Genomic DNA, 57,671 nt, shown 5'->3' on the forward strand with positions numbered 1-57,671 from the left:
TTGCACCGGACCGATCGTACCATGCAACGCTCCGTATGCCGTGCTCAGCGATTGCTCAATCCTGGCCGTCACCAACCCTTTATGATTCGGAAGATCCCCCTGTAGATCCGCCCCAATACTCGTTTGATCCGCAGAAAACTTGGTGACCCAATGACTTGGTGAAGGAATAGCCGTTCCAGCACTCACGTTGACTCCATCAACCACCAACATCCCGCGGGTAGTCCAATCCGTGCCTCTCGTCTCCATGTCCTGAATGCTGAGCAGCCCTTGGGTCACCGTGACAGTTTGACCACCTATTCTGACGCCAGGAGTCCGAATCGTGGCAGCCAGTGGGCCTCCGATGCAGTGCCTTGGAATCAGATCACATTTCACGGTAAGGGGTTCGGAGAGATTCAGTGTTGCTCCCGGGACGAAGACCGCACCTTGTCCAATCTGCTTTACCGTAATCGAAGATGGCGGTAATAACACGCCCGCGATACGTGCTCGTTCCAGCCGTACGGTCCCCCGAACTCCCCCTGCTGCCTCTTTAGCTGAAAGTCTCTCCGTTAATACTCTAGGGAGCACTCCCTCCAATTGATAGGCTCCTTCAGCCAAGATTAGTTCATTTCCACGCCCTTCAGCCCTGGTGGTTTCGAACATGGCGACCAATGGCCCAGATGCCCTGCCGTAGGTCACCTGCAGCGGACCTTGAGCCACTGTGCGGATAGGAGTCTCTTTCCAATAAAGAGTCCCTTGTACGACCTCCTTGTTCTCAATTCGTACCGGCTGATCTCCATGAGGAAGAATCAACCGAACTACGTCCGGAATAAGGCGAGGTTGGGTATTCAGCGTCGCGGTGAGAAGCACGCCAGGGCTCATAGCCCACTCCGCCTGAGCCGCATTCCCTACAAACCGTCCCGCATAGGCCAGTGCAATATCTTTCGCCACTCCCTTCAGTGCGGGCAAGGTGAGATTGATACGGACCTGACCGTCTACACGGGTATGTTCATCCTCCCAGAGCGACCCGAGCGCAGCCCGGGTTGCAGCAACCCCGGCCCAATCGAGGGCGACCTGCCCAGTGACCTTCTCCAGCTCGGGGCCGATCGGCACGAGGAGCGCGATAAACGGAGCCAGCTCCTGTACATTCATTCGAAGTTGCCCGTCGACTTTGATATCCGAACCATCGGTCGGACGCGATCTGGACTGCCAGGAGACAATCGGTGCTGCATGTGGTCTCGTCGAAGATAACGTAGCCGACCACGTACTCGCCGAATTCCCCGCCACCACGAGACCATAGGAGCCGGTATCTCGTCCACGAAATGAAAGATGCCCTCCAATCTCATTGCCGGCAGACGTCAGCGCCCCATCAATGGTGACCTTGCGAAGCGGCCCCGTTGCCTGCTCACGAAACACCGTCACATGCTCAAGCTGCAATTCGCTAAAGGGGAGTATGGGAATATTCCGTAAAAGATCGCCTGCGGTCAACAATTTCCACGGTGACGACTCTTCATCATTGTTCACTTCCACATGCGTTCCTCCCGTGGTGGGGTCAGTCGAGTGCACAGTCAACACATGGATAGCCACATCCCTGAGTAGGATACGATGCGCACGACCTTGAAACAGATGTCCCAGGTCATACTGAATCTCGGTATCGGTCAGGGAGATCAGCAATCGTTCTTCTCCCAAGTCTTGCTGAAATGAAACGACCGGGATATTCATACGAGTCCAGCCGGGATACCCGAGTTGAAGGATGACATGACTGTACCCATACGTACGAAGCCCATTGGCCAAGACATACGAGGCCCCCAACGGCAGTACAAGATAGCATCCGCACAACACAACAAAAACCAATAGCACGGCAACTTGATAACGTTGCGTCAACATAGTCGGCGATCCGGTTGAGTCCTCTATGGCATGGTTGTCAAACAAAGCCTTCTACTCTGTCAAGATGGCCGAATGGCTCTGCAGCCGGACATGAGTTGGTGAACCGCAGGCCACGACGCTTTCGTCCCGACCTCACCGCACAACCCCTGTCTCACTACCGAGGTTGGGGGAGGCAAAAGCTGGGGGCCTCTACCTACACGCACCTTTTTACCCGTAATTGAGGAGAAAATTCAGGAGAGCCTACCGTGAACTCAGGCTACCCACGGGCGGACAAACCATGTCCAGCACCCGTAAAGAAGCCGAGTCATTTTAAGCAGAAATTCATATCGAGCAATCCATCAGCGGCAACCGTTGCTTCACCACCTTTCCGACAATCTTCCTGTTGAGCTTTCCTCTGTGTTCCTGTACGCATCTCCATCTGCCCCTCGCCCCTTGAGGACATCCCGTTAGAAGAAGTCCTACCGTGAACTTCTTGAGCGAATATCCCGACATCCTTCTTGTGGAGAGTTATTCCATCCATTGCATGCGTCAACACGAACGCCGTCTGTGTCTGTTGTCCAGAGAGAGGAATCGCGGCTGCCTGGAATGATGCTCCTCCATCATCCAACCACACCGCGATCTTGTAATACTTGAGCGTCGGCGCGAGCGTAAGGCCGATGGCCGCCATGTCACTGGAATAAGACCCATGATTGGCGTGGTAGAGCATTTCCAATCTGTTAATCTCACCGAGGATCACCTCGGCCTCCACCGCTGTGGCATGACCGACAAGATACCCGTGTGAAATCGTCGCCGCTGCAGCAAGGACGCTCAATATGGCCAGAACGACCAACACTTCAAGCAAGGTGAATCCACCAGTTTTCTTTCCTCTACACACCAATTAAGTCCGTCCGAACTTATTGACCGCCGGTCGAAAGGTAAATCGCTGTAATGTCCCGTCGATCTCATCGAGGGCATCTCGTGCTTCCTTCACTCCCGTGGACTCAACCGTCTCAATCTTCTGTAGTGCCGCCTGCAAGGCTCCTGTCTGAGCTCGAATCTGATCAAACGACCTTTCAATATTCTCTACAGCGCAATTCGCGTGATCAGCCAACTCATCCAGTCGGTCACTGGGACGAAAACGCATACGCCAACGAAGGTTCCCCTGCGCCCACTGTTGAAGACTCTCGTCCAGTCGAGAGAGCGGACCTGCCACACGTCGAGTCAGAACAAGACTGAAAATTACAGAACCGAAAAAGAGCACCGGAACCGCAACCCATACTGTCTCGCTTAATGCCAACATCTCCTCAGCTGCAGCCTGCCGCTCTTCCAAAGAATCACTGGTGTAGAGCACGACGACAGGCTTCAGATGAGCCCCATAGAAGGCCATGGTGAAAAACAGTGCCGAATACAGAAACAGCAATAACCCAATCCAGACGGCATAGCCCTTTTGGATTCGATGCACAAAAAATCCGGATCGCGGATCGACCGTCGACATCGACGGGTGTGAAGCCGTGGCCATGCGCATACCCTACCTTCCTCTCGACGTGGCATCGAGAAAACGCCCCATGTCTACCGTATCACCAAGCCTGCCGGCCACCAAGAAAATGACTGGTTGTATGAATGCGAGATAGTCCGGATGAGTGTACAGTCGACGCCGGGAGGAACCAGATGTTGCGTGGGTTATGGCGACGCTGGGGGAGCAACGGCAGTCGGCTCCTCGCACTTCTTGCAGTTCAAGAACGTGCCAAGATGCTGCTCACGTCCTCCAGCGGTCAGGACCCATGGACGATTGAAAAATGGGGGGTGATGTCGAACATGTTGCCCGTGGCTACACGCGAGATCGGCAACCCAGTCGCCGTGCTCATCTTGATGATACCCAATGATAGGTTGTTGCATGTAATAAGATCGCTCGTCGTTAGATCACACCCATCGCCTCAACTGCATCATAAGAGAACACCGGGAGAGGCCTTTCACTACGGCTACTACCCTTATCGTTTTTCAAATGGCAATTCCGGTCGTTGAAGCGCGGACACATACCTCCAGTGTTTTTCTTGGTCCTGATCAAAGCTCCCAAGAAAAATTACGTCTCGATCGAGATGGCGAAATTCTGCCAGGTCAGTCCGACAAGTTTGAACATTAATGACTCGAGCATCGTACTGCCCAACAACATAGACGTTGCCCTTGGCCGCCAAATAGACGTTCCGTCGACCTGCATAACCCGTATCAGGAAAGAGTTCCGTCGTGGACTTACACCCACCTTGTCCCTGGACATTCATTGTAAGATTGAATCGCTGCAGAAACGGATCAGTTGCCGTTCTCACAATAGCGAGACGAAACTGGAGCATCGTGAGTTCCAGTGATGCAGTCTCGGGCACAGTGCTGTTGCATCCCACTGCGATCGGCAACAGAGCAATACAGATCACCACCCAGACGAAAAATCTCACTTGGCTGGTGAAACCTTGGGGACCGCACCGATCGCATCCAAGCCCCCCTGCGCACATGCGTCATCCAGATGGGTGCCTGGTGCTCCACCAACTCCGATGCCACCAACCACTTCTCCTCCAATTTCGATAGGGAGCCCGCCGCCTAAAATCAAAACCTCACCATTAATGTCACGAAGAGCCTGAAGCATGGGAACTTTGGTGATGAGATCGGCAAGCTCGCTCGTGGTGCGTCGCAAGCTGGCGGCGGTATAAGCTTTTTTCCGGCTACTGTCTACCGTATGGGACCCAGCACCGTCGGCTCGTCCCATGGCACGAAGCACGCCCTCACGGTCTACGACTGAGACACTCACTCGGTACCCATCCTTTTTACAGACATCTAGCGCGGCTTGAATCGCCTTGGTCGCCAGTCCCAGCGGTAATATCGATTCTTTAGGCAAGTCATCAGCTAACGTGACGTAGGGAACTGCGAGGCTAATGAGAACACACAGCATACCGGCCGTGACGATTCGATGCTTTCGGCTTGATAAAATCTTCATCTGCATCGTAGAGCTCCACACTATATCGTGCATGCAGACTACGGATGCGCAGAGAGCCTGTCAAGGGAGAGACCGGCTAGCGCTGTTGGGTAGCGGACCGCTTATGTCGAACCGCGTTGGTTGCCTCAGGTGTGATCGGCAACAACCCAAGATCCTCGACCATGGCGCGAAGAGGTTCTGCAAGTGACCACGCCTGTGCCGGACAGCCGCGTGGAGCATGCGGATCGTCTCCATCAAATATCTCTGATACGTGGCCCAGACAGGTATCTCGTAGACTCGCTTCTATTCCGTTAAGGAATGACCTCGCCTCACGTTTGGACTTGGTCGTACGCCCGAACGTGCTCACCCATGCTGTCACAAATGGTCCCAACAGGAACGGCCAGACGGTTCCCTGATGGTAGGCACAATCCCGTTCTCGTGGCCCCCCTTCATAGCGTGGCCGATACCGGCGGTCCTGGGGTGACAATGTACGAAGACCCACCGAGGTCAGAAGATGCGCTTTGACAACCCGAAGAGTCTGTGTGGCTTGTTCGTTCGTCAGCAGATCATCGCAAAGGGACATCGCGTACACCTGATTAGGACGCATTGAGGTATCGTCCCCCTCCGGCCCATCGATGACATCGTACAAGTACTGTCCGTCCTCATACCAGAATCGTTGACGAAACGATCTAACGGCTCGTGTTCTATCTCGCCGACAGTCCGCCGCGTAATCTCGTTCACCGAATTTTGCAGCTAACTGAGAACCAACTTGTAACGCCCGAATCCACAAAGCTTGAATTTCTACCGGCTTTCCGTACCGTGGAGTCACGACCCACTCTCCTATTTTGGCATCCATCCATGTCAGCTGTGTCCCAGGCATTCCTCCCGCAATCAACCCATCGACGTCCATCTTGATGTTGTATCTCGTCCCTTGACGATAACCATCGAGAATCTGTTTGATGGCCGGCCACGCGACGGCTCGAACACGTTTTCTATCCTTGCTGTAGACCAGATAGCGATCGACCGTGTGGATAAACCAGAGAGAGGCATCGATGGTATTGTACTCAGGATCCTGGCCGAGATCGGGAAAGCGATTCGGCACCATACCTTCCGACACAAAAGGAATGAAGGATTCAATAACGTGCCAAGCAGCCTCGTACCGTCCGGTCACAAGGAAGAGACCAGGTAATGAGATGAAGGTGTCTCGCCCCCAATCGGTAAACCAAGGATATCCGGCAATCACCGTCTGCCTGGAGCCCTGCCGTACGAAGAATGTACCGGCAGCTTGCCGAAGGGCTTCGGCAAAGCGATCCGGACGCTTCGTGACCGTACGGCGCCTTATCCGGCTGGCACGTTCCGTCCGAATGAGTTCTCCAGGCTGGATGCCATCGACCAGTTCGCTGGTCAGAACAAGAATCTGCTCCCTACCGGGCTCCAAGTCGAACTGCAATTCTCCCGGAGACCACCAGTCTTCTAGAAAATCCAGCCCACGCTCTTGTTCGAGAGGAAGCTGTACCTGTCGATACCAATCGGGGGCATGGTGATAGGTTCCGGTGTGGAGGCAATGCACGGCTGGAAGACTATGGTAAGGCTGCCAGGTCACCCTCTTCTCGGTGATCACCGCCACATCGGAAAGCCCACCGTTTTCATGGTGAAGGGCATGATAATCTCGCCCCGTGAGCTTCGGACGTACACGCAGTTCGATTGCATCTGTCGTTGGTGTGAGGAGTTTCCATCTCACCACAACAGTGCTCTGACCCCATACACAGAAGATTTCTCGGCTGACTTCTTGATCGTTGAACGTAAAGATCCAGGTTGGCCAAGGAGTCGACGAAAAGGAAACACAATGCCTGTACCCTTGAGGATGGATCACGCCAGGATACAGATTCGTCGAGATTGAAACGGCGCAACCATCCAGATGAAGCCACTCCTCTAGGTGATTAACCAGTACGTAACGATGGTATTCAGGGGGGCTCGCCACAACCAATAACCCATGATACCGACGCGTGTTGGCGCCAGCCACCGTGCCTGACGCAAATCCCCCGCACCCGTTGGTTTCCAGCCATTCCAGACTCAGCGCACGATCGGAATCGTGGCATTCTTTTTTGCGAATCCGCATCAGCGATCCCTCGTCATTCGTATCTCATGCGCACGAGATACGCTTCACCGTTCGACAGGCTCACGGTCCTGAGCGAAGTCGAAGGACGAATGACGCGTCACCCCTACTCCCCGCTCTGCTGGATAAGCTTGGCAACTAACCCTGTCCATCCGGTCTGATGGCTGGCTCCGATCCCAGCCCCATTATCTCCATGGAAATACTCATAAAATGGGACAACATCTCGCCAGCATGGATCGTCCTGAAATTTCCTAGTCCTTCCATATACGGGACGTCGCCCGGTTTTATCACGGAGAAAGATATGTGTCAGGCGCCGGGAAAGCTCGGAAGCGACCTCGTCCAACGAGACGAATCGCCCAGATCGAACCGGATACTCGACCTTGAAGTCCTCACCAAGGAAGTAGTGAAACTTTTGGAGTGACTCGATGAGCAGATAGTTGACCGGAAACCAAATGGGCCCTCTCCAATTTGAATTACCTCCGAAGAGTCCCGTACTCGACTCAGCCGGTTCATAATCCACCCGATAGTCGCGACCCATGAGAGAGAGCACGTACGGATGATCCTTGTGATAACGCGAAAGAGCCCGAATGCCGTATGGAGAAAGAAATTCCTCCTCGTCCAGCATATATCGCAGCACCGATTTCAACCGCGAACGATTCACGAGCGACAAGAATCGCCGCACTTCGCCATCGTGTGATTGCGTGTCCACATGGATACTGAAATCAGGTCTGTTTTCAATAAACCACTGCATGCGATGCTTGAACCGCGGAAGCTGATCGACCAACTCAGAATCTAAGGTTTCTACGGCAAATAGCGGGATCAGGCCAACAAGAGACCGGACCTTCAGCGGACAAGTCTGTCCGTCCGGGAGGTGCAAGACGTCATAAAAAAACCCATCTTCTCTGTTCCAGAGCTCAATTTTCTCCCCACCGATGTTATTCATGGCTCGGCAGATATAGACAAAATGCTCGAAGAACTTGCTCGCCACATCCTCGTATGCTCGATTGTCACGTGCCAGCTCAAGCGCGATCGACAGCATATTGAGGCAATACATCCCCATCCAACTGGTGGCATCCGACTGTTCAATATGGCCACCGGTCGGCAGGGGAGCACTCCGATCAAAGACGCCGATATTGTCGAGGCCTAAGAATCCTCCCTGAAAGATGTTCTTCCCCTCGGCATCCTTTCGATTGACCCACCAGGTAAAGTTAAGCAGGAGCTTGTGGAACACGCGTTCAAGGAAAACCCGATCACCGACGCCTCTCCGCTTCTTCTCGATTTTATAGACACGCCAGGCCGCCCAGGCGTGAACCGGAGGATTCACGTCTCCAAACGCCCATTCATAGGCGGGAATCTGCCCGTTCGGATGCATGTACCACTCACGGAGCATGAGGATCAGCTGTTCCTTGGCGAAGGTCGAATCAACGAGGGCCAATGGAATGCAATGAAATGCCAGATCCCAAGCAGCGTACCAGGGATACTCCCACTTGTCCGGCATCGAAATGACATCGGCATTATAAAGATGTGTCCAGTCCGAGTTTCGCCCATGCAGTCGCTCTTGGGGCGGATCCGGCATCCCTGGGTCGCCCACGAGCCAGCGTTTCAGATCGTAGTGATAGAACTGTTTACTCCACAGTAGTCCGGCGAAGGCTTGTCGCTGAACGAGCTTTGCATCCGCTGAGAGATGTGCCGGAGCCAGGTCTGCATAGAATTCATCGGCCTCCTGAACTCGTCGTTCAAAAAGTCCATCTATGTGCTGCTTACTGAAGGCGCCTGGATCCGACTCGTTCGTGAGACAGAGATGAACGATATCTGATTCGCCTGGAGCCAACGGCAGTACATAGTGCGCGGCTGCCTTCGAGCCGACCTTCCCGGGATTGACCGCATCAGTCCGTCCATGAATGATGTAGTCATGAAAACTGTCCTTCACGTACTGTGAGCCTTCCTGATCTCCATACAACCGTCGGGAGTTGGTCTCGTTTTCCGTGAACAGCAACGGTGGTTTTCGCTCGCACCAGAGAATGCGCTTGCCGTAGTACTCGTGCTCCAACTCAATAATACTGCAGTCCTTCTCCGAGGTTTCTTCACGCATTCTTGGCCGACGAGCGTCGAGTCCCCACGACCAGGTATTTCTGAACCAAAGAGTCGGCAACAGGGTCAACTCAGCACGTTCAGGCCCCCGGTTCGTGACGTGGATCCTAATAAATAGTTCCTCCGGTGTCGTCTTGGCATACTCCACCATGACATCGAAGTACCGATTCTCATCAAAAACACCCGTATCGATAAGCTCATACTCCAAATCCTGACGTCCACGACGGCGATTCTCTTCAACCAACCTGGCATAAGGAAATTCAGCTTGTGGATACTTATACAAATACTTCATGTATGAATGGGTTGGTGTTGAATCTAAATAGAAATAATATTCTTTGACGTCTTCTCCATGATTACCTTCGTTGCCCGTCACTCCGAACACCCGCTCTTTCAAAATCGGATCGCAGCCATTCCATAGCGCAACCGCGAAGCAGATGTACTGATGCCGATCGGAGACTCCGGCCAGTCCGTCTTCATTCCAACGATAGGCGCGGGAGCGAGCGTGGTCATGAGAAAAAGATTCCCACGCAGTGCCATAAGGACTGTAATCTTCTCGAACCGTCCCCCAGGCCCGTTCGCTTAAGTATGGCCCCCAGCGTTTCCAATGCTGTTTACGGAGAGCATCCTCTTCCAGCCGTCGCCGTTCGACGCCATGAGACGCTTGGGAACGAAAAGATTTCCGAACTGCTTTCCCCATAAGACCCCCCGCTCTCCCCACACAAGCTCGCAGTGCACGACGGCCACAATGCACTCAATAGACAACGGAATCAAGCGTGCAAGCCGTCCAGGGACTTTCACTCAAGTGCCTCTTCGGTCTCTTGTCCCATTGTCTGAATTGGCCGGGATCAACCACGCGCGGCACTCTCCCACGCTCCGACAAATGCAGGGTTAGCCTGACGAGATAAGGGGAAAACCTATATCACTCGAGAGTACGATGAAGAACGACAGGTAGGCAAAACGATTAGAAACTCAACTCCAGATCACTTGTTCCTGGTTTAGGAGGTACTCAATCACTTCAATACTATTCCTCATCTGGATTTGGGCCTGTTCGGACATGGGAAGTACGGCACCGACTAATTTCCCCGACTCCATATCCATAAGTGAGGGAATTCTCTCGCCCGACAGTTTTTCGAGGTTGCTTCGGAAACTAGCCAAGGACGACCTCCTGGTTGAATCTTTCTCGGCAGGCTCAAGCCGTTACTTGAGTCAGGAAACGCACAGGAAGGTATCGGTCGCGCATCAAAGAATATCAGACGCATCTCAGAGAGCGGAACAAGCTCTCATCTAATTGTTTTTAATGATATTTCTACCGAGCCGCTGCCGATCGACGAGGCGGGAGCGCTCCAAGATGAGGAAACCCACCCACATTGAGGAGAGTGGAATCAGGCTGTAGGTGATAGTCATCGCGTTCGGTATCAACAAAGCGAGGGTCCGCAAAGATATCAGAGCTGGCTTTCAACTCCGGAGCAGGACGATTCGGCGAGCCAGTTCGCATATAGTCAGCCTCGCCGTTGAAGAGAAGGTTGTAACCAACCTTCGTCTGACTCGAGGGGGCGATCAGAAAACCAACCCGATTGAAACTGAGAATGTTCCCCATGGCCTCAATCCTCGAGGTGTCAAGAAATGCTGCCCCACTGCCGTTTTTCACCAATGTATTGTTCACCAACACCGCAGCAGACTGATCACCCACGACGACCGCCTCATAGAGGCTTCTGGTAATCACGTTGTGCTCAAGACGAACAGACGACTTCCCAGTTACGTTGATACCATAATCGTTATCATGGATAAAATTTCGAACCAGAACGGCCTGGGAATCAGAAAAGTGTGCGCCGGTCGTCTCGCTTCCGCCGATGATACAATCCTCTATTCGAACTTCTTGGACCTGTTGGCTGAAGACCATGCCCTTGACATGAAGTTGACGGAGCACGATGCGGTTGCCGTTAAACATGCCAAGCGCATGGCCCCCATGCTCGTTGATCGTTAGACCGCTGATCTCAATATCCGTGGCACCATAAGGCCACTTGCCCACATGCAGGACACCCACCATCTGCCCTCGACCTTGCAGAACAACCTTCTCAACCCCAGCGCCGACAATCTTGATCTTTTCCTTACTATGGATGGTGAGGTCCTGAGGATACACTCCGGCCTTGATCAACACCGTGTCACCTTTCCCCGCACTGTCAACAGCCTCTTGTATCGAGGAGAACTCACCCGACCCGTCCAGTGCGACGGTGATCGTCCGTGAACTGGATACCACGCCCTCCGTTCCAGTCACGGCAACCCCGGCACCACCAAAAAAACAGATAAGGAACAGCAGAAATCGATACATAACAAAACTCATACAAGCGGAGAACTGCGGATGTCAATCTCAGTTTGTCGTCATGTCTGACGCATGATAAGCTCCGCCACTATGATCCTGATCGGACTCACCGGAGGTGTGGCAACCGGGAAAAGCACCGTGGCAAAGATGTTCAAGGAATGCGGGGCCATTGTCATCGACGCAGATGCATTGGCACGAGAGGTCGTCCGGCCTGGCAAGCCGGCCTGGCGAGAGATTCGACGTCGGTTCGGGCAATCCATCTTGAACGCTGACCGAACGATTAACCGGCAAGCCCTCGGGTCACTCGTGTTCCGCCATCCAATGCAACGACGAGTGCTTGAACGTATCGTCCATCCCCGTGTCGCGCGCGAACAAATAAAACTGACCAGAGAGGCAGCTCGAAAGGATCGACATGCCGTCGTCATCTATGATGTTCCTCTGCTGTTCGAAGCCGGCATCGACAAACGAGTGGAGAAAACCATCGTCGTTACCGTCGACCAGAATACTCAAATCGCCCGTCTCAAGAAACGAAACGGCCTCACCCGCGCGGAAGCACTCCGACGCATTCGTAGCCAAATGCCGCTGACACAAAAGATTCGCAGAGCCGATATGATCATTGACGGAACGTTGCCTCGTGCAGTGGGCAGGAAGCAGGTGCGAAACGTTTTCGAGGTGCTCTCTAAACTGGCATCATCCAAGGCTTCGCCTCCGATGAGGTAGACTCGAGTCATTGTTCTCCGAGTGAGTGCATACCACAACACAAGCCATTGCCTATCCGTTTCTCGCTTTCATCCTATCGCCGGGCACCTCCTACCGTCTCATTCCCACACTGTGTTAAAGTTCCCACATGCGTCACGTCGTCATCATCGGTTCGGGTCCAGCTGGTTTGACCGCTGCGATCTATACCGCACGGGCCAATCTGTCCCCTCTGCTCATCGAAGGGTGGCAATCGGGCGGACAACTCACCACCACGACGGAAGTGGAAAACTATCCTGGATTCGCGAAAGGCGTCACGGGACCGGAGCTGATGAAGGACATGCGGGCTCAAGCAGAACGGTTCGGGTCGGAGTTTGTGACCGGCGACGTGACGGCGGTTGATTTCAGGAAGCATCCTTTCAGCATCACAATCGACGGCGAGCGAACAATCCAGGCCAAGACCGTTGTCATCGCCACCGGTGCCTCTGCCATTCCGATTGGCCTGTCAAACGAAAAGCGGTTGACCGGTCACGGAGTATCCACCTGCGCCACCTGCGATGGATTCTTCTTCAGAGGGAAAGAGCTTGTGGTGGTTGGCGGCGGAGACAGTGCGATGGAGGAAGCAACTTTTCTCACCAAGTTTGCGACGAAGGTCTCCATTGTCCACCGTCGTGACAAACTCAGGGCGTCGAAGATCATGCAAGATCGGGCAATGAAAAACGAGCAGATTGCCTTTGTATGGAATTCCGTGGTCGAAGACATCCTCGGCAATGAAGTGGTCACCGGCGTACGCCTGAAAAATATCGTGACCGGTAAGACGACGGACCTCGCATGCGAAGGAGTCTTCGTCGCCATCGGCCATCGACCGAACACTACCCTCTTCACAGGCCAACTCGACATGGACGAAAAAGGTTACATCCGGACTCACCACGGCACCGCCACTGGTGTCCCTGGCGTCTTTGCTGCAGGAGATGTCCAAGACTCCACGTACCGCCAAGCCGTCACGGCAGCTGGTACAGGCTGCATGGCGGCGATTGATGCGGAGCGATTCCTCGAAAGACTCGGAGAGTGAATCGTCGCTTGTGAAGCGTATCTCGTTCATGACAATGCTGTACACAGCCTTTCTTGTCCTCGCTTCACGTTTCACGAACGACAAGCCCTGTACGTTATGAAATGCGTCATCGCCCATTATCACGAACTTGCCCTGAAGGGTCACAATCGAGACTACTTCGAGCAAAGCCTCGTCACAAACATTCGAACTGCCCTGAGGGATTTGGGAATTCGGCAGGTTCAAAACCTCCATAGCCGCATCCGTATTGAGCTTCCGCCAGAAACGGACGTGGATGTCGTTCGAGATCGGCTTGTTCGCGTGTGCGGCATTGCAAACTTTTCGCTGGGTCGCGTGATTCCGTTACAGTTAGGAAACCCTGATCTTGAAGCGCTTTCCGCGGCTGCGGTTGCGGAGCTCCAGGCCAAATCGTTCCAGACCTTTCGCGTCACCGCGAAGCGAGCCGATAAGCGATTAGCGTTGACATCGATGGATATTGAAAAGGCGATCGGTGCCGCCATCTGTGTACAAACCGGGAAAAAAGTCAGCCTGAGACAGCCAGACTTAACGATCTACATCGAACTTCTGACAAAAGATGCATTTTGTTCAGCAGAAAAAGTCGAAGGTCCTGGAGGTATGCCGGCTGGCGTCAGTGGGAAGGTGGCCTGCCTCATCTCGGGTGGGATCGACTCGCCGGTTGCCGCCTACCGTCTCATCAAGCGAGGCTGCCACGCCTCATTCATTCACTTTTCTGGCCGACCGTTGGTCAGTCGAGCATCTGAGGATAAGGTCCGAGACCTTGTACAGACCCTGACCCAGTATCAATATCACGCACACCTCCATGTCATCCCGTTTGGAGAAATTCAGCGTGAGATTGTCCTGACTGCACCGGCTCCATTCCGGATCGTACTGTATCGACGGATGATGATCCGGATTACGGAGGAGCTGGCCAGGAGGGAGAACTGTTGGGCCTTGGTAACCGGCGATAGCCTCGGCCAAGTGGCTTCACAGACCCCTCAGAACATCTGTGTGATTGAAGATGCGGCAGAACTGCCGATCCTCCGCCCACTGATCGGGATGGACAAACGTGAGATCATCGACGAAGCCAGACGGCTCGGTACCTATGAGACATCCATTGAGCCAGACCAGGATTGCTGCAAGCTCTTTGTGCCTCCCCACCCAAGCACCAAGACTCGTCTGGATGACGTACTGAGAATTGAGCGCATGCTGGATATCTCGACGCTGGTCAAGCGCGGACTCGAGCAAGCCGAATTGACTGAATTGTCGTTCCCCCGTTCGGCAACATAACTCTGCATCGAGAAAAGCGATGATGGGGCAATTGAAGGCATGGTGGATGGGTGGGTATCCGAGGTCGCACTCACAGGGGTTGCTCCCTCCCCCAACAGAGAGGGCAGATACATGCGGTGTTCTGTCTCGTCGCCGGGAACAAGTCCTAGGGCTCCAGGTTGAGCAAGCTCTGTTTGGCGGAGAGGGTGGGATTCGAACCCACGGTCGAGTTACCCCGACAGCAGTTTTCGAGACTGCCCGATTCGGCCGCTCTCGCACCTCTCCGTTATGACAGATCGTCGGCTGGATTGATTATCGAGCGGATGAGGAGTGCATACCCGATGATTGTGCCGAGCTTACCGTGGTCCATGCAGTTTTGCAATGGCCTCACATGACTCCCGCAACTTTTTCTCCTCCATAACATTCGGCCTTTCCTCTGAGTACCCTCCTCAGCTCAACCATCGCCAAGGTATCTCGTGCGCAATACCGCAGTAAGGCTTCTCGTATGGCCTCCCGTTCCACCCAATCGGTTTCGACAAAGACCATGCGATAATACTCCGCAGCCGCATGCCCTCCTTCCTGAATCGCCAGATCACCATACCCAAGCGATGGCACCACCGCCGGCAACACGGATTTGATCGAGTATGATCCGTTAAAGGCAGGATGGTAGTAATGATCCTTGATCACCGGAAGCAGGTCCCACAGCCGTTTCCCAATCTCTTGAAACGCGGATTTAAACTCAGGGAACGTGTCCGCCAGTTGGCGAATGAGCCCGGCTTCATATGCCGAGTACACCAGGATGCTGCCGGAGTTGCCGAGCGACTCGATCAATGCCTCAGCCCAACGCCGGCGAGGTTCAGATGCTTCAGCATGGAGAAACTCCTGATGAATGACCTCACCGGATTCCAGTTCAATATGATTGGACCATTGAACCGGAAGGGCCTGATAGGGCCTGGTAAAGGGAAACCGTGGGACTGCCAACATCACGGTTTCCGCATCGAGATGGTGGATGGGGTAGCGGAGAGAACGAAGCAGTGAACCCAATTCCGACGAAACCCATTCCACGTTGCTCTTGACCTTTTGCTGTGTATCCGACAATCGGGTTCCCTCCGGAATATCGTCGATTGTCGTGATCCCCTGCCGGACCAGCTGACTGACCATCTCTTTCTTCCCCGGCAGGTGATAAATCCAGCGTTGCGGCTTGTCCTTTGTACAATGGGCCCAGAACGGACATTCATAGGGACTGTGGCAATGCTGATCTGGTTCAATCATTGGAGCGGCCACCCCCAACAACATGGCTTTCATGGCGGCCAGTCGTTCCAGCACCAGTATTTGTCTGGCTGTCACTGCCTCCGAAACATTTTCGACTGAAAAGAGTGCCTGTAGATCAACCCCACCACCATCGTAACGGTAGCTTGTGTTGATATGCATCAGGCAGGTCGCACCCAGCCTTACCCCGGCACCTTGGACGATAGCGCTCTGAACCGCCAGATCATCGACGTGCACATCTTTGACTCGTGTCGAGGACTTTACTTCGATCAAACGCCAACAAGGGGACTCCCCCGAACCAGTCTGGACACGCTCGAGAATATCGACGCGGACGAGTACCCCGTCGTGCTCAAACGCTCCCTCAAAGATGGCGGGAATCGTGGAATCTTGAAGCAGCGCTGCAGTCTCCGCGACTGCAGCCTCTCGCTGACGGAATCCTGCTTTTACGAGGACGCCGCCGGGAAAGCGCTGTTGCGCCAGAACACCGATTTCGGTCCCCATATCTAAGATCGCTTGCGTCGACGCATCCGGAGGCGTCGCCAGGGCAGGCTGATGAATTTCCAGATAGAGTCGTTTGTGACATTGCAATCCAGAGAGAAACTTCGATTTTGACAGCCGCGGTGGTGCGGCAGCTCTAGAGATCCTGTTATGAGCATCCACTATCAAGGTTCTATCCATGAGGCAATCGCTGATTTCTCACATGGTCGATGAAGAATCTCTGTTAGGATAACGCCCCATGGGCAACGGTGTCACTCAAATCAGACGGGCCGTCATGACTTTAGCACTGCCCGTCACACTCACCACGCTGCTCCAGCGGGCGGAAGGCATTGTCGCCGTCTTTTTAGTCGGCGGCCTCGGGGCTACGTCAATCGCCGCAGTCGGCCTCGGGCAACTGCTGGCATTCGTCGCCACGACGCTGGTCTCCGGAATCTCAGTTGGCACGAATGTGATCGTGGCCCAGCTCTGGGGAGCAAGACGGCGACAGGATGCGGGAGAAGCAGCCCGTCACTTCCTCTGGCTTTCGCTCGGCATCGCAATTCTATTAGCCAGCCTTGGAATCGCCGGCAATCGATTCGTGATGCAGCAACTCGGTGCAGAATCGGCCGTTATTGAACTCGCTCTCCCCTATTCGACCCTCATCTTTCTGGTGATCCCCTGCACCATCCTCATCCAAGTCCTGTCCTCGATTCTTCAAGGTACCGGCGACACCAAGACCCCCATGTATGGCCTCATCGCCGTGAACCTCCTGCATGTGGCCCTTGCCTATCCGCTCATCTATGGGCAATGGGGTGTTCCTGCATTGGGATTGAAGGGTGCAGCGATCGCCACGGGTCTTGCTGAAACGGTAGGGGTACTCTACCTCGTGTTCCGTTGTGGTCCCATCTTGAAAGAATCGTCTAAATTGCGCCTGGACCTCATTCGCTCAATCTGGGACGTGGGAGCCTCTGTGTCCGGAGAACGCATCGTGCAACAAGCCGGCATCTTTATCTACACCAAACTCGTCCTCCTCTATGGCACCGCCGCCTATGCGGCACACCAAGTCGGACTCTCAATTGAATCCTTTTCCTTTCTCCCGGGCTATGGACTGGCCATTGCGGCCGCCACGATGGTCGGGCAGAGCATCGGAGCCGGAAAATACACCAGAGCGAAATTGGAGAATTGGGAGGCCAATCGGCTGGCAATCGTCATCATGACCGGAATGGGACTCCTCTTCTTCTTCGTTCCCGCTACATTGTTTCGGGCATTCACCACCGACGAAGCCGTCGTCGAACTTGGAACGATGTTTCTCAAGATCGTCGCCCTCTTGCAGATCCCGCTCGCCCTCACCATGGTCCTGTCTGGGTCATTGCGCGGCGCCGGTGACACGCGGTTCATCATGGGTGCCACCATGATCGGCATGTGGGGTGTCCGCGTGCCGTTGGCACTCATGGCTGCCCTCTGGGCACGCCAATCGGTCTTCTACATCTGGGCAGCGATGATTGCAGACTGGACCGTGCGGATGGGGCTGTTGCTCTGGCGATATCAGTCCGAGCGGTGGCGGCAAATTCAGGTGATTCGCTGAAGGACAAGAGGCTGTCACGGGGCTTCCACTATCCCCACCTCCTCGAGTCCATCTTCTACCAAAAACTCGATTTCTCCGGTGGTGATGTCATACATCGCACCAACGATTCCAAGACGTCGTTCACGAACCAAGTTGTCGAGCGTCCGACTCTGCTTCCGTAGTTCCTTAACCACACGCAGGACATTTCGTCTGGCAACAGCATCCGTGATCGCTCCTACACCAGGCGAAGATGGTTCCACAGTCGGCTGATTGGCGACACCTGCTGCAGACCGCTGAATCTCGGTCACAATAGCATCCAAATGCTGACATCCTGTCGCGTCGGCAGCGGTCAGGTGCGAGCCCGAGAGTTTCATAGCAGCGGAGACCGCCCCGCATCCGGTATGTCCTATCACGATCATGAGTTTTGCCCCTGCCACCGCACAACCGTATTCTGCACTCGCCAACACCTCCCGGCTTGTGATGTTGCCGGCCACACGAATACTAAAGATGTCTCCCATGCCGAGGTCGAAGATCAACTCCACAGGGGTACGGGAATCGATGCAACTGAGTGCGACGGCCAGTGGATGTTGTGCCACTGCCGTAGCCCGGACTTGTCGGTTAAAGTCTCGGGTTAGTCGCCGCCCAGTGCGGGCTCGCTCGTGGCCGTCCTTCAGAATCTGCAGAACCTGCTGCGGCGTGATGACATCTTGAAGTTCGCGAGTCGAATAATCCACATAATGAATCAGATCCTCAAGGTTGTACTCACTTCGAAATCCGGCAAGACTCACCTCGACTCCGTGGGCCGGTCCTGTTTGTTCCGTGAAGTCCCGAATCAAGTCAAGCACATCCGGATCGATATAGTCCGTATTCTGCGCGTCAATGAGCACGCGGCCGTCACGAGGCACTTCGTGCAGGACTTTAGACAGTGCGGCACGATTCAGAAAGCTGACCTGGTTGGCGAGTTCGATATGCACAACATCACCACCCAGATATTTCTCGACAAAGCGGTGCACCGGGCGACGCATATTGCTATTAAGGATAAAGCTGATGGCCACAGCAAGTCCAAGGACGATCCCGATCAAGAGATCCGTCACGACAATCGCAATTACCGTTGCCGCAAACGGGATGAATTGGTAGCGGCCTTCGCTCCACATTTGCTTGATAAGGGCGGGACTGGCCAGTTTGATGCCAGTCATCAATAAAATGGCTGCCAGGCAAGATAAGGGAATGCTATTCAGCCAGGTCGGGATGAGCGGAACACTCACGAGAAGCAACGTGCCGTGAATGATCGCAGCTAATTTTGTCTTACCGCCGGCATTAATATTGACGGAGCTACGGATGATCACGGATGTAACGGGGAGTCCACCGACGAACCCACAGAGGATGTTTCCAATGCCTTGCGTGACAAGTTCTTGACTTGACGGTGATGTGCGTTGCTGCGGGTCAAGCCGATCGGTCGCATTCAGATTGAGCAGGGTTTCCAGCGAGGCCACAAGAGCCAACGTAATCCCCGCGGTATAGATCGCAGGATTCATCCATTGCGAGAAATCCGGTCGAGGAAGAAGTCCGAACAACTCAGCCAAATCGCCAGCCACTGGCACCTGAACCAGATGGCTCGGCTTGATACTCCAGGGCTCGCCAAGGTGCTCGAACCACAATCCCGTTGCAATACCAAACAGCACCACGGCAACGGGAGCGGGAAAGAGAGACGTTTTTAACGGCTTCCAATTGTCCCAGAGAGCGAGCACCGCGACAGACACCAGGCCGACAATGGCAGCACCCAGTTGAAAATCCCCAAACATGTAGAAGAGTTCGGAAAACGTCGTCTCGAGATCCGTCTGGGAAAAGGACATGTCTCCTTCCGGGTCGGAGTCATGCCCGACGAGGTGTGGAATCTGTTTAAAGATGATGATCACGCCGATCGCAGCCAGCAGCCCTTTAATCACGCTGGATGGGAAGAATTCGGAGATGAACCCTCCTTTGGCGATGCCGATGCCGATTTGGACCATTCCGGCAAGAATCACGACCATCAGAAAAGATGAAAATGAACCGAGTGAGAGAATCTGCGCCGCCACAACAGCTGATAATCCGGCTGCTGGGCCGCTCACACTGGTGTGGGAGCCACTGAGGAGTCCCACCACGGTGCCACCGACAATCCCCGCTAACAACCCCGACACCAACGGAGCACCGGAGGCCAGCGCGATCCCAAGGCAGAGCGGTAGCGCCACAAAGAACACCACAACACCTGACTTCACATCGGCTAAGACAGTAGAAACCATGCTACTCATCGGTGATGTCGCAATCTATTGATCCCTTGGAACGAGGCATTCCAGTACTACCAATGCCATCGCCGGTCAGAATACCTCTGACCGGCGATAGAGGAACGCGGCCTCTTGGATCCCTAGAACCGGCCGGCACCTCGGGTAGGAAAGTGTTTTCTGACCACGCTCTTCACAGAGGTTTCAAGTGGAGCCACCTGAGTGGGACAACCCTGAGCTCCATAAATCTCGCCCATATTTTCATGGGTGATCCCTTTCTCATGACTGACCTGCCGTGTCATCCACCCCGTAAAGAATCCTGTTTGCATCTCAAGATCCAGAGTGCCCAGTGCAGTACATTCTCGTTGCCGAATAGTAAACGTGGTCGGCAGCACGGTGTGCCAAATGCCTCGTGTGCCTGCCAAGCTGATGTCGGTGACACGATAGGAACCGACCGGAAGTCGCACGGCGAACAGACCGTCAATAGGAAGATGACCGATCATCAGGCGAGTTCCCGTCGCTTCCTCTTCAACCCACCATTTCATCTCTTTCGGCCAGCTAAGCCCTTCTGATGGTGACTTTCCATCTCTGGTGAGATGAATTTTACCCAGTAACAGTCCGTGATCTTCATCTGGGATCACAATCTGCGATGGTGAGAGCGGAATCCTGAGGCTCGCACAACCCACGACCATACTGACAACTAGGACGGAGATACCCATAACGAAACCACGATAAAGTATATTCTTGTTCATGACGGTCTTCCTTTCATTGTTGCGCCTCTGATCGGTCTAGCCTAACGGAGTGTTTCACCGATGATCTGAGTGGAGCCCTAGAGATCGAACACCTATTTCCCCCGATCAGTTGATCATGATTCGCGCGACTGAATTCTTGCTCATGAAGCACATGGCGCGAAATCCACCCGGTAACAAACCCCACCTGCATCTGAAGCATCGAGGTCCCTAGCGAGGTACACTCCCATGGCCGTATCTCAAAGGCCGTTGGAAGCACGGTGTGCCAGGTCCCCTCAGAACTGCGGAACCTCATTGTTGTGACACGGTAGGACCCAACAGGAAGTCTCACCACAAATGGGCCATCCATAGGCAAATGTATCGTCAAAGACCGTTTGCCATGTGTGACCTCTTCAATATGCCATTCCATCTCATTCGAGTGATTGAATTCCTGGGCTTGACCTTGCCCATTTCGATTAAAACTCATGACCAAGTGATTTGTTCCAAGGAGTACACCGTGATCGTGATCTGCCTGCTTTCTCTCTAGAGCTAAGAGCGGAACGACCTCGGCCGTAGAATCAAAGGACATATCAGTGATCAGAAGGAACAGAACTATGAGGGAAATAGATCGATACGCCGAGCAATTCATGACCCCATCCTTCTCTGTAAAAACACTCCATCGCATACTGAACGATTAACGGGCTACCAACTTCCCGTTGGTAGCCACAGTGTCTTTCAGAATTGCTGATCGTTTTTGATACACAACGGATTGAACGCTGCATGAAAGCCTTCAAAGGCCTGTTTCACGCAGAACGTCTCGACGTTGTCGTATTGAGTTGAAGCAGAGTACCTAGAGGGAAGGAGGATGGAATACGGATGTAGTCAAAAGTGGCAAACGTCGCACGGAATACAACTCAGTGACCGAGGTCAGAAATCTAGGCCGCTCCGGCTCGGCTGAGAGGGACACAGCCGTATGATCTTCCGAGGCGGGCTCCAACTTCCCAAGTGCATCGGAGCTCAGCAGGTCCACGAACGTAGCCGGTACTCCAAGCATCTGTACGACAACACAGCAACAGAGCAGCACGACCAAACATGCGAACCCTCTTGCTTGAGATGAGGAGCATAATTCTATTCGGTTCATCAAACTCATGATGTCAATGTACCATATGAGAAACACGCTGTCATGCACGCGGTCGATACGACCTCAGTCGATACTGGTTGAGGCACGCACAGAGCTTTCCTGCACTCGATTGATCATCAACCCTTGGACCAAGATTGAAAACACGACGACGGCATACGTGATCGTCACAAGGTCACCACGAGATGGGCTCGGTAGTAGAGAAAGGGCCAGCGCGACGTATACTCCGCCGCGCTGGCCGCTCCATGTCAGGATCGTCACCGTGCGGGCTGTAAACTCCCGGACGAGGCTGAACAGCCTGATCTGGAGCATGACCTCAACCAGCGTGCTGCCAATGCCAACGAAATGGCCGAACGAGTCCAGTTAGATACGACTTGATGGCGACGAACCAGTGTGCTCCCGTGGCTTGAGCTGATGTCCCATATCGTCAATTCCACCTATGAACCCGTTTGATTTCGACTTTTCTTCTTCCACACCAATGACCGTCCCCGTCTGGGTATTAATGCGGATCTCCATCACCTGTTTCTCTCGCGTGACAACCGCCACTTCCCAAATCGATCGATCGTCCTTACAAGTGCGGCCAGAGCGACCTTTACGGACAATTCTGTGACCTGGCCATGAAACTCTATGTATTGCAGTCGTCACGCCGTTGGAGTTGCGCCCGCAACGTTTTTCTGGTCCTCTCGATATAGTCACCGCGCATGGTATCAATCTCATTCGGGCGACTCCTCACGATGTAGCCGCAACCAGAGTCCGGCCCGATGTACACTGAGCCAAGCACCGGTGCACGGAAGAATACAAAGTTGGCTATCTCAAGTTCTAAGTACTTCGTTCTGAATAGCATGGGTCTCCACTGTTTCACGAAATCCGACATTGATGGAATATCCTGAGCTCGCAGAACCGTTCACGGCGTATCAATAGCATGACACGCAAACAAGCCATGCCTGAACGTCCCAGCAGAGCGCGTACATCAACTCGATAGAATAGAAACGAAGACTACCCTTGAGGGGGATGAAAGACTGTGGTCGAGAAGATTGGAACGTGACGTGTGGATTGACTCTCCACATGTAAACGAGAACGGTTCGGAATCCCCGGTTCTGGTATGCTCGGAGGAATAGAGAAATCTTCTGAAAGCGATTCCACCGGCGTATCCTGCGTCAGCAGGCCAAGCAGAGTGACGGATACCCCAAGCATTTGGAAGACCACGCAGAGGCAGACGAAAACAACCAGAACAGCCGAGGCAGTTCCCTGCGGCACAAAACGACGGGCGATGCGACGAATCCACATCACGGCTGCAACATACTCCACTCTACACGCTGGTGCAAGCCAGGTCCAAAAGGTCCATCATATAGAATGGTCTCGATGAGATGATCAATGAGGCTACGCACATTCAAGTCCTTCGCTGATCCGACCAGGCAAAAGCTGCTCCAAAACAGGTGCCGGCCACAGCAGCTTGGATAAAGGCATTGTCAGCAGGAACCGCGATGGCCCACCACACGATGGCTGCCAACAACCCTGAGACCCCGCCAAGAAAAATCTTGCCCCCTGCAAGCTTGAGCCAATCTGTAAAGGTGACCCAAGCGACCATGTACACGACGCCAGCTGCCATCGACGCCCAGAGATACATGAGGTCGCGCTTGAACAACCAGACTTGAATTGCTCCAGCGAGACTGCCGAGAATGAGCCCAGTGACGGCTCGTTTGATGAATACGGAATAGTGAAACGTTGAATCAGACAATTCACCCTCCCCTCTATAATCAAACCCGACCATACAGCAGCCGGCTGTCGAATAGTCCCTGAGTACCCAATCAATACAACCAGACCTGTCCGCCCGATCGGAGCGCGACTCCCGACTGCGGCGTCACCTGTTCGATACCAAAGAACGAACGACGCTCCGGCCGCATCAGATACAACCGAACAGCCTCCACCACTGCTTGAGCCTCGCGCGGTCCCGGGACCCGTTCTCCCAGAATCTCCTGCCAGGCCGTGCGCCAGTATGACGGCCGCACATGGATGGGATCGAATCCATACCAGGCAGGATCAAGTTGGAAAAATTTTGCACCATAGACTGAGGACAACGTCACCAACCCTTCGTGCACATCTTCGGCTCGGTCGATGACTTGGCCCAGCGTAAGCCGACAAGACGGCACGAGCATCGAACGGAATGCCAGAAATTTGAACTGCGAGAGCCGGTAGACACTGGCAAGCGGCAACCCCGTGAGCACGATATCCTGTGTCACACGAGCCAGACGACGAAGAGCCTCTTCAGCCCAGCTCAACGTTCGCTCGACGGAGAAGCCATACAAGATATCATTGCCAATGTCTGTGACAAGCGCCCTCGTAGTCGTCGGGGGACGCTGCTCCAACTCCGCCCAGAGCCCGGACTTGAGAATACCGGGCAGCGTGCGGAACAGAAATTGGCTTGGCGCTCCATACGATCGCCCATGACCAAGCGCCGCAAATATTTCAACCTCCGGTCCCCATACTGATCGAGCCGTTGAGACAATCGTCCGGAATCCCCGAGTGAGGTTGCTGGCGCCAAGGGCGATGATCCGTGCCATCTCCCCCCCATCCGAATCATGGGTTCGGGGGACAGGTCGTTTGCCTCGTATCTCTCCCCGGCCCCTTTGTGATTTCAATCCGCGTGACTCCTTTGACGTTGGCGCACAAATCGCCGAGTCCAGGCGTCACCAGACGGAACGGCCCACCATTCGTATCCGGTAAGGCAGCTCCACGCAGCTCGTAGAGCAACACCCCAAATTCTTTTGCCTGTTGCAGCGTCAAACAGGCTGAGTATTTTCCATCCGATGCATGGAAGGCCACATGATCCGCTTCGATCGCCAATGCCGGAACATCCAGGAGTCCCTTCAGCCGAATCCCCTGCCCCTGCATCCCAGGCATGACCGTGGAAATATCAAGCTGGTGCTCTGCCGGCAGCGCCGCAAGGGCCGCTCGATCGAAGGAGACTGGTTGGACCACGGCACCTTCGATCCGAACTCGATCGGGACCGGTCGGTTCCTTCTCCGTGATCGTCTTGATCATCGCCGTCAGGGCTTCGTTCACCGGCGTGGGAATACCCAGCGCTCGCCCCTTCTGAACGATAAAGCCGTTAAGATAGTCGATTTCAGTCCGCCGTCCTGCCTTCCAATCGTCATACATCGACGTATGAATATCGCGAATTTCCTGCGTCGCTTTCACGACCCGTTCCGGCATGTCCAACGGTAACGGAACCTTCATCGCCGCAGAGATCGCCGAAACTTCACCGACGATCTGCCGGATCACGCCCGTCATTTCCGGATGGTCGAGTGCTTTGGCCACGTGGTCGTCGATGAGTACTGTAATCGGATTGAACACGCAGTTCCAACACATCTTCTCCCACTTACTCCGTCGAATATCTTTGGACAGGTGACAGGGAATATTGGCCGACACAAACGCATCGCGAACCCGGAGAAGGCGATCACTCTCATGTCCCATGAATTCGCCGATCGCGACGGCGCCTTTCTTGTAGTGATCAATCACGCCGGGTTCAGCGATTTTCGAATAGATATACGCCACACCACCGATGACGCAATCACGATGGAGTCGCGCTGCCAGACGGTCTTCGGTATCAATCCCGTTCTGTAACGTCAGGATAACCGTCTTCTCCGTAAGCACCGGCTCGATCTGAGTCAACACTTCATCGAGATCATAGGCCTTCACACCGAGTATGATGAGATCCGGCCGAGGAAGTGCGCGTGCATCCGCAGCAGCTTGAGGCCTCACCGTAAAGGTTCCATCGGCACTGCGTATCGTCAATCCATTCCGTTTCACGGCCGCCAACGTCTTGGGCCGCAATAAGAACGACACATCCGGATTCGTCTTGGCCAGTCGTGCCCCGAAAAATCCGCCGACCGATCCGGCACCGACCATCAAAATCTGTTTCATGCCGTCATCCTTCTGGTTGCAGAAAAAATGCAGCGTACTATAGCATGCGGTTGCACAGAGACGCAGCCCGCCCAGAGGAGACCGGACAGATCATGCCACTTGGTTCTAATTTCGGGCTTGTGAGACAACACCTCGCCGCTGCCCGGAATATCACCGTGCTGACCGGTGCAGGGATTTCAGCAGACAGCGGTGTGCCGACCTTTCGCGGCGAGGACGGATTGTGGCGCAGCTACCGGGCAGAAGATCTCGCCACGCCGGAAGCCTTTGAGCGCGACCCGCGACTGGTGTGGGAATGGTACAACTGGCGACGTGAGCTGATCGCGACCAAACAGCCGAATGCGGCCCACCTGGCAATCGTAGAATTAGAGCGTCGCGCTCCGGCCTTTTGGTTGATTACGCAAAACGTCGATGGGTTGCATCGAGATGCCGGTTCACGGAATCTCTCGGAGATTCACGGCAATATCTGGAAAGTCCGCTGCATCGGCTGCAACGTGGTGGACGAAAACCGTGACGTTCCGATCTCCATCCCACCGACCTGTCGCCATTGTGGGTCTCTACTGCGTCCCCATATCGTCTGGTTCGGGGAGTCCTTACTCACTACGGATCTCCGGCAATGCTCCACGGCCCTGAGAAGCTGCGATCTTCTGCTCGTCATCGGCACATCCGGCGTTGTCTACCCAGCCGCCGGCTTCGCTGCTGTCGCCAAAGAAACCAGCGCATTCGTCGCCGAAATCAATCTAGACCCCACACCACAGTCATCGCTGGTCGATGTTTCCCTGCACGGTCGTGCCAAAGACCTTGTCCCACTCCTACTCGATCCGATGTAGCAAGGGGAATAGCTCATCCAGACTCCTGATACGTAGAACGTCACCCGGTTGTTCATTCCCCTCACGGTCAATCAGGGCAACGTGCAGTCCGGCCTTCCGTCCACCCTCCACATCCTCTCGAAGGCTATCGCCGACATGCAACGCCTCTTCCGGATCCACGGCATGTTTTTCCAACGCACTGAGAAAAATCTGTGGCGCCGGTTTCACTGCTTGGGCCAAACTCGAGATTGTCACGGTATCGAAGGCTTCAGCGATGCCGAGTCCCCGCAACACGCCAAAAAGCCGGGAATCAAAATTGGAAATAATCCCCAATTCCAACCCCTGAGCTTTCAGCCGAACCAGAGTCGACATCGTCTCAGGGAACAAGCGCCAGGATCCGTGATCTTCAAAGACACGAAACACGTGATCGAAAAACTCGTCGAACCGCTCAAACATGCCGACTCGATAAAAGACGTTGTGGACGATATCGAACCACCACAATCGTTCACTCTGCTTGAGCCGTACCGGATCCATCGTGGCAAACACCGGTGGCGGAGCTTCGCGAAAGGCTCGGCGAAACGCCTGGGTGATCGCGGCGAGCGAGTCCGATTTCTGTAAAAATCCAAACTTGACCGCATGCTGCAGATAGATCTCACCGACTGACCCTTGCACGTGAAAGAGGGTATCGGCCGCATCGAAAAACACGACACGTATCGAGGCACTCATTGTGAGACTCCCACATATTTAAATTGCCCGCGGGGTCGCATGCCGAACGGCATCGTCAACTCACCCATCTATTTGCTGGTTTTCTTGACAAAGCATACCCCCCTTGCTAGCTTCGAAGAAACTCTAAAAAGATGGAGCGCGTCACATGACTTCGCCGATTTTTGTCGTAGATAGCAGCCCCGCCGTCAGACGACTGGTCGAACAAATCTCCACTCCGGAAGGGTTTGAGGTCCTTGGGTTTCAGGACGGCCCAACCGCACTCGAGGCCGCTCGACGAAGTGCACCGTCCTTGATCATCGCTGACTACCAACTCGACAACATGACCTTTTCAGGATTTTGTAAGGAGATCAACAAACTGGACAATCTCGCCGAGACATCTCTCATCTCTTTGGTGAATCCGGCTGATCACCCAGATGAAAACCTTCTCCGCACATTAGGCGTCAAGGCATTCCTGAAGAAACCGTTCCACACGGAAGAATTGCTCACCGTGCTGAAGTCTCTTCAACAGAAACAGGCGAGTACCGCAACCGGTACGGGCCTGAAGCGACGCGCCTGGCCCCCGACCTCGACTGGAACCGAATCCGACGACGAGGCAACTGATCAGGTATCCGTTCTCACTGGGTTGGAGGAACCACTGAACCCGCCTATCGGCCCTCACACTGCCGCACCAATTTCACCGATCACCCCTACGGCTTCTGACGATGTCATGAGGAGCCTCGTGGACCAGTTGGTACAGGCAATGACCAAGCGAAGTGAGCAGAACCTGGGCGGGCTACTTCCACAGATGATCACTGACCAATGGGGAACGCAGATTCGGCCACTCGTGCAGAAAGAGATCCAGACCCAGTTAGGCAACATTCTGTCTCGGGAATATCTCACCACGGTCATTCAACCGCTCGTCGCTGAGGCCTTGCCGTCGCTGATCCGGAAAGAACTCCCGAGCAACGAGACAAGCATTCGACAAGCCGTTTCGGACCTGCTGAAGCCTCCCCTCGCGGAGCCTCTCACGCAGTTGGTCCGAGAGCAGGTCGAATCCGTCATTCACCAGGATTTACCCGCCGTCGTGCGGGAACAGGTAGGAACGATTAATCAGCTGGTCACCGATGCACTGCATCAGGAAGTGGTAAAGCAAACTCCACTCCTGGTCGAGGGCGCGGTCAAAGCCACGGTTGCCTCCGCCGTCGAACAGGCTGTTCAACGCATCGTCCCTGACGTCGCTGAACAGCAGGTCAAAGCAGAAATCAAACGGTTGACCGAGACCGAAGAACCTCCCCGCTCCTCAAAAATCTAACTTTTCTTTCCCTTCTTTCCTCGGCGAGCTTTTGCCAAGGCCTTCACTCGCTTCACATTCTTCCGGTGCTTCTTCCGTGTTTTCCGATCCTTTTCACGACCTCGTGCCATGGTCCTCCCTACAGTAAATGTGTGATCACGTCGGTGCGCGACTGTATAGCATATGCCACACCAGGCCACAAGCTGAGACTCACACCATGTTCTCCGCCGCACAGACATGCTAAGATGCCGCCCGCACAATTTGGATACAACACTTATGGCTTCATCTCAGCTCGAAAAAACCTACGATCCGAAAGCAGTCGAAACACGATGGTCGCGCGAATGGCTGACCCGTCGCTATTTCCAGGCCTCACCCCAGCAGCCGGGACAGCCCTATTGTATTGTCATTCCCCCGCCGAATGTCACGGGGTCGCTCCACGTCGGCCATGCCCTGAACCATTCTCTCCAAGACATCCTGATTCGCTGGCGACGCATGCAGGGACGCAACACGCTGTGGCTTCCAGGAACCGACCATGCCGGGATTGCGACACAGAATGTCGTTGAGAAACAGCTGATGGTCGAAGGCCTTTCCAGAGAGTCGCTTGGACGCGACCAATTCGTCGAGCGCGTCTGGCAGTGGAAGGCGACGTCGGGGAATACCATCATCAGCCAGCAAAAACAGCTTGGAGAATCCTGCGACTGGGACCGCCTCCGGTTTACGATGGACGAAGGATTGTCCAAAGCTGTGCTCGAAGTGTTCGTCCGACTCTATGAAGATGGGCTGATCTATCGAGGCGAACGGCTGATCAATTGGTGTCCACGTTGCCTCACCGCACTGTCAGACATTGAAGTCGAACACGAAGAGACGAAGGGAAAGCTCTATTCTATCGACTACCCGCTCGCCGAGAATCCCACTCTTCGTCTGACCGTCGCCACAACCAGACCTGAAACAATGCTCGGTGACACCGCTATCGCGGTCCATCCCGACGACGAACGCTTCAAGCACCTCATCGGCAAACAAGTTCGCCTCCCCCTTACAGACCGAACAATTCCCATTGTCGGGGACGCACTCCTCGTCGATCGTGAGTTCGGTACCGGTGCCGTCAAAATTACCCCCGCACACGATTTCAACGACTACGAGGCAGGAGAACGACATGCGCTTCCGCGACTTGCGATCCTCGACCATCACGCCCTACTCGATGCGTCCGGTATGCGCCAGGCGGTGGTGGAGTCTGCCCTCATCGACCAGTTGCAGGGTTTGCCCGTCTCGAAGGCCAGGCCCAAGGTTGAGGCACTGCTGAAGGAGCGTGGACACCTGGTCAAGGTCGAAGACCATAAAATGGCCGTGGGGAAGTGTTACCGATGCAAGACCGTGGTCGAGCCTTATCTGTCGCCACAGTGGTTCGTCAAGATCAAGCCACTGGCTGAACCAGCCATCACCGCGGTTGAAGAGGGTCGTATTCGCATCATTCCGGAAGGCTGGACGAATAATTACCTGGGCTGGATGCGCGATATTAAGGACTGGTGCATCTCTCGCCAGATCTGGTGGGGCCATCAAATTCCAGCCTGGTACTGTGTGTCGTGCAATGCCAAGCAGGTGATCAGACGTGAGAGCCGAACGGCTATCTTGTCGGGAGCCTCCCCTATCGTCTCGAAGACGACACCGGCGAATTGCCCGTCATGCGGCGGGACCGATCTCCATCGAGACCCCGATGTCCTTGATACGTGGTTTTCTTCCGCACTCTGGCCCTTTTCAACATTGGGATGGCCGGACCACACGCAGGAACTCAAAACCTATTACCCGACGTCCACGCTGGTCACAGGACTCGACATCTTGTTCTTCTGGGTTGCACGCATGATCATGATGGGCCTCAAGTTCATGGGGGATGTCCCCTTCAAAGACGTCTACATCCATGCCCTCGTCCGCGACGCCGACGGCAAAAAAATGAGCAAGTCGAAGGGGAACGTCATTGACCCGCTTCATGTCATGAGTGAATTCGGAACCGATGCGCTCCGATTTACCTTGGCTTCAATGGCCTCGCCCGGACGGGACGTGAAATTGGCAGAAGAGCGGATTGAGGGGTATCGCAACTTCGCCAATAAAATTTGGAACGTCGCGCGATTCGCCTTGATGTACCTCGAGGGTCCACGGGCCACCCTGCCGCCGGCGGAACGGACATTCCCCGACCAATGGATCCTGAGCCGGCTGGCCCATACCATTCACGTAGTCACGACGGAGTTGGAAGCCTACCGCTTTGACCGGGCCGCAACCGCGCTCTATCAATTCATCTGGCATGAATACTGCGACTGGTATTTGGAGCTGATCAAACCGGTGCTGCAAACGCCCGAACACCCAGATGGAGCCGGCACGCGACACACGCTCGTGGAGACGCTCGAAACCACCATGCGACTACTCCACCCATTCATGCCTTTCATCACGGAAGAGATTTGGCAAACACTTCCTCACCAAGGAGACAGTATTGTTGTACAGACCTATCCGGTCGTTGACGGCACATGGACCGCGTCTGAGGTCGAGCAGCACTTCGCCTTGTTGGAACAGACGGTGGGACTCGTCCGGACCGGCCGGGTCCTCTTGAATTATCTACCGGGTCAACAGATTGCAATTCATGTCGGGCATGATGCTCCTCGCAGTCAACAGCTCCTCGGCCAGCTGCAGCAACACGTAACCCACCTGAGTCGGAGTCGTGCCAACGTCAGCCGACCACAAGATTGGCCGACGACTAGATTGCTGCGACTCATCGCAGAAGGCCTCTCGGTGGGGATCCCCGTGGCAGAGGACGTGGACCTGCAGAAAGCAATCGAGCGTTTGGAAAAAGAAATTGCGGAGACCGATAAGGAACTACAACGAATCGGCGGGAAGTTGAAAAACGTGGAATTCACGTCGAAAGCACCGCCAGACGTGATCGCCGAACATCAAGACCGGGTGCGGACTCTCTCTCGTGATCGGACCTTACTGGCCGACAGCCAAGAGCAGCTCCGCGCAATGCTCGAAACCTGACCGATGACCACGCTCCCTGCTGCAGAAATTCGACGGGCCGTGCGCCGGGGGCTCGAGGAGGATCTTGCTCAGGGAGACGCCACCACTGCTGCGCTCTTTTCCGTTCCGATCCCAGCCCAGGCCGCAATCATCGCACAACAGCCCTTGGTCGTTGCCGGAATGGCCGCAGCAGTCCAGACCTTTCTCATGGTCGATCCTTCGCTACGACTCTCCGTCTCCAAGCGGGACGGGGACCGAGCAAAGAACGGAGAGCGGCTGCTTCAGATCGAAGGCGATGGGCGATCCATCTTGCAAGCCGAACGGGTTGCCCTAAACTTCCTTCAGCACCTCTCGGGGATCGCCACCATCACGCAGCAGTTCTGTCGAGCAGTACGTGGCTACCCTGTCAGCATCCTGGATACCAGAAAAACGCTTCCCGGTTGGAGAACACTTCAGAAATGGGCCGTGGCACTCGGCGGAGGAACGAATCATCGGCACTCCTTGAGCGATGGCATTCTGATCAAGGACAACCATCTGGTCCTTCTTCAAGAGCATCGACGACCAGTGGAGAAGGCCTGTCGACTTGCACAGAAACATCGATCGCCCACGCTCCCGATCATCGTCGAAGTGGAAACCCTCTCCGAGGTCCGGCAAGCCCTTGAGGGAAAGCCTGATGTGATTTTGCTGGACAACATGACTTCCCGCATGGTGCGACGCGCCGTGGCACTCATCAAGAAGCGAGCTCTGGTGGAAGTATCAGGCGGGATCACGCTGCGAACTGTCCGCGCCATGGCGGCAGCAGGGGCCGACCGAATTTCCATCGGTACCTTGACCCATTCTGCTCCGGCCGCTACGGTCAGTCTTGTCATGACAGTGGCTCGACCTGCAAAACGCCGGCATCGTTAGCCCATGGTGTCCTCTGCTCCACTCAATATCGACGCAATTCGTAGCACCCTTGCCACCAAGGCGCTGGGACAGACCCTCTATCTCTACCAAGATCTCCCCTCAACCAATCGAGAGGCCTGCTCGCTCGCACAACAAGGCGCCGCGCACGGTACACTCGTAGTCGCCGAACATCAATCGGGCGGTTATGGCCGACATGGGCGCGCCTGGTTCTCCCCCCCTGGATTCAATATCTATTGCTCCATCCTTGTTCGTGGGAAGAGCCAGATTCTCCCCCTCGCACAATGGTTATCCTGGATCCCGCTGGTCACGGCGCTGGCTGTCACTGAGGCAGCCCACCAGGTTGCCGCTGTATCGCTCGCCCTGAAATGGCCCAATGACCTCCTCCTTCAGGACCGCAAGGTCGGTGGCATTCTCTGCGAAAGCACCCTGACGACGCCCGACAAACCGACCGTGATTATCGGAATCGGACTGAACGTCAACATCACACCTCAGGCCTTTCCGGAAGACCTCCGTCCGACTGCCGCTTCACTCATTGAGGCCGCTCCACAACCGATCGATCGGAATCGACTCCTCGCGCAACTCTTGTGGGAGCTCGAACAGTGTCTTGATACACTGCAGTCCCACGGTCCCACCCAACTGCGGCAGGCCTACATGGCTCGCTGTGCCACACTGGGCCGTCAGGTGAAGATCTTGTTCGCCAACGATCAGCAGATCCTTGGGACGGCAGAAACGCTCTCCGCAGACGGTGCGTTACAAGTCCGTCCCCGCGTGACTTCCCCTCGCGCACAATCGCCCGCTCTCATCGAAGTTCATGCCGCCGATGTAATTCATCTGAGAGAGTAGCGAAAGCAGGCCTCCCGAAGTACAATGAATCCCATGCTGCTTGCGATCGATATCGGCAATACCAACATCGTCGCTGGAATCTTTGACGGGCCGACGCTCCTCAACCATTGGCGATTGGCCACCGACCCCAAACGAACGACCGATGAGTATGGCGTCCTCTGCCTTAGTCTCATGGCTCGAGAGGGCCGCGTGCCTGAACATATTACCGGTGCGATCATTTCCAGTGTCGTGCCCGCCCTCACGGAAACATTTGAATTCATGATTGAAACATCCTTTGGATGCAGGCCTATCACTGTGTCATCTGATCTCGAGACCGGGCTCACCCTGAAATACCTGAATCCGAAAGAGATCGGAAGCGACCGGATTGTCAATGCGGTTGCCGGCTATGAGAAGTTTCGCCGCGATCTCATCATCGTCGACTTCGGTACTGCGACGACCTTTTGCGCCGTCAGCGGATCCGGCGAATACCTGGGAGGCGTGATTGCGCCGGGCTTGGGGATTTCCGCTGAAGCCCTCTTTAGCCGAGCCGCCAAACTGAGCAAGGTGGAGCTTGCCCGCCCCAAAACCGTCATCGGGATCGATACCGCCAGCAGCATTCAGTCTGGACTCATCTTTGGATACGCTGGCCTGGTGGACACTCTCATTCAACGAATGGAAACCGAAATGGGACGTTCCTCGTTTGTGATTGCGACGGGTGGATTAGCCCAGGTTATTGCATCAGAGGCACAAACCATTCAGCATATTGAACCATTCCTAACCCTCCAGGGTCTCGAGCTGTTGTACCGTCGGGCTCACGGAACCCATTCCACCAACTGGGTGTAATGGTTCCATCCTTGATTTCATTTTATTTTCCGTTGACCCGTTGACTTCCTTTCTCCTATGGATATCTCCTCCCCTGTACAGGTATCCACATGACTGAAGAGCACGCACAAGAGAAAGCAAATACTAATACAATCGATAACTTAGAAGAGGTATCTTCTGACACCGCGACCATCTCTTCTCCGTCGGCAGATGAGCTGGCTGCCAAGGTTGAGGAATGCACCGCTCTCAATGAGAAATATCTCCGGCTGGCAGCAGAGTTTGAAAATTACAAGCGACTGACACAGCGGGATCAGCGTGAACAGATTCGGTTTGGCAATGAACAACTGCTCAAAGAACTTCTGCCGGTTGTCGATAATTTGGAGCGGGCGATCAAGGCAGCTCCCACAAACGGAAGCGATTCAGCACTCGTTCAGGGCGTAGAACTGACTCTCAAGCAACTCTCCGGTGTTTTGGCCAAGTTCGGTGTACAAGCCATCGAGACGGCTGGTCAGGAGTTTGACCCCCACTCGCATCAAGCTGTCTCGTACGGGCCGTCTACTGACGTGCCGGCCAATCGAGTGTTGGAGGAGTTTCAGAAGGGGTATCGATTACACGACAGAGTGTTGCGGGCAGCCATGGTCAGCGTGTCGTCAGGCCCACCCCAGGCAAGCGAATAAGGATACGACAACGACCTGACCCTCTGTCATCGTTGTCGAGAAGGAAGGAGTCCACCAATGGGCAAAGTTATCGGGATCGATCTTGGGACCACCAACTCTTGTGTGGCGATTATGAGCGGCGGCGACCCTGTCGTGATCGCCAACGCCGAAGGAAGTCGGACTACTCCTTCCGTCGTTGCCATCACCGATAAGAGCGAACGGCTGGTCGGCCAAATCGCCAAACGGCAAGCCATTACCAATCCAGAGAACACCATTTTCTCGGTCAAACGACTGATGGGGCGCAAGTTCAAGAGCCGCGAAGTCCAGGAAGCCATGAAACGGCTCCCGTACAAAGTGGTCGAGGCCGACAACGGCGACGCACACGTTGAACTGCGCGGCAAACAGTATAGCCCGCCGGAAGTGTCCGCTATGATTTTGCAAAAAATGCGGCAGACAGCGGAAGACTATCTCGGCGAAAAAGTGACCGAGGCCGTCATCACCGTCCCTGCCTATTTTGACGACAGTCAGCGTCAGGCAACGAAAGATGCCGGTCAAATTGCTGGGCTGACTGTGCTCCGTATTATCAATGAACCGACGGCGGCGTCCCTTGCCTACGGCCTGGATAAAAAGAAGGATGAACGGATTGCCGTCTACGATCTCGGCGGCGGGACCTTCGATGTCTCCGTACTGGAAATCGGCGAAGGCGTCTTCGAAGTGAAGTCGACCAACGGTGACACCTATCTCGGCGGAGACGACTTCGATCTCCGTGTGATGGATTGGCTGGTTGATGAGTTCAGGAAAGACCAGGGAATCGATTTACGGAAGGACCGGATGGCCCTTCAGCGCCTGAAAGAGGCAGCGGAACGAGCCAAAATTGAACTGTCCTCGTCTCAGGAAACGGAAATCAATCTCCCATTCATTACGGCGGACGCCAGCGGCCCCAAGCATATGGTCACCAAGCTGACGCGGGCCAAGCTGGAACAGCTGGTTGACGATCTCATTCAACGGACGATCGAACCCTGCCGCAAAGCCTTGTCCGATGCCGGCGTTTCGGCGAAGGACATTCAGGAAATCGTGTTGGTCGGCGGCATGACCCGTATGCCGAAAGTGATTCAGGTCGTGAAAGAGTTCTTCGGAAAAGAACCGCACCGCGGTGTCAACCCCGATGAAGTCGTCGCCATTGGAGCCGGCATTCAAGGCGGCGTTCTCAAGGGCGAGGTCAAGGATGTGTTGCTCCTTGACGTCACGCCGTTGTCGTTGGGCATCGAAACGCTGGGCGGCGTGTTTACGAAATTGATCGAACGCAATACGACCGTTCCAACCAAGAAGAGCCAAGTCTTCTCGACCGCGGCCGATAACCAAACCGCTGTCACCATTCGCGTGTTCCAAGGCGAACGCGAAATGGCGAATGACAACAAGCTGCTTGGACAATTCGACTTGGTCGGTATTCCATCGGCACCTCGCGGCATGCCGCAAATTGAAGTCACTTTTGACATCGATGCGAACGGCATTGTCCACGTGTCCGCTAAGGATCTGGCCACTCAGAAAGAACAGTCCATCAAGATCACGGCCTCCAGCGGCCTGAGCAAAGATGAGGTCGAAAAGCTCGTTCGGGATGCGCAGTCGCATACCGAAGACGACAAGAAACGCCGTAAATTGGCGGAAGCCAAGAACCAGGGCGACAATCTGGTCTACCAAACCGAGAAAAATATCACGGACTACGGCGACAAGGTCTCCGCCGATGAAAAAACGAAGATCCAGGACGCGATTGCAGCCCTCAAGAAAGCTTTAGAGGGCACTGATGCCGAGGCCATTGAATCTGCGACGCAAACCCTCATGACTGCGTCGCACAAATTAGCCGAAGAAATGTACAAGAAAGCAGCGTCCTCAGCCGGTCCACAACCAGGGGCATCGGCAACCAGCAGTACCAACGAAACCAAACCCGACGAGAAAGTTGTGGACGCAGAATTTGAAGAAGTAGACAAAGACAAAAAATAGCCTAGAATAACGCATCAAGGCGCCCGTGCTCTCGACACAATCGAGAGCCCGGGTGGCTCCACCGTTCACTCACAATGGCTGCCGTGTCCAAGCGCGATTACTACGAAATTCTCGGTGTTGACCGAAACGTCTCGGACGACGAGCTGAAGAAAGCTTATCGCAAATTAGCCCGCCAGCATCATCCCGATCTGCACTCCGGCGAACAGCAAAAAAAATCCGCTGAAGAAAAATTCAAAGAAATCAATGAAGCTTACGAGGTCCTGAGCGATCAGGAGAAGCGGAAACGCTACGACATGTTCGGCCATGCCGGGGCCCAACAGGGTGGTCCAGGATTTGATGGTTTCGATTTCAACCGAGGCGGATTTGGGGACGTCTTCAACGACATCTTCGAAGACTTCTTCGGTCAAGCCAGAGCCGGTGGGGGCGGTCGAGCCGAGCGCGGGAACGATCTGCAATACAACCTTGAAATTACATTTGAAGAATCCGTTTACGGGAAAGAAGCCAAACTCAAGATTCCGCGTTGGGAACTCTGTACCGACTGCAAAGGCACAGGGGCTAAGTCTGCGGCATCCATCAAGCCTTGTGCCAGCTGCAAAGGCGCAGGGCAGATTCGCTTTCAGCAGGGGTTTTTTAGCGTCAGCCGACCCTGCGGGCAATGTGAAGGCACCGGACATTTCGTCACGGAACCCTGTGCGACGTGTCAGGGACGCCAACGCGTGTACAAAGAGCGAGCCATTGCGGTCCATATTCCAGCTGGAATCGAGACCGGCATGCGGCTCCGTCTCTCTAATGAAGGCGAGCATGGTCCCAATGGCGGTCCCCCTGGTGATCTCTACGTCGCCATTACCGTCAAACCTCATCAGATCTTTCAGCGAAAAGGGCTCGACATTTCCTGTGATGTCCCGATCAACTTGGTCACGGCTGTGCTCGGCGGGAAAGTCGAAGTGCCAACCCTCAAGGGCGACACCGTCATCAAGGTCCCGCCCGGCACGCAACATGACAAAGTCCTCCGCATAAAAGGACTGGGGGTTCCCAGTCTCAAGGGAGGCTCGACCGGCGACCAGATCTATACGATGAAGATCCAGATTCCCACCAAACTGACGGCCAGGCAGAAAGAACTGCTGATGGAGTATGCCAAAGAAAGCGGCATGTCCATGGAAGCCAACGGCGACGGCTTCTTCGATAAGATGAAGACGTTTTTCGAGTAGCAAGACAGTCCTTCCTGAAGTTCCAGACCCCCATGCCTGTATTTTTTGTTTCTTCTGAATGCATCACACCGCCCACCATTACAATCACAGGCGAACTGCGGCTTCACATCAAAGACAGCCTCCGTGTCGCCATCGGCGAAACGCTCTGGTTCAGCGACGGCCAGGGCACCAGATACCAGGCTGCAATCAGTGATATCTCGAAACGAGCGGTCATCGGACAAATCCTCGAAACCATTCAGGAGCCTAGTCACGTCACACCTCGTCTCATCCTTGGTCAGTCGCTGCTTAAGGGTGAAAAAATGGACTGGGTCATTCAAAAGGCCACCGAACTCGGCATACACGAAATCATCCCGATCGAAAGCCGCCACAGCGTCGTGCAACTCAAAGCGGATCGCCTTGGTCATCAACTCGCCCGATGGCAACGCATCGCACTGGAAGCTGCCCAACAATCAGAACAGCGGCGCATACCGACGATCGCCAGGCCACAATCGCTTGCAACACTGCTCACAAGCGGTAAGACCCCCTCCACAATCCTCCTGCTTGCCGAGCGGCGGGACGGGAACAGTCCACAAACCATCGCACTTCCACAAGACCAGAGCAGCGCCCTCTTCGTCCTTATTGGACCTGAAGGAGGTTGGAGCAAAGAAGAACTGGATCTGGCCGAGCAGCGAGGAATTGAACCTGTCACCCTTGGTCAACAGATCCTCCGGGCCGAGACCGCCGCCATTGCGACGATCAGCATCCTCCAATCACGTCTCGGCAGACTAGGATCCTTGAGTCCAATTGCATGAGTGAAGCGCTATTCGTTCTACGTCACCATGATAACTGGAACATGCCCAATCCCATACTCAGCTCTTAAGCACAGCGAAAGGCCTCGCGATCCCAGATGAAAAGCGACCACATCGAAGACGTGACCTTCTGGCCGATCGATATACCCACCACGGATCCCTTTGCCGTGGCAACAGGAACACGAGCCGTCGCAGAAAATGTCTTTGTCCGTGTAACACTCAACAACGGTACTGAGGGCTTCGGAGAAGCCGCACCGTTCCCTGAGGTCGGAACTGAAGATCGTGAGTCCTGCCTTCAAACCCTTGCGGACCTTGCACCTTCGCTCATTGGCCGGCCCATCCGGGACTACCAAGAAATAAGTCGTCATCTGGCAGAACGGGTTCCTTCCCAACCGGCGGCGCGCTGCAGCATCGAAACTGCATTGCTCGATGCATACTGCCGTGCCACGGCGATCCCCCTATGGCAATTCTGGGGCGGTGCCGATGTGCATCCCCGCGTCACCGACATCACGATTCCCATCGCCACCCGAGAAAAGACCTTGTCCCTTGCCCAGGACTGGTATGCACGAGGCTTCCGCCTATTTAAGATGAAGGTCGGTAAAGACGTCGATGCAGATATCCGTCGACTCGAGGCCCTCCACAAGGCGTTAGCCGGCATTGCATTCATCGGCGACGGCAATCAGGGATTTTCTCGAGCGGAGTGCTTGGCGTTCACCGCTGGAGTTCGGCGATTTGGCGGGACGATGGTCCTGCTGGAACAACCCGTCGGACGGGATGACCTCGATAGTCTGATTGCCATTCGACGAGAAACCGGCATTCCCGTTGCCGTCGATGAGTCCGTACGCTCACTCCACGATGCACGCAAGGTCATCGCGCAGGGCGCGGCAGACTATATCAACATCAAGATCATGAAAACCGGCGTGCTGGAAGCAGCAGAGATTGCGTCCTTCACCCTGAAGTCCGGGTTGAAGCTGATGGTCGGCGGCATGCTCGAATCACGCATCGCCATGGGTTGTTCCTTTAGCCTGGTCTTGGGCATGAAAGGATTCGACCTGTTGGATCTAGACACCCCGTTGCTCCTGACAACCGACCCCGTCCATGGTGGCTATCGCTATGAGGGACCCACCCTCCAGCCTTGGCACGGGTCTGGCTTAGATTGCTCCGTGGCTGTTCCACCAAATACTCACATGACAAGTACCACGGGCAATCATCCAACCAGAATGTAGCTACCCCTTGCGCTTTCCTTATTTATTTCCATCCAGCTAAAATAGTCCAAACCAAATCTAATCAGACTCCTCAGAGAATCTCCGGATCGTTATCCCTGCCCCTGAGCAAAGACTCTGCCTCAACGTTAACCTTGTATCGGAACATCTTATGTTACCGTTGGATAAGAATAAGAATTGTGATCTGTGCTCGCGGTGGGATGAACCTCAATGACGTCTTTCGCTGATCCAACTCATTCCACCTCTGGCATTTCTCCGGATCATCCTTTCCCCTTTCACCCTATCGTCCGGGAAAAACCACCATAGATTCACTTGGAACCACGAGAGTATCTCCAGGCTTCAGTTCAAAGTTATCAGCGATTCCGCTTCGGAGCACAATATCGTCATAACTCGCCGTGAATCGTTTCAGTCCAGGGGCTACTTCCGTAAACCGAAAAATGACGATCTGATTTCTCGCCGCAGTCTCCTTAAATCCTCCCGCAATGGTAATTCCTTGCAGGAGCGTCGTCTTGCTCTTCAGGGGATACTTCCCAGGGCTCGCAACCTCGCCGAGCAGAAAGATATTGGAGCTATTGACCTCTTTCAAGGTCACCGCCACAACCGGATTTTGAACATACTCCTTGAGCCGGTTCGTCATTTCTTCAGCCAATTTGGTGGGCGTTTTTCCTACCGCGACTACATCGCGAATGATCGGCATTGAAATGCGCCCATCAGGACGGACTTGCACTTGCCTGGACAGGTCCGGATTTCTCCAGACGGTAATGTCCAACACGTCTTCCGCACCGATCACATATTCACTGCCGACCGCATTTGACAGCTTATCCACCGTCATCGTCTGACCGATCACTTTCTCAGTCTGCAATACCGTGTTGGACAACATGGGAATATCTGTTGGCGATTTACCGGCATCTGACTTCGTCGTCCCCGATTCGCAAAACCCTGATCCAGTGAATGATGCAACCACGAACACAGTGATTGGAAACCATAGAGAGTATCTCATGAATGTAATCCCTCCTGTCTTAATATCCTAATCCTAGTGAGGACACCTTGCCGCGTGTATATAGGACCCAACAATCAGATTTCAGCAGTAGGGGCCCCTCTAGATGGCCTCTCGCCCATCACCCCACGTCACACCGTGCCCCCCCACGTTCGCTCTAAACGCCTCCATCCCAGAGCCGCCCAGCAACGAATCTTGTCCCATCAAGAAGAGATTGTGCAATCATGTATTTCCACTGATCCACAAGAATCTTCTCGTTAGACTCTAACATAAGATGCTCCCTCAACCTACTCTCCTTTCTACTCATGAATGGCGATGCAATCCTTCCGTGTAATACACGAGGAGCATGTGCATCTCATCGCTGAAACCAACCGCACTCCACCGAAGGCGGCTTCCCTGCTCACACCGTGAACTCTACAGGAATATTCATTTCCAGAGGTCATCGAGAACATCGCTGGACACGCCTCTGCAACACAGAGGGCAGAGCAGGAAAGATCTAATCCTCCCTTCTCGCAGTATAGGGGTCGGGTATTATTATAATAATGCCAATGACCATTCTCCATGCCTCAAACCCATTACAGAAAGACTCCCGACCCTTTTACAAGAGCGACAAAACCTTGACGTCTGGTGCCTGCCGTCACCGTCAATATTTTGGAAACACTCTTCAACGTATACATACGTAACTGACAAATCAGTGGGATATCGCCCATGACTACTTGGTGCAGTTCTTGCTTAGCCTTATCACTAGCTGTACACCTCGTCATCCTAGGAGGGATCGATGGAATGTCCGAAGTGCAAAGGGACGATGCTGTTGGAGCGGTTCTCAGATTTCTTTCTGGTATTCTATGCCTGGAAATGCCTCAATTGCGGTGCGATCATCGACCGCACTATTTCCAGGAATCGCCGCAAGAGTCTCGAGGCCAGCGAATCCGAGACCGTTGCCGCTAGCTAGAAACAGCATACGGCTTTCAGTAATCAATATGGGGTCGGGACTCTTTTCTTGACAACCTTATAACGGGTTGAGTACAAGATTACCTATGCCACGTCGTCCTCGTCTTGCTGCCGGCAACCTCGCCTATCACGTGCTGAACCGCCGGGTTGGTCGACTTTCGTTGTTTGAAAGTCCGGCAGACTACCTCGCCTTTGAAGCCATCCTGGCCGAAGCCCATGCCGCCTTCCGCATTCGCATTGCCGCCTATTGCCTCATGCCCAATCACTGGCACCTCCTCCTGTGGCCTCGCCAGGACGGAGAACTCTCAGAAATCCTCCGCTGGATCACTGTAACCCATACACAGCGCTGGCATGTCCAGCATGAAACAGCAGGAACAGGTCCGGTCTATCAAGGCCGCTTCAAATCATTCCCTGTTCAGACCGATGAGCACTTTTTGACCGTCGCACGTTATGTGGAACGTAATGCGCTGCGGGCCAAGTTGGTCAGACAAGCAGAACACTGGCGATGGAGTAGCCTATGGCGACGTGCTCGGGGAGACGCGAAACTGACGACCTGGCTGAGTAATTGGCCGGTCCCCCCCCCGCGCAATTGGATGACTCGGGTCAATCGACCTGAAACCGGCGAGGAGCTGGAAACCCTTCGAGTGAGTGTGCAGCGAGGACGTCCTTTCGGCGACGAGGCGTGGGTGAACCGGATGGCAAAGCGGTATGGTATGGAATCAACGCTTCGGCCACGCGGCAGGCCCAAGGGATCGTAACCAGTGCAACTATCGTGTGTTCAACGGCCTACTTGCAGACGAACAATGGTGCCGTTTTCCCCGCTTGCCCACCCCTGCACAGCATCAGGAAAACTGAGTCCAAACAATGACGCAGGGGCGATCGCCTTCCCCTCGCTCCAGGTGAGACCTGCGTCGATCGTTCGGTACAACGTCCCTCGTTCACCAACAATCCAGCCTTCTTGCCGACTCGTGAACCGGACCTTCAAGAGATCGATCACTTTCGTGCAGGTCTTTCCGCAGGGCAGAGTCTGATCGACCCATTTAGCACCACCGTCTGTCGTCTGAAACAACGCCCCGGCATTGCCAACCGCCCAGCCAGTCAGAGCATCCGTGAAAAACACATCGAACAAGGTCGCCGCATTCTGCGTGGCTTGTGCCGTCCACGTCGCACCCCCATCGGAGGTTGACAGGATAGTTCCCAGTGCGCCCGCGATGGTCCCTTTCTGCTCATCAAGGAAGTGTGCGGCATAGAGCGCCGCCGTGGTACCACTGACCTGCTCTCTCCAATGCAAGCCGCCATCCTTGGTGTGAAAAATGGTCCCGCCCCCCCCAATCACCCATCCGACATCGGGAGTCGCAAAATAGACGGCATACAGCGGCTGTTGTGTATCGACCGGCTGCGGAGACCAGGACTCTCCCCCGTTCGTCGTTCGGCTGAGCCATCCTCCGGCGCCCGTCACCCATCCATTCGACGAGTCGACAAAGAATACGGACGTGAGTAAGGTCGTCGTTCCGCTGACCACCCGCTTCCACTTTTTCCCGCTATCGGTGGTCTTGAGAATAGTTCCACCGGATCCCACCGCCCAACCCTGTTGAGGCGTGGGAAACTGAATGCTCAACAAAGTGGATTGTGTGTGACTCGTCTGGATCGTGAGGGAAAGCGCCGTCTCGCTGCTCCCCGCCAATTGCGGAAGCCCCAGCGCCACAAGCAGTAGCACCAGGGAAATGAAATGTGATCGAACACGGACAACGTGCGGTGGAACCGGCATTATTGACTGGTACTCGCATCTGGCCTGTTATTTGTCCAATACCCGTCGTCGGGAAGTCCCTTCGGCTCGATGGTGAACTGGCCGGCTTCCATTGTCAGCCATTTCTTCGGCGAACAGCAGGTGCCATCCGGCAAGAGATCCCAGGATCCCCGACGGACCACCAGAGGCCCTGTGGCAAGATCATCGAAAAATTCACCTTTTTTTCCGATCCCATACAGGTTGCGATGCGGGACCTTGACCACAATCTCCTGATCTGTCCACGACTGCACCAGCGCCGCTGCGCCGTTGAAGAGCACCTCCGTGCGGGAGACGTTTGATAAGACGGTGGCACTAGCCTCCGGCTCGTTGATTTCAATGTCGGATCGCCGTTTGTAGGCCTTCTGATTGAGTCCCAGATCGGCATGTTCAGCAGTCTTCAAGAACGTCCCAAACCCGCTCCCCTTAATGGTCACCGTCGCGTCCAACCCGGCTGACTTGGGATCATAGGTCTCGACCGTGGGCGTCACCAATGTGAAGTCGCCAGCCTCAATCGCCACCGTCCCCCGTTCGGCGCAACAGAGCCCTCCGAGATTCGGCTTGGTGGCACTCCGATAGATCATAACCTTTCCACTTTTCGCGCTGAATGGCACCCACACGTCGATACGATCATCGTTCCACCGATAGATAACAGCTGGAATCCCACCGATCTCGACTCGATTCTGACCCGTATTGAAATCCATGAAGTTGTACGGAGTCGCCCCACTCTCCGAAAAAAATCCAAAATGCTCCCCGCTGATCCTGAGCAAGGTTCCAATCGGAGCGCTGGATGGGCTCAGCATCGTGATGTGGGGAACATGAACCGTAAACTGAGTCAGCACCCGTTCTTGGCCCTGTAGTCGCAACATCAGCGGACCGGACTCGGCCTCAAGTGGGACATGAACCACGATGACGTCGTCTTTCCATTGGGCGATCGTCGCGGGTTTTCCAGCGATGAACACGCCGTCATCCATCCGTTCTTTGGCTTGCCCGAACCCCTGGCCGAATAACACCACCTTCGTCCCCACAGGCCCACTGATCGGATCCACCCGAATAAGCGGCTTCAGTTTCAGCGGAACAGCATTGCTCCGAACATATTCAACAGGCGCACAACAGGATCCATCCGGAAGCGGATCTGAGGAGGCCAACCGCACCACCACATCGCCGCTCGTCGCATTGGCGGGGATCTCCAGCTCAATCTTGTCATCCTTCCAACGCCGCGGTCGAACGACTACCCCTCCAACGATCACATCATTCACACCGAACATTGTATTGGGATCGCGAGCCCCAGCGGACAGACCGAAATGCCGACCCGTGATCTGAAGCGTGGCCCCACGCTCGGCTTCCGTCGGGGTAATGTCGTCGATCTGAGGCGTGCCAATCGATAACAAGCCGCCAAGCACCTTCTTCTTCCCGATCATGACCTCGACGAACCCGCTGGTCGCCTTGAACGGAACTTTGACCTCAATAAGCTCGGGTTCCCACCGTTGCACCAGAGCCGACAGCCCATTGACGGTGACTTTGTTGAATGCCGTCGACTTAAAGGAGCCAAACCCTTTTCCGCTGAGCGTAACCGTCGCGCCGAGAGTTGTCATGTTGGTCGAAAGCTCAACAGTCACCTTGGGCTCGACCGCCTTACTCTTAGCCGCTGCATACGTATGGTTGCCTGACAGAAGCAACAACACGAGGAATGTGGTGAACGTGGCCATTCGTTGCATGGGTGACCTTTCAGAAAAAAAACGGGAAGGGGAAATCCATGACGTGCGCCATGCACGACTTTAACAAGTGGTTTTTTACAGAGTCAAGGCAGGCTAGGAAAGAAGCTGAACGATCAATTCGATTTCCACGGGAGCCTGGCGGGGCAGTTCCGCTGCGCCGACGGCGACACGCGCATGTCGACCGGCATCACCAAAGACTGAAACCAGGAGGTCTGAGGCTCCGTTCAGTACCTGGGGCTGATCGGTAAATCCAGGAGCCGAGGCGATATGGCCAACCATTTTGACGATCTGCCTCACTCGATCAAGCGAGCCGGCTGCATGCCGAATGATACTCAATCCATTCAGCACCGCCACTCGTGAGGCCTCTTTCCCCTGTTCCATCGTCAATTCTTGGCCAAGCTTGCCGGTCATGATGAGCTGCCCATCGCGCGACGGCAGGACACCAGAGAGAAACAACAGGTCACCCACCCGAACAACCGGCACATAATTCGCCACCGGTTTCGGAGGATCGGGTAGCGTTACTCCTAACTCTTTGAGTTTCGCTTCATACGACATATAGGCGTTCCCTGCGGGCCTTTCCCGACGTCCTCCTCACCATTCACCCCTTCCTTTTCACCTTTCATGTTTTCCTTCTCACGTTTCACCTCTATCCCGACTTCAGCGCATTCAGAAAACTCTCCCCGTGGAGTACTCGATCAGCCCCCAAGGCTTCCGCGATCGTCTGCGCCACGTCCGCAGCCGTCGTCCTTGTCCCCAAATCAACACCTTGGGCCAGTTTAGGACCGGTGACACAAAGCGGAACGTATTCGCGCGTCGGCGTCGTGCCGGACAAGAAGCCATCTCGTCCATGATCAGCCGTCACAATGACCATATCGCCGAGGCGCAACTTTTCGAATAACTCCGGCAGACGGCGATCAAACTCTTGCAGAGCCGTGGCCATCTGCGTCGTCTCCTCCGACCACAGATCCACACTTGCGCAGAGGAGCCCACGTGGAACCTTGTTCAACATGCCCACCACTTCCTCCAAACCCGCAATCCCCGATGCGACTGCAAAGGCTTTCGTAAATCCACGACCACTGAAGAGATCATAGACCTTCCCGACCCCCATCGCAATCTGACCGGATCGACTCAAGACATCGAACATCGTCACGCCTGGCGGTTCATGCACACAATCCTTTCGTCCAACCTGAGGCCGAAGTCGATCATGTTCGCCACTCACCGGTTGCGCGACAACACGAAGAAAAATCCCGGCCTCCTTGGCCGTTTTTCGAACCTCACGACATCGATGATGAAATTCAGACACGGCCATGATGGCTTCATGCATGGCCAGCACACAGGTATCGCCGCCGTCGGTCCAGAGTATCGGCGCCCCCGTCGCCATATGCTCCACGCCATACCGACGGAGCATCGCCCCCATCGAAGCCACCTCTCTACCAATCGACTTTCGACCGAACACCTGCTCGATCATATCCACAATCGACGAGGGCACACCAGAACGGCAAACAGCCGCTCGTTCTTGCTGTACGACCCCGCTCATTTCCCAATATCCCACCACAGAATCTTTCCCCGCCGACGCGAATGCGAGACGTCCAAAACACCCGCTTGGTTGCCCCATCGCACGCACACCCTTGATCTGGGCGATATGGCCAAGACCAAGCATTTCTAGATTGGGCAGACTGAGTTCCCCGACGGACTCAGCAAGATGGACAAGGGTATTCGCCTCAGCATCGCCGTAGTCTGCCGCATCCGGCAAGGCTCCGACCCCACACCCATCCAAGACAAGGAGGATGACTCGCTTAATCATCGCCGTACTCTACCAATTCAGCGGACATCGACATAGAGACGTATGGGACCGGCAGGAGGATCCAAGCGGACATAGCAGAAGCGGATTCTGGCAACGCAGTCCGCACAATCCATCGTAGCATCGCCATAGGCTGCCACATCCAACCTGGTTCCGATCCCACCTCGACGCAAAACAAGGAGGATGACTCATTTGATCATCAATTAACCTAACCGCATCACCGTGAGTCGATGTTGAGACGGATGGAATCGTTAGGAAGATCAAGCGAACAGAGAGGACGGGGACTCCAACAGCTAGGCTGCACGATCCATGACGAGATATCGTTGTACCCGTTTCCGTGCGGTCTGGCTCATGATTCGAAACTCACACCCAAACTCCGAACGAGTCACCCACCGAAGCCGTGCAAGGTCTATGACGACCGGATCAGGATCACCAGGGAAGGAAATGAACAGCGAGGCATAGCCTGTCGGCGGCACTGGCACCCTCGATTCGATCGCACATCCATCCTGCGACAGATTGAAGACCGTTCCCGTTCCTGAAACATCCTCGACAACAAAGGTGACCGAGCACTCCACGTGATGGCGAGGAACATGTCTCTGCTCTTCCATAGCCCTATCCGCTTTTGCCTGACGATGCGTGCCATTGATGAAGAATCGTGAGGCTGGCACTCGTGCCAATCCGGTCAGCACCGGCCTTGAGCATCGCAAGAGTCGTTTCCCAATCTCGGATCCCGCCTGAAGCCTTCACCTTGGCCTTTCCTGCCACGGCATTCTTCATCAAACGAACATCCTCAACAGTCGCCCCGGCAGCCCCGAACCCCGTCGAGGTCTTGACATACTCTGCTCCAGCCTCCACGACGAGATGGCAAGCGGTTCGTTTTTCTTCCTGCGTCAGATAACAGGTCTCAAGAATGACCTTGTGCTCGACTCCAGGCGTCGCCTTCACGACTTCAGCAATATCCATCCGCACATAGTCATGGTCTCCTGATTTCAGTCGGCTGACGTTCAGCACCATATCCAACACGCGGGCCCCGCGAGAAACCGCCTCGACCGCTTCAGCCACCTTGGTTCTCGTCGTGTGTCCACCCAGGGGAAACCCGATCGGGATCCCAAGACGGATATCCGTACCCGCGATCGCCGCTGCAGCCTCGTCAACATAACAAGGCGGGACAAAAATAACAGTAAACCCATGGGCCTTCGCCTCCTCACAGAGCCGAAGCACATCGGACTTCGTCGCCTCCGGCCTCAAGACGGTATGGTCGATCAGTACAGGAAGGTTCCAACGTGACATGCGCTACGACACTCCTTCTTCGTGATGGATCGCATTGCTCTTCGGGACTATGAACGTCTGCGAATGAGGTGCTTTTCGGAACGGACGCTTTTGGTACTTTTCCACCGCCTTATTGTGTTCAACCAATGTGGCAGAAAACTGATGGGTCCCATCGTTCCGAGACACAAAATACAGGTACGCCGATGGGACAGGATACAAAGCCGCGCGAATCGCGTCCGCGCCAGGACTGGCAATCGGACCAGGCGGCAACCCCACCCACCGATAGGTATTGTAGGGGCTGGGGTGGGAGAGGTCTTTCTTATGCAAATTCCCGTCGAAGTTCGGCAGCCCGTAGATGACGGTCGGATCACTTTGTAGCGGAATGTTTTTCTTCAACCGATTATGAAAGACGGCTGAAATCTGGGGTCGTTCGTCCCCCGCCCCCGTTTCTTTTTCAATCACCGAGGCAAGGGTCAGGACTTGATGGACGGTGAGGTTGATCGCTTTCGCCCGCACTTTCAACTCTTCGGTCATGACGTGATCCAACTGCTCCACCATCGCTCGAATCACGTCTTTTGCCGCCGTCGGCCTCGCAAACCGGTAGGTATCGGGATAGAGGTAGCCCTCCACGGAATCCGCAGTCACTCCCAGCGTCTTCACAAACGACTTGTCCGATGCCAGCCTGAGGAATTCCTCCCGGTTCGTGATGTGCTGTTCCACAAACACATCAGCAATCTGACTCATCGCATAGCCTTCAGGAATCGTGATGGGGTGCAACACGACGCGACCGGACAGAAACTTTGACAGAATTTCTGCCGGCGGCATAGCGGCATGAAGCGCATATTCTCCTGGATGAATCTTGCGGTCCGCCTCCTGGGATTTCCCCAGCATGAGAAAAGCCCATCGACTCCTGATCAACTGCTCCCGTTCGAGGATGGTCGCGGCTTGGTTGAACGTGGCCCCTTCAGGGATGACCACGATCTTCTCAGGAGGATGATCGGCCTCGGAGAGGACAGGCGCTTCAGCCCATCGAATCATTAGATAGCCGACCACCCCGGCGAGCACGACGAGAGTGACGGCGGTGATGAGGATCCCACGAAGCATCATGCGATTGGTCGGTCGACGACGACTCTCCCCACTCTTCCTCTACCTGCTGCGCTGAGGGATGTTCCGTTCCAGGACTTGGTGAAGCCGCCTGAGCTTCAAGATAGCCCTGTAACAGAATCGCCGCAGCGACACGATCGACGACCCCCTTGCGTTTTTTTCGACTGACATCGGCGGCGATCAATAACTCTTCCGCCGATCGGGTCGTCATCCGCTCATCCCACAGAACGATCGGAACCGACAACACCTCTCCGAGCCGGTCGACAAAACAATGAACGGCCTGAACCGCCGGTCCTTCTTCGCCATTGAGTCGTAACGGCAGTCCGATCAAGACCTCTCGGACCTCGTGTGCGTTCACCAACTGTTGAATATGTGCGAGATCGAGCTCCAGCGTCCTCCGTTCATACGTTTCAAGCGGTTGAGCCGTCCACCCAAGCTCATCGCTGAGCGCCACGCCCATCCGCTTGGTGCCGTAGTCGAGGGCTAAGATCCTGGTTGCCATGACAGTTTAACGCTGGAGCAGAGTTTCGACCAGGCTAAAAACCTTTTCGAGCGCCGCATCAAGACGCGAGGCATCTTTTCCTCCTGCCTGGGCCATTTCCGGACGGCCGCCGCCCGTCCCGCCGACCTCAACCGCCATGGGCTTAATGAGTTCTCCCGCCTTCAGGCGGCCGACCAGATCTTTCGTGACGACCACGAGCAACGAGACTTTCCCGGCCTCAACTTCTGCGCCAAGTGCAATGACACCGCTCTTCATCTTGTCCCGCAACTGGTCGGCCAACATCCGCATCGCCGTCACGTCCAATCCATCAGTCCGTTGCACGTGGACCGACACACCGGCAATGGTTTTGATTGTGGAGGCGGCTGCCGCTCCCCCGGCCATCTTGAGCTTCACCTCTTCCAGTTCACGTTCCTTGTCTTTGAGTTGTGTCAGCAGCTTTCTCGTCCTGGCGACAATCTCCGACTGCCCCACTTTCAGGAGATCCGACAACTGTCGAACCTCGGCCTCGAGTGTCTTCATCTGGTTGTACGCGCCGCTGCCCGTTTGAGCCTCCAGTCGTCGCACACCGGCTGCGACACCGGTCTCGGAGACAATCCGAAAGAGTCCGATCTCACCGGTCTGCCGACAATGGGTCCCGCCACAGAGCTCCTTACTAAACGACTCAACCGACACCACCCGAACCTGTTCGCCGTACTTGTCACCGAAGAAGGCCAAGGCGCCTTTCGCGACAGCGTCCTGAATACTCATCACCTCGGTGACCACCGACTCGTTCTTTCTGATCTCCTCGTTCACCGTCGATTCGATCTCATCGATATCGCGAGAAGACAAGGGCCGGAAATGGGCGAAATCAAACCGAAGCCGATTAGGCCCGACCAATGACCCATACTGCTTCACATGTGGACCGAGCAGATCACGCAAGGCCGCATGGACCAGGTGTGTCGCCGTGTGATTGCGCGCCGCATCCCGGCGTGTGGAGGCGTTCACCGTCAGGTGCAGATGCTCACCTTCACGAATGCACCCTTTCCGAACCACCCCCTTGTGAAGAATGAGGGCCGGTGCGGGTCTTGTCGTGTCCGTGATCTCCATCAGCCCTTCCGGCCCAGATAGAGTTCCTCGATCTCCGACTTGTCCACCGCCTTCGGCATAAAACGGCGTGACATCGAGGGCCACCTCGACCTCGTCCCCTTCCCTCGCTTCCTTCACCACCTGCTCGCCCTTGAGAATGGCACGGAGCAGGGCTTCACTCTCCAGTCGGTCATAGCCGATAAATTGCGTGCCCCCAATCCGCTTCGCCAGCTCCGCAACGACCGGGCGTGCCGTGTCTTGCTCAAACCCACCGGTTTTCCGTGCGCGAGTCCGCTGTTCCTCTATCGCCGCATCAAACCCCGGCTCATCGACGGTCATAGTTTGTTCGCGGCAGGCCTCGGTGATGAGATCCATCGGGAACCCGTAGGTATCGTAAAGTTTGAAGACATCCTCACCAGCCAAGACCGTCCGGCCTGCGGCTCGCGTCTTCTCGATCATCTCATTTAAAATCGGCAACCCTTGATCAAGCGTCGCAATAAACCGTTCTTCTTCACCACAGGTGGCTTCAGTGATCGTGTTCGCCGCGCGGACAATCTCCGGATAGGCCCCGCCCATCTGGCTTACTACCGTCGCGGTCAGCTCATGGAGAAAAGGCTCGACGATCCCGAGCAGTCGGCCATGCCGGGCCGCACGACGCAGAATTCTGCGCAGCACGTACCCACGTCCCTCATTCGAGGGTAGCACCCCATCGGTCATCAAAAAGGTCACGGCCCGCAAATGATCGGCGATGACGCGCATGGACCGATCCGACACGTCCTTCTTGCCGTACTCCATACCGGCCCGCTCGGCAATCGAGGTCAACAGCGGTGTAAAGAGATCGCTGTCGTAATTACTGTAGACTCCCTGCGCCACCGCAGCCAGCCGTTCCAACCCCATCCCGGTATCGATACTTGGCTTAGGGAGGGGATGGAGGGTTCCTGACGCATCGCGGTTGTACTGCATGAAGACCAGATTCCAGATCTCGATGACTCGGTCTCCCTCGCCATTTGGTCGATCATCGCCTGGAACGATAGACCCTTGATCGAAATGGATCTCAGAACAGGGGCCGCAGGGACCGGTATCCGCCATCTGCCAAAAATTATCTTTTTCATCGCACCGCATAATGCGCGAGACCGGCACACCGATCTTTTTCCACAAGCGATCCGCTTCGTCGTCTTCTCGAAAAATCGTCACCCAGAGCCGATCCTTCGTGAGCCCGACGGTTTGCGTGAGGAACTCCCACCCAAACACAATCGCGTCTTCTTTGAAGTAATTGCCGAACGAAAAGTTTCCTAACATTTCAAAAAAGGTGTGATGGCGTCTGGTATACCCGACATTCTCAAGATCGTTATGCTTGCCCCCCGCGCGCAAACACTTTTGGACCGAGACGGCCCGCGCATAGGCGCGCGTCTCTTCACCGAGAAACACTCGCTTGAACTGGTTCATCCCGGCGTTGGTGAAAAGCAAGGTGGGATCGGCTTGCGGCAAAAGGGAGGCACTCGGCACGGCCTGATGCCCATGCTCTTCGAAATACCTGATAAAAGCCCGCCGCAGCTCGGTTGCGCTATTCTCCTTCATGGACAACGTCCTCATTTCTCTTGAATTCCATCATCATACGATCGATCACCTCGTCGCTGAAACCCCGCTGATGGAGGAACCGCACGATGTGAACCGGGGCCAGCCGCTTCCCCTGACGAGATAGGGCCTGCATCGCACGACTCGCGAACACCTCCTCGCCATGAGCACGAAAGATCTCCGTGAGAACCCCGTCGGCCAAGCCATCCGAAATCCCCTTGGCCTGCAATTCTGCTTTCAGCCGCTCCTGGCCCATCGGCTTGGTAGCCAAACGCCGTTCCACCCATCGCTGAGCATAGGCAAGATCGTCGAGGTACCGGAGGTCCGTCAAGCGGCAAATCGTCGGCTCAATAGAGGAAGAGGCAATCCCTCGTGAGAGGAGAAACCGTTCGACCTGAGCAACGGTCCGATCTCGCGACGCTAAAAAACGAACCGCGAGCCGGATCACCTCATCCAGGCTTGTGGGTGTGGCACGCGGGCGAGCCTGTTCCTTCCGCCCGTCACCGATGCGCCCGCTTTTCCTCGCTTCGCGCAACCGGCTTGTCCTCTTTAGTCTCAGCTTTAGTCTCAGCCTTCTTCTCACCACGTGCGGGAACACCGGCTGCCTCCCGCAGTTTTTGTTCAACTTCGCAAGCGGCGGCGACGTTGTTCTTGAGAAACTCTCGAGCCGCGTCGCGTCCCTGACCGATCCGTTCACCTTTATAGGAATACCAGGCACCGGACTTTTCAATGATCTTTTTGTCGACCCCCATATCCACGAGCTCGCCGGTTTTGGAAATCCCCTCGGCGAACATGATGTCGAACTCCGCCTGTCGAAACGGCGGTGCCATCTTGTTCTTCACCACCTTCACACGAACCCGGCTCCCCATCACATCCTGACCTTCCTTGATGGACTCAATCCGTCGAATATCCAAACGGACGGAGGAATAAAACTTGAGCGCATTCCCGCCGGTCGTGGTCTCTGGATTGCCGAACATCACCCCGAGCTTCATGCGAATTTGATTGATAAAGATGACCGTCGTCAACGATTTCGAGATCGCACCGGTGAGCTTTCTCAAGGCCTGCGACATCAGCCGCGCCTGGAGTCCCATGTGGGCATCGCCCATCTCGCCTTCGATCTCAGCACGTGGCGTCAAGGCCGCCACCGAGTCGATGACAATCAGATCGATCGCCCCGCTGCGTACCAACGTTTCGGCGATCTCCAAGGCCTGCTCACCTGTATCTGGCTGTGATACGAGGAGATCATCGGCTTGCACGCCCAACTTCTTGGCATAGGTCAGGTCCAAAGCATGTTCGGCATCGATAAAGGCCGCGACACCTCCCACCTTCTGCACCTCGGCAATACAGTGCAGCGTCATGGTGGTCTTCCCCGAAGCCTCCGGACCGAAGATCTCAATCACCCGTCCGCGCGGAAGTCCGCCGACTCCAAGAGCAATGTCAAGACCGAGCGAACCGGTGGAAATGGCCGGAACATCGACCTTCTCCTCGGCGCCCAGCTTCATGATGGCCCCCTTCCCATACTGCTTCTCGATCTGGGACAGGGCCAAGTCCAGTGCGCGTTTCTTGTCGTCTTTTTCGGACATTCGAATCTCCTCCCAGGGTGAACGGAATCTGTCTGGGGATTATACCGAAGCAATCAGGGGAAACCTAGTCTGATCTCATCGGAGAGACACAGTTCATGATCTTATGGAACACATGACGACGGCGCATAAAGAAGGACGCAACTAATAGCAGGAAACCGTCTACTAGCCTCCCCGCGCACATTTCTGAAAGCCGTCAACCTTTTCTACGAGCCAGCCCATCAGGCTTAGCAGGCGACTGAAACCACGCTGATGATGCACCTTAGATAGGGAGCACCTCGCATTTCTTGCGACGATCGCACTCTCACACATGGCAATTCTAGAACCGCGTCTCGTTCAAGGTCCCGTGGGAAAAGCCGCCTGACCCTAGTTTGTTACATCTCTGGTGGGACCGGCGTGTACTTCAACCGCACCCTGATCATGGGCTCGTTGATATTGCCCCCGACGCCATGAAGCCAGATCCCTCGGAGCAGGCCCCAATGGACCAGAAGAGACTCGACCAAGTAGAATAGTGCCGTTATGCTTTCATGATAAGGATTTGATGGACTTCATCTCTCATGGCCTCTGGGGTTCGATTGCGTTTGGTCGCAAGAACCGATGGAGTTTTGGACTGGCATTCGCCATCGGCATGGCGCCCGATCTTCTTTCATTCGGAGTCCTGTACATCGCAGCCGCGCTCGGCTTATCGTCGAAGCCCGACTTCAGTCACGGCACTCCTCCGGAATCGACGATTCCTCAATACGTCCATCAACTCTACAATTACACCCATAGTTTCGTCGTATTTCTCATCATCTTTGTCTTCGTGTGGCTCTTCCTGAAACGACCGGTCTGGGAACTCGGAGCATGGGGACTGCATGTCTTGGCCGACGTGCCCTTGCATACGTATGCCTTTTTCCCGACCCCGGTGCTGTGGCCCTTTTCCAACTGGAAATTCGACGGGTGGCAATGGATGACACCCAGCATCCTCATTCCCAACTTTATGCTCTTGTCGTTGCTCTACGCCTGGTACATCCGGCATCTCTACCTGGCCAACAAGAAAGAGCAAACCCAGCAGAAATCCGTTTCCAACTACCCGCTACAAGGAAAGCAAATAGCGAAGCCCTGATCGTCCCTGTCGTCACGATGAGAAGAACATATTTAAAGAGGTCGTGAGCCTTCTCTGATTACTGCTGGACACCCAGCAACAAGAAGGATTAGGGTGAGTCATATGCCTACACGAGGAAACCCATGCCTGGAATGTTTGGCGACAATCCGCCGACTATGCTGATCGCCATCGGGATCGTCGTTATCGCGATTATAGTGTTTGCCCTGATGACGGCAGGTTATTAGGCCGATCAGCAGACGACGTACGATTCTTCTGTACTCCCACCTGGGAAACTGCGGCCATGCTGTTTCAACAGCAACATCTGCCATACAACATTTTGTAACCTACCGCTTCTGCTCTGTCTCACAACGAGATCTGCCACTGCACGTCGAGACAAACAGTAGTCAAAATACCGACACCCACCGTCCGTGCAGCTCTCTCTGCTACCTTGACTCTCCAGCCAGGTCACTTATAAATTCTCTCGCCGAACCGTTACCTCTTGCACAAAAGGACACCCAATGCCGACACTGTTTACCCCGCTCCAAGTTGGAGAGATCCTCCTACCCAGCCGTATCATCATGGCGCCCCTCACACGTGCACGGGCCGGCGCTACCCATATCCCCAACGACATGATGGTGGACTACTACTCCCAGCGCGCGTCAAGCGGTCTGATGATGACGGAATGTACGATGGTCGATGCCCACGCCTGTGCCTTCATGGGGGAAGGGGGTATTTACAGTCCGGCACACGTGGCCGGCTGGAAACGCGTGACGGAGGCGGTACATGCCAAAAGTGGCCGCATCTTCATGCAGGTCTGGCATCCTGGCCGTGCGGCGCACTCGCTGTTGAACGATGGTGAACAGCCGGTCTCCAGCAGCGCCAAGGCGATCCGCAATGAGATGACCCATACCCCTCAGGGCGATAAGCCGTACGAGATCCCTCACGCACTCCGTATCGAAGAGATCCCACGGCATGTGGAGATGTTTCGGCTCGCTGCCGAGAACGCCAAACAGGCCGGATTTGACGGAGTGCAAATCCATGGTGCCCACGGATATTTGATCGATAATTTTCTCCGCGACGGCGTGAACGCACGCACGGATGCCTATGGCGGCTCAGTGCCCAACCGGGCTCGGTTTCTGCTGGAAGTCACCGATGCGGCGATCAGCGTCTGGGGAGCCGGACGTGTCGCGGTGCGGATCTCACCTCTCGTCCCCTTTAACGACATGCATGAGAGTCAACCGGAAGCACTGGTCACCTATGTGGCACAAGAGCTGAATCGCCGCAAGATTGCCTTCCTTGAAATCCGGCATGAGAACCACGGGCTGCCTGCGGAAGAAGCCATCTTGCAAGTGGCCCGACGACATTTCCAGGGAGTCCTCATGAGCAACGGGGGTTATTCTCGTGAAAGCGGCGAATCGACAGTTGCACAAGGAGCCGCTGACGCCATTGTCTACGGCCGGCCGTACATCGCCAATCCGGATCTGGTCGAACGCTTTGCGAAGGAGGCCCCATTGAATGAGGTGAATTTTGATCGACTCTATGGAGGCGGAGCAGACGGCTACAGCGACTACCCAACATCGGTCGGATGACACCCAACCCCACCCATTAAGCCTGGTGTATGTATCGATACCCCCCCACTCTGCACAATGTCATACTGCGGGCTAGAAGAAAGCAATCGGATTGGTTCATAATCTCATTTCTCTACTCGCACCAATTTGGAGACTGCCATGATCTCGCGACGAATATCACTCTGCGCCCTCTGTACCCTGCTGCCGCTACTCCTCGCCATGCGATCAGTGGACGAAACACTGCTGATGGCCGCTATGAATGGACAGCTCCCCCAGATCAAGAAGCTCGTGGAGGAAGGAGCGGACGTCCGGACGGCCAATGCGCAGGGGACGACCGCCCTGCATGCGGCAGCCTGGAACGGGCATCGCGAGATCGTCTCCTTCTTGTTGCGGAAAGCCGCGCCGGTGAATCACGTGACCAGCGACGGAGCAACCCCGCTCTACATTGCCGCACAGAATGGTCATCCGGAAGTGGCTGCCCTCTTGCTCAATAACGGGGCATCGACGAATCTCGCGACGACGACCGGTGTGACACCGCTCTTCATCGCCGCACAGAACGGCTATCGCGATATTGTGGCCCTCTTGCTCCGACATAAAGCCGACGCAAATCAAGCAGCGGAAGACGGGGTGACGCCACTCTTCATCGCAGCCCAACGAGGCCAGTATCCGGTCGTGGAGCTGTTGCTGCAACATGGAACCAGCGCGAATCTGACCTTGGCTGACGGCTCGACGCCG

General features: G+C 55.1%; 51 protein-coding genes and 1 tRNA gene (2 of these 52 running past the window's edge). 20 read left to right on the top strand and 32 right to left on the bottom strand.

Going from position 1 to position 57,671, the window contains the following annotated elements:
- The 9 genes from ACYX34_RS10510 to ACYX34_RS10550 all read right to left on the bottom strand — a co-directional run.
- Positions 1–1,863, bottom strand: the 5' portion of a protein-coding gene (locus tag ACYX34_RS10510) for an intermembrane phospholipid transport YdbH family protein (RefSeq protein WP_462076512.1). Its footprint begins 942 nt before the window's first position; 1,863 of the gene's 2,805 nt are visible here — the first part of the coding sequence; its start codon is at positions 1,861–1,863; its stop codon lies beyond the left edge, outside the window.
- A gap of 304 nt (positions 1,864–2,167) precedes the next feature.
- On the bottom strand, positions 2,168–2,737 hold the full coding sequence (locus ACYX34_RS10515; protein ID WP_462076513.1) for a type IV pilin protein: 570 nt from the start codon (positions 2,735–2,737) through the stop codon (positions 2,168–2,170).
- A gap of 3 nt (positions 2,738–2,740) precedes the next feature.
- The gene (locus ACYX34_RS10520) at positions 2,741–3,367 is read right to left on the bottom strand and encodes a hypothetical protein (protein ID WP_462076514.1); all 627 of its coding nucleotides are present in this window, start codon (positions 3,365–3,367) and stop codon (positions 2,741–2,743) included.
- Positions 3,368–3,522: 155 nt separating this feature from the next.
- Complete coding sequence (locus ACYX34_RS10525) at positions 3,523–3,738, bottom strand: DUF3565 domain-containing protein (protein WP_462076515.1); 216 nt, start codon at positions 3,736–3,738, stop codon at positions 3,523–3,525.
- 92 nt (positions 3,739–3,830) lie between these two features.
- Positions 3,831–4,268 (bottom strand): hypothetical protein, encoded by a 438-nt coding sequence (locus ACYX34_RS10530; protein ID WP_462076516.1) that lies wholly within the window; start codon positions 4,266–4,268, stop codon positions 3,831–3,833.
- Positions 4,269–4,282: 14 nt separating this feature from the next.
- Entirely contained in the window at positions 4,283–4,828 is a 546-nt protein-coding gene (locus tag ACYX34_RS10535) for a GlcG/HbpS family heme-binding protein (protein ID WP_462076517.1), read from the bottom strand.
- Between the two features lie 70 nt (positions 4,829–4,898).
- Entirely contained in the window at positions 4,899–6,920 is a 2,022-nt protein-coding gene (locus tag ACYX34_RS10540; protein ID WP_462076518.1) for an amylo-alpha-1,6-glucosidase, read from the bottom strand.
- Positions 6,921–7,023: 103 nt separating this feature from the next.
- On the bottom strand, positions 7,024–9,705 hold the full coding sequence (locus tag ACYX34_RS10545; RefSeq protein WP_462076519.1) for an MGH1-like glycoside hydrolase domain-containing protein: 2,682 nt from the start codon (positions 9,703–9,705) through the stop codon (positions 7,024–7,026).
- A gap of 609 nt (positions 9,706–10,314) precedes the next feature.
- Positions 10,315–11,349, bottom strand: coding sequence for a pectinesterase family protein (locus ACYX34_RS10550; RefSeq protein WP_462076520.1), 1,035 nt, complete (start codon positions 11,347–11,349; stop codon positions 10,315–10,317).
- A gap of 69 nt (positions 11,350–11,418) precedes the next feature.
- Here ACYX34_RS10550 and coaE point away from each other — a divergent pair, with 69 nt between their 5' ends.
- The 3 genes from coaE (at position 11,419) to thiI (ending at position 14,380) form a co-directional block, all read left to right on the top strand.
- A complete protein-coding gene (coaE, locus tag ACYX34_RS10555) occupies positions 11,419–12,048 on the top strand; it encodes a dephospho-CoA kinase (RefSeq protein ID WP_462076521.1) in 630 nt (209 codons plus the stop codon).
- A gap of 127 nt (positions 12,049–12,175) precedes the next feature.
- Positions 12,176–13,096, top strand: a complete 921-nt coding sequence (gene trxB, locus ACYX34_RS10560) for a thioredoxin-disulfide reductase (protein WP_462076522.1) — start codon at positions 12,176–12,178, stop codon at positions 13,094–13,096.
- 96 nt (positions 13,097–13,192) lie between these two features.
- A complete protein-coding gene (gene thiI / locus ACYX34_RS10565; RefSeq protein ID WP_462076523.1) occupies positions 13,193–14,380 on the top strand; it encodes a tRNA uracil 4-sulfurtransferase ThiI in 1,188 nt (395 codons plus the stop codon).
- A 174-nt stretch (positions 14,381–14,554) separates the two neighbouring features.
- Here thiI and ACYX34_RS10570 read toward each other — a convergent pair.
- Both ACYX34_RS10570 and ACYX34_RS10575 read right to left on the bottom strand, forming a co-directional pair.
- Positions 14,555–14,644: transfer RNA gene (locus tag ACYX34_RS10570), tRNA-Ser, on the bottom strand.
- Positions 14,645–14,746: 102 nt separating this feature from the next.
- Entirely contained in the window at positions 14,747–16,306 is a 1,560-nt protein-coding gene (locus ACYX34_RS10575) for a DUF2779 domain-containing protein (RefSeq protein ID WP_462076524.1), read from the bottom strand.
- Positions 16,307–16,364: 58 nt separating this feature from the next.
- Here ACYX34_RS10575 and ACYX34_RS10580 point away from each other — a divergent pair, with 58 nt between their 5' ends.
- Positions 16,365–17,690: an MATE family efflux transporter gene (locus ACYX34_RS10580; protein WP_462076525.1), complete on the top strand. Its 1,326-nt coding sequence runs from the start codon at positions 16,365–16,367 to the stop codon at positions 17,688–17,690.
- A 14-nt stretch (positions 17,691–17,704) separates the two neighbouring features.
- Here ACYX34_RS10580 and ACYX34_RS10585 read toward each other — a convergent pair whose 3' ends face one another.
- The 8 genes from ACYX34_RS10585 to ACYX34_RS10620 form a co-directional block, all read right to left on the bottom strand.
- Entirely contained in the window at positions 17,705–19,948 is a 2,244-nt protein-coding gene (locus tag ACYX34_RS10585) for a bifunctional SulP family inorganic anion transporter/carbonic anhydrase (protein ID WP_462076526.1), read from the bottom strand.
- A gap of 122 nt (positions 19,949–20,070) precedes the next feature.
- Positions 20,071–20,679: a hypothetical protein gene (locus tag ACYX34_RS10590; protein WP_462076527.1), complete on the bottom strand. Its 609-nt coding sequence runs from the start codon at positions 20,677–20,679 to the stop codon at positions 20,071–20,073.
- Positions 20,680–21,859: 1,180 nt separating this feature from the next.
- Positions 21,860–22,105 carry a hypothetical protein gene (locus ACYX34_RS10595; RefSeq protein ID WP_462076528.1) on the bottom strand — a complete coding sequence of 82 codons (246 nt, stop codon included), beginning with the start codon at positions 22,103–22,105 and terminating at the stop codon, positions 21,860–21,862.
- A gap of 51 nt (positions 22,106–22,156) precedes the next feature.
- Positions 22,157–22,339 carry a hypothetical protein gene (locus ACYX34_RS10600; protein WP_462076529.1) on the bottom strand — a complete coding sequence of 61 codons (183 nt, stop codon included), beginning with the start codon at positions 22,337–22,339 and terminating at the stop codon, positions 22,157–22,159.
- A 79-nt stretch (positions 22,340–22,418) separates the two neighbouring features.
- On the bottom strand, positions 22,419–22,637 hold the full coding sequence (locus ACYX34_RS10605) for a hypothetical protein (RefSeq protein WP_462076530.1): 219 nt from the start codon (positions 22,635–22,637) through the stop codon (positions 22,419–22,421).
- 546 nt (positions 22,638–23,183) lie between these two features.
- A complete protein-coding gene (locus tag ACYX34_RS10610; protein WP_462076531.1) occupies positions 23,184–23,531 on the bottom strand; it encodes a hypothetical protein in 348 nt (115 codons plus the stop codon).
- A 70-nt stretch (positions 23,532–23,601) separates the two neighbouring features.
- The gene (locus ACYX34_RS10615; protein WP_462076532.1) at positions 23,602–24,354 is read right to left on the bottom strand and encodes a hypothetical protein; all 753 of its coding nucleotides are present in this window, start codon (positions 24,352–24,354) and stop codon (positions 23,602–23,604) included.
- A 16-nt stretch (positions 24,355–24,370) separates the two neighbouring features.
- Positions 24,371–25,717: a 2-dehydropantoate 2-reductase gene (locus ACYX34_RS10620; RefSeq protein ID WP_462076533.1), complete on the bottom strand. Its 1,347-nt coding sequence runs from the start codon at positions 25,715–25,717 to the stop codon at positions 24,371–24,373.
- Positions 25,718–25,809: 92 nt separating this feature from the next.
- On the opposite strand from ACYX34_RS10620, the gene ACYX34_RS10625 reads away from it, so the two are divergent.
- Positions 25,810–26,544: an SIR2 family NAD-dependent protein deacylase gene (locus tag ACYX34_RS10625; RefSeq protein WP_462076534.1), complete on the top strand. Its 735-nt coding sequence runs from the start codon at positions 25,810–25,812 to the stop codon at positions 26,542–26,544.
- Here the strand turns inward: ACYX34_RS10625 and ACYX34_RS10630 are convergent.
- Positions 26,527–27,249, bottom strand: coding sequence for an HAD-IA family hydrolase (locus ACYX34_RS10630; RefSeq protein WP_462076535.1), 723 nt, complete (start codon positions 27,247–27,249; stop codon positions 26,527–26,529). The two genes, ACYX34_RS10625 and ACYX34_RS10630, sit on opposite strands and share 18 nt — an antisense overlap.
- A 145-nt stretch (positions 27,250–27,394) precedes the next feature.
- Here ACYX34_RS10630 and ACYX34_RS10635 point away from each other — a divergent pair, with 145 nt between their 5' ends.
- The 10 genes from ACYX34_RS10635 to ACYX34_RS10680 all read left to right on the top strand — a co-directional run bounded on the left by ACYX34_RS10635 (position 27,395) and on the right by ACYX34_RS10680 (position 39,942).
- Positions 27,395–28,540, top strand: a complete 1,146-nt coding sequence (locus ACYX34_RS10635; protein ID WP_462076536.1) for a response regulator — start codon at positions 27,395–27,397, stop codon at positions 28,538–28,540.
- A 255-nt stretch (positions 28,541–28,795) separates the two neighbouring features.
- Complete coding sequence (locus ACYX34_RS10640; protein WP_462076537.1) at positions 28,796–31,537, top strand: valine--tRNA ligase; 2,742 nt, start codon at positions 28,796–28,798, stop codon at positions 31,535–31,537.
- Between the two features lie 3 nt (positions 31,538–31,540).
- Entirely contained in the window at positions 31,541–32,422 is an 882-nt protein-coding gene (gene nadC / locus ACYX34_RS10645) for a carboxylating nicotinate-nucleotide diphosphorylase (protein WP_462076538.1), read from the top strand.
- Between the two features lie 3 nt (positions 32,423–32,425).
- Positions 32,426–33,265 carry a biotin--[acetyl-CoA-carboxylase] ligase gene (locus ACYX34_RS10650; RefSeq protein ID WP_462076539.1) on the top strand — a complete coding sequence of 280 codons (840 nt, stop codon included), beginning with the start codon at positions 32,426–32,428 and terminating at the stop codon, positions 33,263–33,265.
- Positions 33,266–33,298: 33 nt separating this feature from the next.
- The gene (locus tag ACYX34_RS10655; RefSeq protein ID WP_462076540.1) at positions 33,299–34,087 is read left to right on the top strand and encodes a type III pantothenate kinase; all 789 of its coding nucleotides are present in this window, start codon (positions 33,299–33,301) and stop codon (positions 34,085–34,087) included.
- 89 nt (positions 34,088–34,176) lie between these two features.
- Positions 34,177–34,743, top strand: coding sequence for a nucleotide exchange factor GrpE (gene grpE / locus ACYX34_RS10660; protein WP_462076541.1), 567 nt, complete (start codon positions 34,177–34,179; stop codon positions 34,741–34,743).
- A gap of 57 nt (positions 34,744–34,800) precedes the next feature.
- Positions 34,801–36,720 (top strand): molecular chaperone DnaK, encoded by a 1,920-nt coding sequence (gene dnaK, locus ACYX34_RS10665; protein WP_462076542.1) that lies wholly within the window; start codon positions 34,801–34,803, stop codon positions 36,718–36,720.
- A gap of 83 nt (positions 36,721–36,803) precedes the next feature.
- Positions 36,804–37,928 (top strand): molecular chaperone DnaJ, encoded by a 1,125-nt coding sequence (dnaJ, locus tag ACYX34_RS10670; protein ID WP_462076576.1) that lies wholly within the window; start codon positions 36,804–36,806, stop codon positions 37,926–37,928.
- 32 nt (positions 37,929–37,960) lie between these two features.
- Complete coding sequence (locus tag ACYX34_RS10675; RefSeq protein WP_462076543.1) at positions 37,961–38,719, top strand: 16S rRNA (uracil(1498)-N(3))-methyltransferase; 759 nt, start codon at positions 37,961–37,963, stop codon at positions 38,717–38,719.
- Positions 38,720–38,814: 95 nt separating this feature from the next.
- Positions 38,815–39,942 (top strand): dipeptide epimerase, encoded by a 1,128-nt coding sequence (locus ACYX34_RS10680; RefSeq protein ID WP_462076544.1) that lies wholly within the window; start codon positions 38,815–38,817, stop codon positions 39,940–39,942.
- Positions 39,943–40,219: 277 nt separating this feature from the next.
- On the opposite strand, the gene ACYX34_RS10685 is transcribed toward ACYX34_RS10680, so the two are convergent.
- The gene (locus ACYX34_RS10685) at positions 40,220–40,939 is read right to left on the bottom strand and encodes a polysaccharide biosynthesis/export family protein (protein WP_462076545.1); all 720 of its coding nucleotides are present in this window, start codon (positions 40,937–40,939) and stop codon (positions 40,220–40,222) included.
- A gap of 775 nt (positions 40,940–41,714) precedes the next feature.
- Between ACYX34_RS10685 and ACYX34_RS10690 the strand changes: the two genes are divergently transcribed.
- Together ACYX34_RS10690 and ACYX34_RS10695 are read left to right on the top strand one after the other, a co-directional pair.
- On the top strand, positions 41,715–41,888 hold the full coding sequence (locus ACYX34_RS10690; RefSeq protein WP_462076546.1) for a hypothetical protein: 174 nt from the start codon (positions 41,715–41,717) through the stop codon (positions 41,886–41,888).
- A gap of 85 nt (positions 41,889–41,973) precedes the next feature.
- Positions 41,974–42,645 carry a transposase gene (locus tag ACYX34_RS10695; protein WP_462076547.1) on the top strand — a complete coding sequence of 224 codons (672 nt, stop codon included), beginning with the start codon at positions 41,974–41,976 and terminating at the stop codon, positions 42,643–42,645.
- Between the two features lie 20 nt (positions 42,646–42,665).
- Here ACYX34_RS10695 and ACYX34_RS10700 read toward each other — a convergent pair whose 3' ends face one another.
- The 11 genes from ACYX34_RS10700 to recA all read right to left on the bottom strand — a co-directional run bounded on the left by ACYX34_RS10700 (position 42,666) and on the right by recA (position 54,287).
- The gene (locus ACYX34_RS10700) at positions 42,666–43,655 is read right to left on the bottom strand and encodes a WD40/YVTN/BNR-like repeat-containing protein (protein ID WP_462076548.1); all 990 of its coding nucleotides are present in this window, start codon (positions 43,653–43,655) and stop codon (positions 42,666–42,668) included.
- On the bottom strand, positions 43,655–45,388 hold the full coding sequence (locus ACYX34_RS10705) for an IPT/TIG domain-containing protein (protein WP_462076549.1): 1,734 nt from the start codon (positions 45,386–45,388) through the stop codon (positions 43,655–43,657). The genes ACYX34_RS10700 and ACYX34_RS10705 overlap by 1 nt, the downstream gene beginning before the upstream one ends.
- Before the next feature lie 93 nt (positions 45,389–45,481).
- Entirely contained in the window at positions 45,482–45,943 is a 462-nt protein-coding gene (locus ACYX34_RS10710) for a RidA family protein (RefSeq protein ID WP_462076550.1), read from the bottom strand.
- Positions 45,944–46,034: 91 nt separating this feature from the next.
- Positions 46,035–47,192: a phosphopentomutase gene (locus ACYX34_RS10715; RefSeq protein WP_462076551.1), complete on the bottom strand. Its 1,158-nt coding sequence runs from the start codon at positions 47,190–47,192 to the stop codon at positions 46,035–46,037.
- Between the two features lie 290 nt (positions 47,193–47,482).
- Positions 47,483–47,797, bottom strand: coding sequence for a PilZ domain-containing protein (locus ACYX34_RS10720; RefSeq protein WP_462076552.1), 315 nt, complete (start codon positions 47,795–47,797; stop codon positions 47,483–47,485).
- A 4-nt stretch (positions 47,798–47,801) separates the two neighbouring features.
- Positions 47,802–48,479: a deoxyribose-phosphate aldolase gene (gene deoC / locus ACYX34_RS10725; RefSeq protein WP_462076553.1), complete on the bottom strand. Its 678-nt coding sequence runs from the start codon at positions 48,477–48,479 to the stop codon at positions 47,802–47,804.
- A 3-nt stretch (positions 48,480–48,482) separates the two neighbouring features.
- Positions 48,483–49,565: an endolytic transglycosylase MltG gene (mltG, locus tag ACYX34_RS10730; RefSeq protein WP_462076554.1), complete on the bottom strand. Its 1,083-nt coding sequence runs from the start codon at positions 49,563–49,565 to the stop codon at positions 48,483–48,485.
- Positions 49,480–50,064 (bottom strand): Holliday junction resolvase RuvX, encoded by a 585-nt coding sequence (ruvX, locus tag ACYX34_RS10735; protein WP_462076555.1) that lies wholly within the window; start codon positions 50,062–50,064, stop codon positions 49,480–49,482. Before ruvX ends, mltG begins: the two co-directional genes overlap by 86 nt.
- Before the next feature lie 6 nt (positions 50,065–50,070).
- The gene (alaS, locus tag ACYX34_RS10740) at positions 50,071–52,707 is read right to left on the bottom strand and encodes an alanine--tRNA ligase (RefSeq protein WP_462076556.1); all 2,637 of its coding nucleotides are present in this window, start codon (positions 52,705–52,707) and stop codon (positions 50,071–50,073) included.
- Positions 52,694–53,239 (bottom strand): regulatory protein RecX, encoded by a 546-nt coding sequence (locus ACYX34_RS10745; protein WP_462076557.1) that lies wholly within the window; start codon positions 53,237–53,239, stop codon positions 52,694–52,696. Before ACYX34_RS10745 ends, alaS begins: the two co-directional genes overlap by 14 nt.
- Entirely contained in the window at positions 53,205–54,287 is a 1,083-nt protein-coding gene (gene recA, locus ACYX34_RS10750; protein WP_462076558.1) for a recombinase RecA, read from the bottom strand. Before recA ends, ACYX34_RS10745 begins: the two co-directional genes overlap by 35 nt.
- A gap of 538 nt (positions 54,288–54,825) precedes the next feature.
- On the opposite strand from recA, the gene ACYX34_RS10755 reads away from it, so the two are divergent.
- The 3 genes from ACYX34_RS10755 to ACYX34_RS10765 all read left to right on the top strand — a co-directional run.
- Positions 54,826–55,389: a metal-dependent hydrolase gene (locus ACYX34_RS10755; protein WP_462076559.1), complete on the top strand. Its 564-nt coding sequence runs from the start codon at positions 54,826–54,828 to the stop codon at positions 55,387–55,389.
- A 497-nt stretch (positions 55,390–55,886) separates the two neighbouring features.
- Entirely contained in the window at positions 55,887–56,957 is a 1,071-nt protein-coding gene (locus ACYX34_RS10760; RefSeq protein ID WP_462076560.1) for an alkene reductase, read from the top strand.
- Between the two features lie 138 nt (positions 56,958–57,095).
- Positions 57,096–57,671: the start of an ankyrin repeat domain-containing protein gene (locus ACYX34_RS10765; protein WP_462076561.1), read on the top strand. It continues 651 nt past the right edge of the window; the window shows 576 of its 1,227 coding nt (coding positions 1–576); its start codon is at positions 57,096–57,098; its stop codon lies off the right edge, out of view.

The organism is Nitrospira sp. CMX1, assembly GCF_054902215.1.

What these genes read in the sequence shown, in the direction of transcription:
- ACYX34_RS10520 (WP_462076514.1), bottom strand. Translation starts at nt 3,367, where the DNA reads ATGCGCATGGCCACGGCTTCACACCCGTCGATGTCGACGGTCGATCCG.
- ACYX34_RS10525 (WP_462076515.1), bottom strand. Translation starts at nt 3,738, where the DNA reads ATGCAACAACCTATCATTGGGTATCATCAAGATGAGCACGGCGACTGG.
- ACYX34_RS10535 (WP_462076517.1), bottom strand. Translation starts at nt 4,828, where the DNA reads ATGCAGATGAAGATTTTATCAAGCCGAAAGCATCGAATCGTCACGGCC.
- ACYX34_RS10540 (WP_462076518.1), bottom strand. Translation starts at nt 6,920, where the DNA reads ATGCGGATTCGCAAAAAAGAATGCCACGATTCCGATCGTGCGCTGAGT.
- ACYX34_RS10545 (WP_462076519.1), bottom strand. Translation starts at nt 9,705, where the DNA reads ATGGGGAAAGCAGTTCGGAAATCTTTTCGTTCCCAAGCGTCTCATGGC.
- ACYX34_RS10550 (WP_462076520.1), bottom strand. Translation starts at nt 11,349, where the DNA reads ATGAGTTTTGTTATGTATCGATTTCTGCTGTTCCTTATCTGTTTTTTT.
- coaE (WP_462076521.1), top strand. Translation starts at nt 11,419, where the DNA reads ATGATCCTGATCGGACTCACCGGAGGTGTGGCAACCGGGAAAAGCACC.
- trxB (WP_462076522.1), top strand. Translation starts at nt 12,176, where the DNA reads ATGCGTCACGTCGTCATCATCGGTTCGGGTCCAGCTGGTTTGACCGCT.
- thiI (WP_462076523.1), top strand. Translation starts at nt 13,193, where the DNA reads ATGAAATGCGTCATCGCCCATTATCACGAACTTGCCCTGAAGGGTCAC.
- ACYX34_RS10575 (WP_462076524.1), bottom strand. Translation starts at nt 16,306, where the DNA reads ATGGATAGAACCTTGATAGTGGATGCTCATAACAGGATCTCTAGAGCT.
- ACYX34_RS10580 (WP_462076525.1), top strand. Translation starts at nt 16,365, where the DNA reads ATGGGCAACGGTGTCACTCAAATCAGACGGGCCGTCATGACTTTAGCA.
- ACYX34_RS10585 (WP_462076526.1), bottom strand. Translation starts at nt 19,948, where the DNA reads ATGGTTTCTACTGTCTTAGCCGATGTGAAGTCAGGTGTTGTGGTGTTC.
- ACYX34_RS10590 (WP_462076527.1), bottom strand. Translation starts at nt 20,679, where the DNA reads ATGAACAAGAATATACTTTATCGTGGTTTCGTTATGGGTATCTCCGTC.
- ACYX34_RS10595 (WP_462076528.1), bottom strand. Translation starts at nt 22,105, where the DNA reads ATGCTCCAGATCAGGCTGTTCAGCCTCGTCCGGGAGTTTACAGCCCGC.
- ACYX34_RS10605 (WP_462076530.1), bottom strand. Translation starts at nt 22,637, where the DNA reads ATGCTATTCAGAACGAAGTACTTAGAACTTGAGATAGCCAACTTTGTA.
- ACYX34_RS10615 (WP_462076532.1), bottom strand. Translation starts at nt 24,354, where the DNA reads ATGGCACGGATCATCGCCCTTGGCGCCAGCAACCTCACTCGGGGATTC.
- ACYX34_RS10620 (WP_462076533.1), bottom strand. Translation starts at nt 25,717, where the DNA reads ATGAAACAGATTTTGATGGTCGGTGCCGGATCGGTCGGCGGATTTTTC.
- ACYX34_RS10625 (WP_462076534.1), top strand. Translation starts at nt 25,810, where the DNA reads ATGCCACTTGGTTCTAATTTCGGGCTTGTGAGACAACACCTCGCCGCT.
- ACYX34_RS10630 (WP_462076535.1), bottom strand. Translation starts at nt 27,249, where the DNA reads ATGAGTGCCTCGATACGTGTCGTGTTTTTCGATGCGGCCGATACCCTC.
- ACYX34_RS10635 (WP_462076536.1), top strand. Translation starts at nt 27,395, where the DNA reads ATGACTTCGCCGATTTTTGTCGTAGATAGCAGCCCCGCCGTCAGACGA.
- ACYX34_RS10640 (WP_462076537.1), top strand. Translation starts at nt 28,796, where the DNA reads ATGGCTTCATCTCAGCTCGAAAAAACCTACGATCCGAAAGCAGTCGAA.
- nadC (WP_462076538.1), top strand. Translation starts at nt 31,541, where the DNA reads ATGACCACGCTCCCTGCTGCAGAAATTCGACGGGCCGTGCGCCGGGGG.
- ACYX34_RS10650 (WP_462076539.1), top strand. Translation starts at nt 32,426, where the DNA reads ATGGTGTCCTCTGCTCCACTCAATATCGACGCAATTCGTAGCACCCTT.
- ACYX34_RS10655 (WP_462076540.1), top strand. Translation starts at nt 33,299, where the DNA reads ATGCTGCTTGCGATCGATATCGGCAATACCAACATCGTCGCTGGAATC.
- grpE (WP_462076541.1), top strand. Translation starts at nt 34,177, where the DNA reads ATGACTGAAGAGCACGCACAAGAGAAAGCAAATACTAATACAATCGAT.
- dnaK (WP_462076542.1), top strand. Translation starts at nt 34,801, where the DNA reads ATGGGCAAAGTTATCGGGATCGATCTTGGGACCACCAACTCTTGTGTG.
- ACYX34_RS10675 (WP_462076543.1), top strand. Translation starts at nt 37,961, where the DNA reads ATGCCTGTATTTTTTGTTTCTTCTGAATGCATCACACCGCCCACCATT.
- ACYX34_RS10680 (WP_462076544.1), top strand. Translation starts at nt 38,815, where the DNA reads ATGAAAAGCGACCACATCGAAGACGTGACCTTCTGGCCGATCGATATA.
- ACYX34_RS10685 (WP_462076545.1), bottom strand. Translation starts at nt 40,939, where the DNA reads ATGAGATACTCTCTATGGTTTCCAATCACTGTGTTCGTGGTTGCATCA.
- ACYX34_RS10690 (WP_462076546.1), top strand. Translation starts at nt 41,715, where the DNA reads ATGGAATGTCCGAAGTGCAAAGGGACGATGCTGTTGGAGCGGTTCTCA.
- ACYX34_RS10695 (WP_462076547.1), top strand. Translation starts at nt 41,974, where the DNA reads ATGCCACGTCGTCCTCGTCTTGCTGCCGGCAACCTCGCCTATCACGTG.
- ACYX34_RS10700 (WP_462076548.1), bottom strand. Translation starts at nt 43,655, where the DNA reads ATGCCGGTTCCACCGCACGTTGTCCGTGTTCGATCACATTTCATTTCC.
- ACYX34_RS10705 (WP_462076549.1), bottom strand. Translation starts at nt 45,388, where the DNA reads ATGCAACGAATGGCCACGTTCACCACATTCCTCGTGTTGTTGCTTCTG.
- ACYX34_RS10710 (WP_462076550.1), bottom strand. Translation starts at nt 45,943, where the DNA reads ATGTCGTATGAAGCGAAACTCAAAGAGTTAGGAGTAACGCTACCCGAT.
- ACYX34_RS10715 (WP_462076551.1), bottom strand. Translation starts at nt 47,192, where the DNA reads ATGATTAAGCGAGTCATCCTCCTTGTCTTGGATGGGTGTGGGGTCGGA.
- ACYX34_RS10720 (WP_462076552.1), bottom strand. Translation starts at nt 47,797, where the DNA reads ATGGAAGAGCAGAGACATGTTCCTCGCCATCACGTGGAGTGCTCGGTC.
- deoC (WP_462076553.1), bottom strand. Translation starts at nt 48,479, where the DNA reads ATGTCACGTTGGAACCTTCCTGTACTGATCGACCATACCGTCTTGAGG.
- mltG (WP_462076554.1), bottom strand. Translation starts at nt 49,565, where the DNA reads ATGATGCTTCGTGGGATCCTCATCACCGCCGTCACTCTCGTCGTGCTC.
- ruvX (WP_462076555.1), bottom strand. Translation starts at nt 50,064, where the DNA reads ATGGCAACCAGGATCTTAGCCCTCGACTACGGCACCAAGCGGATGGGC.
- alaS (WP_462076556.1), bottom strand. Translation starts at nt 52,707, where the DNA reads ATGAAGGAGAATAGCGCAACCGAGCTGCGGCGGGCTTTTATCAGGTAT.
- recA (WP_462076558.1), bottom strand. Translation starts at nt 54,287, where the DNA reads ATGTCCGAAAAAGACGACAAGAAACGCGCACTGGACTTGGCCCTGTCC.
- ACYX34_RS10755 (WP_462076559.1), top strand. Translation starts at nt 54,826, where the DNA reads ATGGACTTCATCTCTCATGGCCTCTGGGGTTCGATTGCGTTTGGTCGC.
- ACYX34_RS10760 (WP_462076560.1), top strand. Translation starts at nt 55,887, where the DNA reads ATGCCGACACTGTTTACCCCGCTCCAAGTTGGAGAGATCCTCCTACCC.